At 63.0% G+C, this 52,467-nt stretch carries 49 protein-coding genes and 1 tRNA gene (1 of these 50 only partly in view); 28 read left to right on the top strand and 22 right to left on the bottom strand.

From position 1 onward, the window contains the following. The first annotated feature begins 1 nt into the window (after position 1). Genes ACTCHC_RS12285 through ACTCHC_RS12270 form a run of 4 tightly spaced genes read left to right on the top strand, consistent with a single transcriptional unit; the run spans position 2 to position 3,574 of the window. Positions 2–1,186 carry an ABC transporter substrate-binding protein gene (locus ACTCHC_RS12285; RefSeq protein ID WP_463022785.1) on the top strand — a complete coding sequence of 395 codons (1,185 nt, stop codon included), beginning with the start codon at positions 2–4 and terminating at the stop codon, positions 1,184–1,186. 50 nt (positions 1,187–1,236) lie between these two features. Further along, positions 1,237–2,100, top strand: a complete 864-nt coding sequence (locus ACTCHC_RS12280; protein ID WP_463022784.1) for an ABC transporter permease — start codon at positions 1,237–1,239, stop codon at positions 2,098–2,100. A gap of 2 nt (positions 2,101–2,102) precedes the next feature. Continuing rightward, positions 2,103–2,942: an ABC transporter permease gene (locus ACTCHC_RS12275; RefSeq protein ID WP_463022783.1), complete on the top strand. Its 840-nt coding sequence runs from the start codon at positions 2,103–2,105 to the stop codon at positions 2,940–2,942. Further along, positions 2,939–3,574, top strand: a complete 636-nt coding sequence (locus ACTCHC_RS12270) for an aspartate/glutamate racemase family protein (protein ID WP_463022782.1) — start codon at positions 2,939–2,941, stop codon at positions 3,572–3,574. Before ACTCHC_RS12275 ends, ACTCHC_RS12270 begins: the two co-directional genes overlap by 4 nt. A 28-nt stretch (positions 3,575–3,602) precedes the next feature. On the opposite strand, the gene ACTCHC_RS12265 is transcribed toward ACTCHC_RS12270, so the two are convergent. The 6 genes from ACTCHC_RS12265 to yajC all read right to left on the bottom strand — a co-directional run bounded on the left by ACTCHC_RS12265 (position 3,603) and on the right by yajC (position 9,513). Further along, the gene (locus ACTCHC_RS12265; RefSeq protein ID WP_463022781.1) at positions 3,603–4,673 is read right to left on the bottom strand and encodes a hypothetical protein; all 1,071 of its coding nucleotides are present in this window, start codon (positions 4,671–4,673) and stop codon (positions 3,603–3,605) included. Positions 4,674–4,789: 116 nt separating this feature from the next. After that, positions 4,790–6,034 (bottom strand): RNA polymerase factor sigma-54, encoded by a 1,245-nt coding sequence (gene rpoN, locus ACTCHC_RS12260; RefSeq protein ID WP_463022780.1) that lies wholly within the window; start codon positions 6,032–6,034, stop codon positions 4,790–4,792. Between the two features lie 13 nt (positions 6,035–6,047). Next, the gene (locus ACTCHC_RS12255; RefSeq protein WP_463022779.1) at positions 6,048–6,419 is read right to left on the bottom strand and encodes an Mth938-like domain-containing protein; all 372 of its coding nucleotides are present in this window, start codon (positions 6,417–6,419) and stop codon (positions 6,048–6,050) included. A gap of 111 nt (positions 6,420–6,530) precedes the next feature. Continuing rightward, positions 6,531–7,502: a protein translocase subunit SecF gene (gene secF, locus ACTCHC_RS12250; protein ID WP_463022778.1), complete on the bottom strand. Its 972-nt coding sequence runs from the start codon at positions 7,500–7,502 to the stop codon at positions 6,531–6,533. Positions 7,503–7,512: 10 nt separating this feature from the next. After that, the gene (gene secD / locus ACTCHC_RS12245; protein WP_463022777.1) at positions 7,513–9,174 is read right to left on the bottom strand and encodes a protein translocase subunit SecD; all 1,662 of its coding nucleotides are present in this window, start codon (positions 9,172–9,174) and stop codon (positions 7,513–7,515) included. Positions 9,175–9,183: 9 nt separating this feature from the next. Further along, positions 9,184–9,513: a preprotein translocase subunit YajC gene (yajC, locus tag ACTCHC_RS12240; RefSeq protein ID WP_463022776.1), complete on the bottom strand. Its 330-nt coding sequence runs from the start codon at positions 9,511–9,513 to the stop codon at positions 9,184–9,186. A gap of 176 nt (positions 9,514–9,689) precedes the next feature. Between yajC and ACTCHC_RS12235 the strand changes: the two genes are divergently transcribed. From ACTCHC_RS12235 to eda, 4 genes are all read left to right on the top strand, one after another. Continuing rightward, entirely contained in the window at positions 9,690–10,358 is a 669-nt protein-coding gene (locus tag ACTCHC_RS12235; protein WP_463022775.1) for a trypsin-like serine peptidase, read from the top strand. Between the two features lie 78 nt (positions 10,359–10,436). After that, complete coding sequence (gene serS, locus ACTCHC_RS12230) at positions 10,437–11,729, top strand: serine--tRNA ligase (RefSeq protein ID WP_463022774.1); 1,293 nt, start codon at positions 10,437–10,439, stop codon at positions 11,727–11,729. Continuing rightward, positions 11,729–12,430: a hypothetical protein gene (locus ACTCHC_RS12225; protein ID WP_463022773.1), complete on the top strand. Its 702-nt coding sequence runs from the start codon at positions 11,729–11,731 to the stop codon at positions 12,428–12,430. Before serS ends, ACTCHC_RS12225 begins: the two co-directional genes overlap by 1 nt. Positions 12,431–12,500: 70 nt before the next feature. Beyond that, positions 12,501–13,142, top strand: a complete 642-nt coding sequence (gene eda / locus ACTCHC_RS12220) for a bifunctional 4-hydroxy-2-oxoglutarate aldolase/2-dehydro-3-deoxy-phosphogluconate aldolase (RefSeq protein WP_463022772.1) — start codon at positions 12,501–12,503, stop codon at positions 13,140–13,142. Between the two features lie 25 nt (positions 13,143–13,167). On the opposite strand, the gene ACTCHC_RS12215 is transcribed toward eda, so the two are convergent. Next, a complete protein-coding gene (locus ACTCHC_RS12215) occupies positions 13,168–13,431 on the bottom strand; it encodes a hypothetical protein (protein WP_463022771.1) in 264 nt (87 codons plus the stop codon). After that, complete coding sequence (locus ACTCHC_RS12210; RefSeq protein ID WP_463022770.1) at positions 13,428–16,211, bottom strand: [protein-PII] uridylyltransferase family protein; 2,784 nt, start codon at positions 16,209–16,211, stop codon at positions 13,428–13,430. Before ACTCHC_RS12210 ends, ACTCHC_RS12215 begins: the two co-directional genes overlap by 4 nt. A gap of 233 nt (positions 16,212–16,444) precedes the next feature. Here ACTCHC_RS12210 and ACTCHC_RS12205 point away from each other — a divergent pair, with 233 nt between their 5' ends. The 6 genes from ACTCHC_RS12205 to ACTCHC_RS12180 all read left to right on the top strand — a co-directional run bounded on the left by ACTCHC_RS12205 (position 16,445) and on the right by ACTCHC_RS12180 (position 21,895). Beyond that, positions 16,445–16,849, top strand: a complete 405-nt coding sequence (locus tag ACTCHC_RS12205) for a DUF2852 domain-containing protein (RefSeq protein WP_463022769.1) — start codon at positions 16,445–16,447, stop codon at positions 16,847–16,849. A 77-nt stretch (positions 16,850–16,926) separates the two neighbouring features. Further along, positions 16,927–17,370 carry an RDD family protein gene (locus ACTCHC_RS12200; protein ID WP_463022768.1) on the top strand — a complete coding sequence of 148 codons (444 nt, stop codon included), beginning with the start codon at positions 16,927–16,929 and terminating at the stop codon, positions 17,368–17,370. Positions 17,371–17,447: 77 nt separating this feature from the next. Further along, the gene (locus ACTCHC_RS12195) at positions 17,448–18,284 is read left to right on the top strand and encodes an arginyltransferase (RefSeq protein WP_463022791.1); all 837 of its coding nucleotides are present in this window, start codon (positions 17,448–17,450) and stop codon (positions 18,282–18,284) included. Positions 18,285–18,558: 274 nt separating this feature from the next. Continuing rightward, positions 18,559–20,313, top strand: coding sequence for an acetolactate synthase 3 large subunit (locus tag ACTCHC_RS12190; protein WP_463022767.1), 1,755 nt, complete (start codon positions 18,559–18,561; stop codon positions 20,311–20,313). Positions 20,314–20,326: 13 nt separating this feature from the next. Further along, positions 20,327–20,887 (top strand): acetolactate synthase small subunit, encoded by a 561-nt coding sequence (gene ilvN, locus ACTCHC_RS12185; RefSeq protein WP_463022766.1) that lies wholly within the window; start codon positions 20,327–20,329, stop codon positions 20,885–20,887. A gap of 96 nt (positions 20,888–20,983) precedes the next feature. Then, the gene (locus ACTCHC_RS12180) at positions 20,984–21,895 is read left to right on the top strand and encodes a pirin family protein (RefSeq protein WP_463022765.1); all 912 of its coding nucleotides are present in this window, start codon (positions 20,984–20,986) and stop codon (positions 21,893–21,895) included. Between the two features lie 579 nt (positions 21,896–22,474). Here ACTCHC_RS12180 and ACTCHC_RS12175 read toward each other — a convergent pair. The 5 genes from ACTCHC_RS12175 to pdxH all read right to left on the bottom strand — a co-directional run bounded on the left by ACTCHC_RS12175 (position 22,475) and on the right by pdxH (position 28,431). Then, on the bottom strand, positions 22,475–26,140 hold the full coding sequence (locus ACTCHC_RS12175) for a vitamin B12-dependent ribonucleotide reductase (RefSeq protein WP_463022764.1): 3,666 nt from the start codon (positions 26,138–26,140) through the stop codon (positions 22,475–22,477). Between the two features lie 424 nt (positions 26,141–26,564). Continuing rightward, positions 26,565–26,641 (bottom strand) — tRNA-Pro (locus ACTCHC_RS12170). 42 nt (positions 26,642–26,683) lie between these two features. After that, on the bottom strand, positions 26,684–27,079 hold the full coding sequence (locus tag ACTCHC_RS12165) for a DUF192 domain-containing protein (protein ID WP_463022763.1): 396 nt from the start codon (positions 27,077–27,079) through the stop codon (positions 26,684–26,686). A gap of 65 nt (positions 27,080–27,144) precedes the next feature. Then, positions 27,145–27,708: a cold-shock protein gene (locus ACTCHC_RS12160; RefSeq protein WP_463022762.1), complete on the bottom strand. Its 564-nt coding sequence runs from the start codon at positions 27,706–27,708 to the stop codon at positions 27,145–27,147. Positions 27,709–27,825: 117 nt separating this feature from the next. Beyond that, positions 27,826–28,431: a pyridoxamine 5'-phosphate oxidase gene (pdxH, locus tag ACTCHC_RS12155; protein WP_463022761.1), complete on the bottom strand. Its 606-nt coding sequence runs from the start codon at positions 28,429–28,431 to the stop codon at positions 27,826–27,828. A gap of 142 nt (positions 28,432–28,573) precedes the next feature. On the opposite strand from pdxH, the gene fabI reads away from it, so the two are divergent. The 6 genes from fabI to ACTCHC_RS12125 all read left to right on the top strand — a co-directional run bounded on the left by fabI (position 28,574) and on the right by ACTCHC_RS12125 (position 36,027). Further along, positions 28,574–29,398: an enoyl-ACP reductase FabI gene (gene fabI / locus ACTCHC_RS12150; protein ID WP_463022760.1), complete on the top strand. Its 825-nt coding sequence runs from the start codon at positions 28,574–28,576 to the stop codon at positions 29,396–29,398. Beyond that, entirely contained in the window at positions 29,395–29,898 is a 504-nt protein-coding gene (gene gpt / locus ACTCHC_RS12145) for a xanthine phosphoribosyltransferase (protein WP_463022759.1), read from the top strand. Before fabI ends, gpt begins: the two co-directional genes overlap by 4 nt. Positions 29,899–29,984: 86 nt before the next feature. Beyond that, on the top strand, positions 29,985–31,826 hold the full coding sequence (locus ACTCHC_RS12140; RefSeq protein WP_463022758.1) for a peptidyl-prolyl cis-trans isomerase: 1,842 nt from the start codon (positions 29,985–29,987) through the stop codon (positions 31,824–31,826). Positions 31,827–31,833: 7 nt separating this feature from the next. Continuing rightward, on the top strand, positions 31,834–33,348 hold the full coding sequence (gene trpE, locus ACTCHC_RS12135) for an anthranilate synthase component I (RefSeq protein ID WP_463022757.1): 1,515 nt from the start codon (positions 31,834–31,836) through the stop codon (positions 33,346–33,348). Between the two features lie 335 nt (positions 33,349–33,683). Further along, positions 33,684–35,012 carry an MBOAT family O-acyltransferase gene (locus ACTCHC_RS12130; protein WP_463022756.1) on the top strand — a complete coding sequence of 443 codons (1,329 nt, stop codon included), beginning with the start codon at positions 33,684–33,686 and terminating at the stop codon, positions 35,010–35,012. Further along, the gene (locus ACTCHC_RS12125; protein ID WP_463022755.1) at positions 34,987–36,027 is read left to right on the top strand and encodes a hypothetical protein; all 1,041 of its coding nucleotides are present in this window, start codon (positions 34,987–34,989) and stop codon (positions 36,025–36,027) included. Before ACTCHC_RS12130 ends, ACTCHC_RS12125 begins: the two co-directional genes overlap by 26 nt. A 2-nt stretch (positions 36,028–36,029) precedes the next feature. On the opposite strand, the gene ACTCHC_RS12120 is transcribed toward ACTCHC_RS12125, so the two are convergent. Further along, positions 36,030–37,586 (bottom strand): divergent polysaccharide deacetylase family protein, encoded by a 1,557-nt coding sequence (locus tag ACTCHC_RS12120; RefSeq protein WP_463022754.1) that lies wholly within the window; start codon positions 37,584–37,586, stop codon positions 36,030–36,032. 104 nt (positions 37,587–37,690) lie between these two features. On the opposite strand from ACTCHC_RS12120, the gene ACTCHC_RS12115 reads away from it, so the two are divergent. The 6 genes from ACTCHC_RS12115 to lexA all read left to right on the top strand — a co-directional run bounded on the left by ACTCHC_RS12115 (position 37,691) and on the right by lexA (position 42,518). Beyond that, a complete protein-coding gene (locus tag ACTCHC_RS12115) occupies positions 37,691–38,272 on the top strand; it encodes an anthranilate synthase component II (RefSeq protein WP_463022753.1) in 582 nt (193 codons plus the stop codon). Then, positions 38,269–39,288 carry an anthranilate phosphoribosyltransferase gene (gene trpD / locus ACTCHC_RS12110; RefSeq protein ID WP_463022752.1) on the top strand — a complete coding sequence of 340 codons (1,020 nt, stop codon included), beginning with the start codon at positions 38,269–38,271 and terminating at the stop codon, positions 39,286–39,288. The genes ACTCHC_RS12115 and trpD overlap by 4 nt, the downstream gene beginning before the upstream one ends. Next, complete coding sequence (gene trpC, locus ACTCHC_RS12105; RefSeq protein WP_463022751.1) at positions 39,285–40,100, top strand: indole-3-glycerol phosphate synthase TrpC; 816 nt, start codon at positions 39,285–39,287, stop codon at positions 40,098–40,100. The genes trpD and trpC overlap by 4 nt, the downstream gene beginning before the upstream one ends. After that, positions 40,097–40,579, top strand: coding sequence for a cyclic pyranopterin monophosphate synthase MoaC (gene moaC, locus ACTCHC_RS12100; protein ID WP_463022750.1), 483 nt, complete (start codon positions 40,097–40,099; stop codon positions 40,577–40,579). The genes trpC and moaC overlap by 4 nt, the downstream gene beginning before the upstream one ends. Beyond that, on the top strand, positions 40,576–41,748 hold the full coding sequence (locus tag ACTCHC_RS12095; protein WP_463022749.1) for a molybdopterin molybdotransferase MoeA: 1,173 nt from the start codon (positions 40,576–40,578) through the stop codon (positions 41,746–41,748). The genes moaC and ACTCHC_RS12095 overlap by 4 nt, the downstream gene beginning before the upstream one ends. A gap of 80 nt (positions 41,749–41,828) precedes the next feature. Continuing rightward, entirely contained in the window at positions 41,829–42,518 is a 690-nt protein-coding gene (lexA, locus tag ACTCHC_RS12090) for a transcriptional repressor LexA (RefSeq protein ID WP_463022748.1), read from the top strand. Here the strand turns inward: lexA and ACTCHC_RS12085 are convergent. Next, a complete protein-coding gene (locus tag ACTCHC_RS12085) occupies positions 42,512–44,536 on the bottom strand; it encodes a ComEC/Rec2 family competence protein (RefSeq protein WP_463022747.1) in 2,025 nt (674 codons plus the stop codon). The two genes, lexA and ACTCHC_RS12085, sit on opposite strands and share 7 nt — an antisense overlap. A gap of 79 nt (positions 44,537–44,615) precedes the next feature. Between ACTCHC_RS12085 and gltX the strand changes: the two genes are divergently transcribed. Beyond that, positions 44,616–46,019 carry a glutamate--tRNA ligase gene (gltX, locus tag ACTCHC_RS12080; protein WP_463022746.1) on the top strand — a complete coding sequence of 468 codons (1,404 nt, stop codon included), beginning with the start codon at positions 44,616–44,618 and terminating at the stop codon, positions 46,017–46,019. Between the two features lie 73 nt (positions 46,020–46,092). Next, entirely contained in the window at positions 46,093–47,388 is a 1,296-nt protein-coding gene (gene gltA / locus ACTCHC_RS12075; protein WP_463022745.1) for a citrate synthase, read from the top strand. Positions 47,389–47,454: 66 nt separating this feature from the next. On the opposite strand, the gene ACTCHC_RS12070 is transcribed toward gltA, so the two are convergent. The 7 genes from ACTCHC_RS12070 to argC all read right to left on the bottom strand — a co-directional run. Continuing rightward, entirely contained in the window at positions 47,455–47,913 is a 459-nt protein-coding gene (locus ACTCHC_RS12070; protein ID WP_463022744.1) for a cytochrome c-type biogenesis protein, read from the bottom strand. Then, complete coding sequence (locus ACTCHC_RS12065; protein ID WP_463022743.1) at positions 47,910–49,877, bottom strand: heme lyase CcmF/NrfE family subunit; 1,968 nt, start codon at positions 49,875–49,877, stop codon at positions 47,910–47,912. The genes ACTCHC_RS12070 and ACTCHC_RS12065 overlap by 4 nt, the downstream gene beginning before the upstream one ends. A 147-nt stretch (positions 49,878–50,024) precedes the next feature. After that, entirely contained in the window at positions 50,025–50,165 is a 141-nt protein-coding gene (locus ACTCHC_RS12060; RefSeq protein ID WP_463022742.1) for a hypothetical protein, read from the bottom strand. Beyond that, positions 50,162–50,704, bottom strand: a complete 543-nt coding sequence (locus tag ACTCHC_RS12055) for a holin family protein (RefSeq protein WP_463022741.1) — start codon at positions 50,702–50,704, stop codon at positions 50,162–50,164. The genes ACTCHC_RS12060 and ACTCHC_RS12055 overlap by 4 nt, the downstream gene beginning before the upstream one ends. Then, positions 50,695–51,306 (bottom strand): holin-associated N-acetylmuramidase, encoded by a 612-nt coding sequence (locus tag ACTCHC_RS12050; protein ID WP_463022740.1) that lies wholly within the window; start codon positions 51,304–51,306, stop codon positions 50,695–50,697. The genes ACTCHC_RS12055 and ACTCHC_RS12050 overlap by 10 nt, the downstream gene beginning before the upstream one ends. 60 nt (positions 51,307–51,366) lie before the next feature. Continuing rightward, positions 51,367–51,813: a cytochrome c maturation protein CcmE gene (gene ccmE / locus ACTCHC_RS12045; protein WP_463022739.1), complete on the bottom strand. Its 447-nt coding sequence runs from the start codon at positions 51,811–51,813 to the stop codon at positions 51,367–51,369. Between the two features lie 9 nt (positions 51,814–51,822). Continuing rightward, positions 51,823–52,467, bottom strand: the 3' portion of a protein-coding gene (argC, locus tag ACTCHC_RS12040) for an N-acetyl-gamma-glutamyl-phosphate reductase (RefSeq protein WP_463022738.1). Its footprint extends 384 nt past the window's final position; only the last 645 of its 1,029 coding nucleotides appear in the window; its start codon lies beyond the right edge, outside the window; its stop codon occupies positions 51,823–51,825.

Genomic DNA, 52,467 nt, shown 5'->3' with positions numbered 1-52,467 from the left:
GCTGATCTGGGCGCAGAACATCAAGGACGTCACCTTGCGCCAGTTCGGCACCGGGGTGTCGAACCTGAACGAAGTGGCGCAGAAGGTGAAGGAAGACCTTGGATTCACACTGGAAATGACGGCGCTGGATTCCGACAGCGTCACCCAGCGCGCCGCGACCCAACCCAAAAGCTTTGACATCGCCGATATTGAATATTGGATCTGCAAGAAGGTCTGGCCGACCGGCAACCTTCAGGCGATGGATACATCCAAGATCAAGAATTACGACAAGATCGTCGGCATCTTCCGCAATGGCAAACTGACCCCCGACAGCGTGATCGCCCAGGGCACCGCGCCGCATACGGTGGGCTTTACATCCGGGGCCGACGGCACGGATTTCGTGCAGGAAGAATCCGGCTGGATGACCCTGATCCCGACAATTTACAATGCCGACACGCTGGGCATTCGCCCCGATCTGATCGGCCGCCCGATCAAGAACTGGTCGGAGCTTCTGAACCCCGAATTCAAGGGCAAGGCCTCGATCCTGGATATCTCGTCCATCGGGATCATGGATATGGCGATGGTTGTCGAATCGATGGGCGAATACAAATATCCCGACAAGGGCAACATGACCAAGGAAGAGATCGACCTGACGATCGGCATCTTTACCGAGGCCAAGAAAAACGGCCAGTTCCGCGCCTTCTGGAAATCCTTCGACGAAAGCGTGAACCTGATGGCCTCGGGCGAGGTGGTGATACAATCAATGTGGTCGCCCGCCATCACCGCCGTCAAATCGCGCGGCATTCCCTGCGTCTATCAGCCGCTGGAAGAAGGCTATCGCAGCTGGGGCGGCGGCATCGGCCTGTCATCCGCGCTGACCGGGCTGGAGCGGGACGCGGCCTATGAATATATCAACTGGTATCTCGATGGCTGGGTCGGCGGGTTCCTGATGCGTCAGGGCTATTACTCGGCGGTGCCGGAAACATCGAAGAACCATATGTCCGAAAACGAATGGGGTTACTGGTTCGAAGGCAAGCCGGCGGTCGAGGTCATCACATCGCCCTTCGGCGATCCGCTGGCGCAGCCGGGTGAAACCCGCGATGGCGGTTCGTTCTATGATCGCATGGGGTCAGTGGCCTGCTGGAACGCGGTCATGGATGAAAACCAGTATATGGTCCGCAAATGGAATGAATTCATCGCGGCCTGATGCAACATCGGGGGCGCGGTCCGGCCGCGCCCCAAACCCGGGCGGACCCAATGGAAAAACTTCTGCGAAACAAGGCGCTCAGCGGCTGGCTGCTGGCCATGCCGCTGACAATCATCCTGTCGTTGTTTCTGGTTCTGCCGATCATCCTGATCGTCGTGGTCAGCTTCTGGCGCGCCACAGAATTTTCGATCATCCCCGCCTTTGTCCTTGAAAACTATGAATTTCTGTTCGGCTCTTCGGTCACCTATCAGGTGTTTTTGAACACGTTCAAATATGCCGGCGTGACCTGGGCGCTGACGCTGGTGATCGGGTTCACCGTGGCCTATTTCCTGGCCTTTCACATCCGCAGCCAGACCTGGCAGATCGCACTGTTCTTGCTGTGCACCATCCCGTTCTGGACCTCGAACATCATTCGTATGATCAGCTGGATCCCGTTTCTGGGCCGTAATGGCATCGCCAATTCCGCCCTGATGTCATGGGGTGTGATAGATCAGCCATTGGAATGGCTTTTGTTCAGCGATTTCGCGGTGATACTGGCCTTTGTTCATCTTTATACCCTGTTTATGGTCGTGCCGATCTTCAACACGATGATGCGCATCGACAAATCCCTGATCGAGGCCGCCCGCGATGCCGGCGCCACCGGCGCGCAGATCATGTGGAACGTCATCATCCCGCTGACCAAGCCGGGCATCATGATCGGCACCATCTTCGTGGTGACGCTGGTGATGGGCGATTTCATCACGGTGCGCTTCATGTCGGGCAGCCAGTCGGCCAATGTCGGGCGTCTGATTTCCAACGATATCGCGCTGCTGGCCTATCCGTCGGCGGCGGCCACGGCGGTCGTGCTGCTGGCAACGGTGTTGATCGTGATCGGCATCCTGTTGCGCTTTGTCGATATCCGCAAGGAGCTGTGACCATGGAACCCCGCCCCCGATCCTTTTATGTGCTGGCCACGCTGTTCGCCCTTTTCCTGCTGTTCCTGTACGGGCCGACCCTGACCATTGGCATCCTGTCCTTTCAGGGGCCGGGCGGCGGGCTGACCTTTCCGATGCGCGGCACCTCGCTTTACTGGTTCCGCGATCTGTTCGAACAACAGGCGGTGGGCGATATCTGGGGCAGTTTCGGGCGCAGTTTCGTGCTGGGCCTGATGGTGATGATCACCACGGTCGTGGTGTCGGTGATGGGCGGGCTGGCCTTTCGCAAACGGTTTCCGGGGTCGGGCGTGCTGTTCTATCTGATCATCACGTCGCTTGTGATCCCGTCGATCCTGATTTCACTTGGCGTGGGGCTGATGTTTTCGCAGGCGGGCCTGCCGGTGCATTGGTCGGGGTCGGGCTTTGGGGCGCAGCTGACATGGACCCTGCCCTTTGGGCTGCTGATCATGTTCGCCGTGTTCAACCGGTTCGACAAAAGTTACGAAGAGGCCGCCCGCGATCTGGGCGCCACGCCCTGGCAGACGCTGCGCCATGTGGTGCTGCCGATCATCGCGCCATCGCTGATCGGGGTGGCGCTGTTCGGGTTCACGCTCAGCTATGACGAATTCGCCCGCACCCTGTTGACCGCGGGCAGCTATAACACCCTGCCGCTGGAAATCTTCGGGATGACAACCAATGTGACAACGCCGGTTCTGTATGCGCTGGGAACGCTGACAACCGGGTTTTCGCTGATCATGATCGGGTTTTTCCTGTGCATCGCGTGGATAAGCGCGCGGCGCAAGGCGCGGGCCGGGTCGGATGCGGGCAAAGGCTTGGTATGATCGTCCTGATCAATCCCAACAGCACCGGAACAATGACCGATGCGATGCTGCGCACCGCGCGGCAAACCGTGCCCGGCGCCGCGTTCGAAGGCTGGACATCGCATGACGGCCCCCCCGCCATTCAGGGCCGCGCCGATGGTGATGCCGCAACGCCGCCGCTGCTGCGGCTGGTGGCGCAGGCCGCAACCGCCGGGGCCGCCGCCATCATCATCGCCTGTTTCGATGATACCGGCCTGACACAGGCGCGCCGCATCGCCCCCTGCCCGGTAATCGGAATCGGACAGGCCGCCTATCACATGGCCGCCCTAGCGGGTGACCGGTTTTCCGTTGTCACCACCCTGGGCGTATCCGTGCCGGTGTTAGAGGAAAACATTCGCGCCTATGGGCTGGCGGGCCATCTGGGACGGGTGCGTGCCAGCGAGGTGCCGGTTCTGGTGCTGGAGCGCGATCCGGCGACCGCCACGGCCAGCATTGTCGATGAAATCCTTGCCGCCGAACGTGACGATAACGTGCAAAGCATCGTTCTGGGGTGCGGTGGCATGGTCGATATCGCGCAACAGGCCCGGGGCAAGACCAGCCTGCGGCTGATCGACGGCGTGCGCGCCGCCGCCCATATCGCGGCCGCGCTTTAGCCCACCGCGCGGCACGCAGATGGCACGCTCAGTTCGCTGCGGTTCGGGCGCAATCTTGGGACGGAAGCTGCAGGAATTCGCGCAGCCCGGCCATCTGCGCCGCGATCTCGGGACGGCCCTTATCGCGCAGGCGCGCCTCAAGGGCTGCCAGGGCTTCAACCTGCGTTCGGGCGATCTCCATGAAATCCTGTGCCGATGATATCGTCACCCCGCCACCGGCGGGCGGCAGTTCCAGCGAGACCCCTGTTCGGGCCTCGATCCAATTCATATCGTCACGGTGACGGGCGATCAGCCCGCCGGTCAGATCGGGGCTGAAGGCGAATTTCGTTTTGCCGATCGAGCTGAGCTGAAAGATGAAGGCATTATTGGCGCGTGTCGCCTCACGAAAGCCCCTTTTGATACCGCCCGCCAGCCGGCGCTGTGCGAACAAAAGCGACAGCGCCTCTAGCGACAGGCTGTCATTGGCGCGCACCGGGTCGACCTGAGGCATTTCGATACCGGCGCGGGCGCTGAAATCGGTGACAAGATCGCCGCCACGCATCTGATCACGCAGGAATGGAACGATCTCGACGTTATCGCGGCCAAAAACCTGATCAAGCCGTTCAAAGCGACGACGATAATGCGGCCATAATGCATTTATGTCTATTTCTGACTGTCCGGCGCTTTTAACACGTTGCTGGAACGAACTGCTGGCAAAGGAAATCGGATCGCGGGCATAGGCGATCACCCTGATTTCGTCGAAATAGGGTTTGAAGAACGCGGCCATGTTCTGCACCCCAAGCGTGTTCGCGGTGGGCTGGGTGATGTCTTCACCCGAAAACAGCGTCACGGCAGCCTGATTGGTCGCAAGGGCTTGCAACAGCTTGTCCTGCCAAAGCGATTTTTCGGCGGCAAGGGCGGCGTCGCTCCAGCCCTGGGTGACGAAAATATGATATTTTCGGGCGATCTCGGGCGGCTGGAACAGCAGCACGAACATTTCCGAATGATTCACTGATTTCCAGTCGATATAGTGAAAATCCGGACGCGATATCTGCGCGAATGACCGTTGAATGGAACTTGTGCCGGTCTTGTTCATGCCGGCATGGATCACAAGCTTCATCGGTCTCTCCTGTTTCGACAACAACGTCCGGCGGTTCAAAAAAAATACTATCCAAAGGCATTCAACAGATTGCGCGGGATTTGCGCAACGGCATTTGCGCGGCTTTGATCGTTGTTTCAGGGCTGCTGGCGACGGGCATGCGAGGGGGCGATGCCAAGCGCGTCGCGGTATTTTGCGACCGTGCGCCGCGCCAGGTTCAGCCCCTGCGTGGCGGCCTGCCGGGCGATGGCCTGATCCGACAGGGGGCGGGCGCGATCTTCGGTGCGGATGATGGTGCGGATCATCTGGGCAACCGCATCCTGCGACCGGGGCGGCCGGTTGTCATGCCCGGCCACCGCGCGGCTGAACAGCGCCTTGAGCGGCAGCACACCGCGCGGCGTGTCGATCATGCGTCCAGCGATGGCGCGGCTGACGGTGCTGACATGCAGGCCGACATCATCGGCGACCCGGGTCAGTGACAGGGGGCGCAGATGGCCCGCGCCGTAATCCAGGAACACCTGCTGATGGGCGATGATGGCCCGCGCCACACGCAAGACCGTGACCTGACGCCGCCGAAAGGCGCGCATCAGCGCGCGCGCCTCGGCACGGGCCTGCCGGTCGTCCTGGGCGCCGGGCGGGGCGATATGCAGTTCCGGCAGTGTGCTTCGGTTCAGATCGACCTGCCACCCTTCGCCCCAGCGGCGCACTGTCAGATCGGGCGGGAAAACCGGGGCGGCATCATCGGTAAAGGCCTGCCCCGGCTTGGGGTTCAGGCCACGGATCAGCCGCACCGTCTGGTCGATCTGCATGGTGGAACAGCCGCACAGCCGGGCCAGTGCCGGCAGGTCATTGGCGGCCAGCAGCGGCACATGATCCAGCACGATTGCCATCGTATCGTCCAGAAATCCCGCCTCGGCAGCCTGCAGGCGCAGGCATTCCGCCAGTGACCGCGCGAAGACACCGACCGGATCGAATTCCTGCAGCCGGACCAGAACCGCCTCGGCTTCGGTCGGGGCGCAGCCCTGTCGGGCAGCGATATCGCCGGGTTGTTCGGACAGCCAGCCGCTGGGGTCAAGCGCATCGAGAAACGCAAAGGCAATGGCGCGCGCGCGGGGATCGGGAAAGCCTGCGTCGATCTGATCCGCGATATGGCGGTGCAGGCCCGGCCCCGGCTGGGCCAGCGTTTCGGCATCGCCGCCGCCCCAATGGGCGGGCAGGCGCAGCTCCAGATAGGGATTGGCATTGGCCTGTTCGGCCAGATAGGTCAGCAGATCGGCCCCGGTCATCTGCAACAGGCGGATCGACATCTGCATCCCCGGCGTCAGCGCCAGCGCCGTGGTCTGGCGGGCGGTCTGGCGCAGGTGCATGGCCGGGCTGATCATCTGTGCGGGTCGCTTATGCGTCCGCCGCCGGCGCGACCGGCAACAGCGCGGCGGCAATGCGCCGCCCCTCGGACAGCAGCACGTTATAGCTGCGCGCGGCGGTTGGGCTGGCCATGATCTCGACCCCCAGACCCGCTTCTTCCAGCGCCATCCGCAGCGCGGCCGGTATATGCGCGATCTCGGCCCCGGTGCCGATGAACAGCACATCGACCGATCCCGCCAGCGCCAGCAACGGCGCTGTATCGTCAAACCCGCGCCAGGGCGACGCACCGCCGTCAGACAGCAGAACCGCCCCCTGCATCACCTGCCCGCCCACGCGGAAAAAGCCGGGCCCATAGCCATCGACGGGCCGCGCATCGGTATAGACGATCTCGTTCAGGCGCATCCTTGTTCCTTTCGGCCACGGGCGGCCCGCTGCTGGCTGGGCCGCACAGGGCGTATCATAAAGGATCATCGCCACATGCCCAAGCCGGTTCACACCGGCCGGGCAGGATTGTCAGGCATCAATATTCGAGAACTGGGTGCCGGCGGCCCCCTTGTCGCCCTTTGACCAGTCGCGCTTGACGCCCAGCATCAGCACCACGTTCTTGGCGACATAGACCGATGAATAGGTCCCCAGGATGACGCCGATGGTCATGGCAAAGACAAAGCCCCGGATGACATCCCCGCCCAGCACCAACAGCGCGATCAGCGCGATCAGCGTCGTGCCCGATGTCATCACCGTGCGCGACAGGGTTTCGTTCACCGACAGGTTCATCACCTCGCGCAGGTCCATCACCTTGTATTTGCGTAGGTTTTCGCGCAGCCGGTCGAACACGACCACGGTATCGTTGATGGAATAACCGACGATGGTCAGCAGGGCCGCGATGATGGTCAGATCGAACTTGATCTGGAAGGCCGCAAAAATGCCGATCGTCACCACAACGTCATGGATGAGGGCTGCCACCGCGCCCAGCGCGAACTGCCATTCGAAGCGCAGCCAGATATAGACAGACACCGCGACCGTGGCCAGCAGCACCGACAGGATCGCAGTGCGGATCAATTCGCCCGAAACCTTGGGGCCTACGCTTTCGACCGACGGAAAGGCGATGGCCGGATCGACGGCCTGCAGCGCCGCTTCGACCAGCGCGACGGTTTCGGGGGTGATCGCCTCGGCGCCGTCTTGTGCCTGGATGCGGATCTGGGCGACATTCCTGTCGGGGCCGAAGCTGGGATCGAACACTTCGGTGATCGACACATCGCCCAGGCCCAGCGGCGCCAGCGCGGCGCGATAGGCCCCGACATCGACGATCTGCGTGCTTTCCGTGCGGATCGTGGTGCCGCCCCGGAAATCAATCCCGAAATTCAGGCCGAACACCGCCGTGGCGATGATCGACAGCACGGTCAGCACCACCGATGCGCCAAAGGTATAGCGCGCCAGGCGGAAGAAATCATAATTGGTTTCAGCGGGAACCAGTCTCAGGCGCATGGCAGTCTCCTTACACCACGATGGTTTTGGGGCGGCGGCGCGCCAGCCAGATCGCGATGATCAGCCGGGTGACGAAGATCGCCGAAAACACCGATGTGATGATCCCGATGCCCAGCGTCACGGCAAAGCCGCGCACCGGGCCGGTGCCCATGAAGAACAGGATCGCGGCGGTGATCAGCGTGGTCACATTGGCATCCAGAATTGCGCTGAAGGCACGCTCATACCCCAGTTCGATCGCCCGGGCCGGGCCCTTGGCGGTTTTCAACTCTTCCTTGATGCGTTCGAAGATCAGCACATTGGCATCCACCGCCATGCCGATGGTCAGCACGATCCCGGCAATGCCCGGCAGGGTCAGCGTGGCGCCGATCACCGACAGGACGGCAAAGATCATCGTGATGTTCAGCACCAGCGCGACATTGGCGATGATCCCGAACAGGCCATAGCTGGCCGCCATGAACGCCAGCACGGCAACACCGCCGACGATGGCCGCGATCTTGCCCGCTTCGATACTGTCGGCCCCCAGTTCGGGGCCGATGGTGCGTTCTTCAAGGAAGGTCAGTTCGGCCGGCAATGCGCCCGCCCGCAGCAGAACCGCCAGGTTGGTGGCCTCTTCCACGGTGAAGTTGCCAGAAATCTGGCCCGATCCGGTGCGGATCGGTTCGTTGATGCGGGGGGCGGAAACGACCTCGTCATCCAGCACGATTGCGAAGGGCGCGCCGACATTGTTGACGGTGTAATCGCCGAATTTACGCGCGCCGGTGGGGTTGAACCGGAAGTTCACGACAGGCTGGCCGTTCTGATCAAAGCCGGGCTGGGCATCGGTCAGTTCCTCGCCCGTCACCACGGGGGTTTGTTCCAGCACATAGAAGACGCCCGGTTCATCCTGTGCGGGCAAAAGCATGTTGCGGGCGCCGGGGGCCTGATCGCCATTGGTGGTGCGACTGATGACGGGGTGAAAGGTCAGGCGGGCAGTCGTGCCGATCAGGGCCTTCAGTTCGGCAGCCGATCCGATGCCCGGCACCTGGATCAGGATGCGATCGGCGCCCTGACGCTGGATGGTGGGTTCGCGGGTGCCGACCTCATCGACCCGGCGGCGAATGATCTCCAGCGCCTGCTGGATGGTGCGGTCATCGGTGGCCTGCTTTTCGGCATCGCTCAGCGTGACGTTCAGCACCGCGCCCTCGCCCGTGACCTGTATATCGTTCGACCCGACCCCAGTCAGGGTGACCACAGGGCGGGCCAGGGTGCGTGCCGCGGCGATGGCCGCGGCCATGCCTTCGGGGTTCGATATCTGCACGCGCAGCACGCCCGGCGGGGCAGGCTGGCGGCGGATCGTGCCAACACTGTCGCGCGCATCGCGCAGCGCGTCACGCAATTCGGGCCAAAGCCCGTCCATGCGCGCGGTATAGACGTCTTCCAGGTGAACCTCGGCCAGCAAATGCGCACCACCGCGCAGATCAAGCCCCAGATTGACCAGCCCCGACGGCATCCAGCCCGGCCAGGCGTCACGCGCCGCAACCGCAACCGGGGTTTCCCCCGATCTGGCGATTGTGGTCAGCGCGTCATTATGCCCTTCGACACGGGCATAAAACAGGTTGGGCACTGCGAACAGCACCGCCAGCGCGCAGACGCCCCATATGACGACCCGTTTCCACAGCGGCAGGTTCAGCATGGATCAGGCTCAGACTTTTTCGGCAGGTTCTGTGCGTGTCAGAACCTGGGCGATGGTCGAGCGGATCACCCGAACCTTGACGCCTTCGGCGATCTCGACCTCAAGTTCGCCATCTTCCTTGACGCGGCTGACCTTGCCGACGATGCCGCCCTGGGTGACGATCTGATCGCCCCGGCGCAGGGCTTCGACCATTGTCTTGTGCTGTTTGACCTTCTTTTGCTGCGGACGGATCAGCAGAAAATACATGATCCCGAAAATCAGGATCAGCGGCGCAAAGCTGGTCAAGGCACCGGCAGGCCCGCCAGATGCGGCCTGTGCGAAAGCAGGTGTAGCAAACATATGAATCTTCCCGTCCTGTTTCGGGGCGGTTGTCCGCCCCCTGCGATTGGCGCGCACCCTAGCCGCGCCCCCCGGCCTTGGCAAGGCGATGCGGCGCGGCATATCAAGGGGGGTGGCTGGCCCTTGTGGGCGCGATATGGGGCCGCATCGGGAGACCGTCAATTGCAGGAAGGCAAATGAACCACCGCTGGCGCTGTGCATTATGTCTGCTGGCCGGGCTGTGGATCGGGCCTGCCGCGGCCCAGACAGCGCCCGACTGGCCCGCCATCGGGCGCGTCACCTGGGGAGCCGTCGATGCGCCATCGGCCTGCACCGGCACACTGATCGCGCCCGATCTGGTGATGACGGCGGCCCATTGCGTCACCACGCGCGACACCGGCGCCCCGGCGGCGGTCGGGCGCATCCATTTCACCGCCGGCTGGCGGGATGGCGCATATTCCATCCATCGCACCAATGCCGCCATCACCCTGCCCGATGCATTTGCCGGGCCTGCCCATGCCGGCACCGCCACCGATCTGGCGCTGATCCATCTGGATGCTGCGGTTTCGCCGGGTCAGGCCATCCCCCTGCCCCTGATTGCGCTGGATCGTGCCATCCCGCCCTTCACCCTGATCGGGTATCGCCGCGAAACCCCTGCCCGCCTGCACCGGCAGGACAATTGCGCCCTGCTGGGCGGCGCGCCGGGGCTGATCGTTCTGTCCTGCCCGGTTGTCACCGGCAATTCCGGCGCGCCGGTGCTGGCGCCCATGTCTGATGGCTGGGGCGTCGTCGCTGTCATCTCGGCGCGCGCGGGTGGCGCATCGGTGGCGGTGCGGCCCGATCAGGCCTTTTCGTCACAGCCCTAGACATGGGCCGATCCGCCCTTCAATTATGCGCAGGCTTGGGGCATATGGGGCGCAAGCCCGCTGACAAAGGACCGCGCCATGCATGATATCAAAGCCATCCGCGAAAACCCGGCCGCCTTCGATGCGGCGTTGGTTCGGCGGGGCACCGATCCCATTGCAGGCGTGGTGCTGGATCTGGACAGCAAACGCCGGGCCAGCATCCTGGCCGCCGAAACCGCGCAGGCCGAACAGAACGCGGCCTCCAAACTGGTGGGGGCGGCCAAGGCCAGCGGGGACGAGGCCGAATTTGAACGCCTGCGCGCCCTGGTCGCCGCCAAGAAGGCCGAGGTTGCCGCACTGAACGATCAGGCGCGGGCCCAGGACGCGGCGCTGACCGATCTGCTGCTGACCATTCCCAACCTGCCCCATGACGACGTGCCCGATGGCGCGGACGAAACGGGCAATGTGGAAATCAACCGCTGGGGCAGCCCGCGCGCCTTCGATTTCACGCCGCGCGAACATTACCAGTTACCGGCCGTGCAGGACGGCATGGATTTCGAAACCGCCGCCAAACTGTCGGGCGCGCGTTTCGTGCTGCTGTCGGGGGCGGTGGCGCGGCTGCACCGGGCGCTGGCGCAATTCATGCTGGATGTGCATACAACCGAAAACGGCCTGACCGAAACCATCACCCCGGTTCTGGTGCGCACCGAAATGATGTATGGCACCGGTCAGTTGCCGAAATTCGGCGAGGACAGCTATCAGACGACCAATGGCTGGTGGCTGATCCCGACCGCCGAGGTGACGCTGACCAATATCGTGAACAACGTCACCATCGACGAAACCTATCTGCCGCGCCGTTATGTCGCCCATACCCAATGCTTCCGCTCCGAGGCCGGATCGGCCGGGCGCGACACCGCCGGGATGCTGCGCCAGCATCAGTTCGAAAAGGTGGAAATGGTGTCGATCACCAAGGCGCAGGACAGCGACGCCGAACATGCCCGCATGACCCGCTGCGCCGAAATGATCCTGGAACGGCTGGAACTGCCCTATCGCACCGTGAAACTATGCACCGGCGACATGGGCTTTGGCGCGCGGCGCACCCATGATATCGAGGTCTGGCTGCCCGGCCAGAACAGCTATCGCGAAATCAGTTCGGTTTCGACCTGCGGCGATTTTCAGGCCCGCCGGATGAATGCACGCTACAAACCGGCAGGCGGCGGCAAACCCGAATTTGTTCACACGCTGAACGGCTCGGGCCTGGCGGTGGGGCGCTGCCTGATCGCGGTGCTGGAAAACGGCCAGCAAAAAGATGGATCGGTTTTGCTGCCTGCGGCGTTACATCCGTGGCTGGGTGGAAAGACCCGGATCACGGCGCAAGGAATTCTGGCATAATGGACCCTGTCCGGGCAGTTCTGGTTTTCGTCGCGACAGTGTTTTTCGTGCTGTCGCCCTTTGTATCAGGCAGCTTCAGCGGCGGCTTCGATCCGTCGCTGTTTCCCAACCCGCAGATGAACCCGCCGGCACAACCCGCCGGATGGGCCTTTTCGATCTGGACGGTAATCTATGTCTGGCTGCTGGTTTCGGCCGGCTATGGGCTGTTCAAACGCGCCAAGGATACTGCCTGGGAAGCCGCGCGCCTGCCGCTGATCCTGTCACTGGCACCGGGCGCGGCCTGGCTGGCGGTGGCGCAGGTGACGCCTGTCTGGTCGACGGCATTGATCATCTGGATGCTGGTCACGGCGATCCGGGCGTTGCTGGCCTGCCCCTTGCAGGATCGTTTGTGGCTGCGCACGCCGGTGGCGCTTTATGCCGGGTGGCTGACGGCGGCGGCCTGGGTGGCGGTGGCGCTGCTGGGTGCGGGGTTCGGGATCGGGCCCGGGCAGATCGGCTGGGCGGTAATCGCACTGCTGGGCGCGCTGGGCACCGGTGTGGCGGTGCAGGCGCGGCTGCACGCAACCCCGGAATACAGCCTGCCAATTCTGTGGGCGCTGATCGGTATCAGCGCCGCGAATTTCGGCACGAACTGGCTGATCGTGATGGTTGCGCTGCTGGGCGGCGGGGCGCTGGGTGTATTTGCATGGCGCCGCCGCTAGGTCGCGCAGGTTTGCTTGTTTTGGGCCCCGTCTGCGCCTAAGTCATACTGACCCAGCAAAAAGGCCGCGCATGACCCCCCAAGACGCCAGCGCCCAGACCGAATCGATCTGCCGTCTGGCGCCGGTGATCCCGGTGCTGACCATCCATGAGATGAGCACGGTGCGGCCGTTGGCGCGGGCATTGATCGCGGGCGGACTGCCGGTGCTGGAGGTAACGCTGCGCACCCCCGTTGCGATAGAGGCGATCCATGAGATGGCTCAACTCGAAGGGGGCGTGATCGGGGCCGGAACCCTTCTTACGGTGCAGGATGTGCGCGCCGCCCATGATGCCGGGGCCTTGTTCGGCGTCTCGCCGGGGGCCACTGACACGGTGCTGACGGCCTGTGAACGGATCGGGCTGCCGCTTTTGCCCGGGGCGGCCACCGCGACCGAGGTGATGACCCTGCTGGAACGCGGCTATGACATGCTGAAATTCTTTCCCGCCGAGGCCGCAGGTGGTGCTGCTGCACTGGCGTCCTTTGCCGCGCCGCTGCCGCAGGCGCGGTTTTGCCCTACGGGTGGCGTGACCCTGCAAAATGCGCCCGATTATCTGCGCCTGCCAAACTGCATCTGCGTCGGCGGTTCCTGGGTGCTGCCCGCCCGGATGATCGCGGCGCGCGACTGGGCCGGTATTCAGGCGCTGGCCGCACAGGCCGCAGCGCTGGCACGCTGATCGGGATTTCACTGGAAAAACGGCCCTAAGCGCCACGCCGTCCGCGACGCCCACCCTGACGCCGGGGGGGTGGCGGGTCTTGCATCGCCTGCTGCAGGACCTGTGTCATCGGGTGATCGGGATGAACAGGCTGATAGCGGCCCAGCAGATTGCCCAGATGCGCGGCCATGTCGCCCGGCACCGAAATGGCCCAGTCCAGAAAGATCGTGCGGCAATCGGCCAGGCCGATCCCCTCGATACGATAGGCTTCGCGGATCAGGCCGCGCGGGTCTGCGATATCCTGGGTCATGTCACCTCGGGCTTGCGGGTCAGAATTGTCGCGATCAGGTCTGCGGCGGCTTTGGTCTGGCTGTCCAGCGTGTCACCCAGTTGTTCGGGGCTGGGCGTATCCGTGGCGCGCAGCAGGAAATCGCGCGCGCCATTGCCAAGCGTTTCGGGCTGCAACGGCTTTTCGCTCAGCAATTTTCCGGCCACCTGCACCCGGCGCAACAGATCATAGGTTTCGCTCAGGGTGGCGGCCTCGGCGGGTGTCACCCATTCGGGACAGGCCCGCAACTGCGCACCGACCTGCGTGGCCGGGTTGCCGGCGGCCAGCGCGCAGGCCCCGGCGATCAGTTCGATATCCTGTGCCCGGCCCGGCCCAGCCTTGGTTTCCCAGCGATCGGCCACGGGCCGGGCTCCGGCCAGACGGGCGCGCATGTCGATCACCGCCTCGATGATCGCATTGCGGTCGGCCTTGTCGGCCAGCAACCGGGCGCGAAACCGTTCGACCCGCGCGCACAGCGGCGCAGAACCCGCCACGGGCCGCGCCCGTGTCAGCGCCAGATGTTCCCAGACCCAGGCCTGCTTGCGCTGATAGGACCGGAACGCCTTGAGCGAGGTCGCCACCGGCCCCTGATTGCCCGAGGGGCGCAGCCGCATATCGACCTCGTACAGCTTGCCCTCGGCCATCGGCGCGCTCAGCGCGGTGACCAGCGCCTGCGTCAGCCGGGCATAATAGGTGCGCGAGGGCAAGGGGCGCGGGCAATCCGACGCTTCGACATCGGCCGGATCATAGATCACGATCAGATCAAGATCCGATCGCGCCGTCAGCGCGCCGGCGCCCAGCGACCCCATACCCAGAACCATCGCGCCATTCCCCGGCGGCATCCCGTGTTTCTGCGCAAAGCTGGCCACGACCGAATCCCACAGCGCATGAACCACGGCCGCCGCCAGATCGGCATATTGGGCACTGGCGGTTTCAGGGTCGATCAGGCCCCGCAGCAGATGCACGCCGATACGAAAATGCCATTCCTTTTTCCAGCGCCGCGCCGCATCCAGCTGTCGTTCGTAATCATCGAACCGGGCCAGTTCCTGCGCCAGCAGGGCCGCCAGACCGGCCTGACCGGGCCAGTCGGCGAAGAAATCGCCGCCGATCACGGCATCCAGAACCCCTGCATTGCGCGACAGATACAGCGCCAGTTCCGGGGCGGTGGCCGCGATATCGACGATCAGATCCACCAGTTGCGGATTGGCCTGAAACAGCGCGAACAACTGCACCCCGGCGGGCAGGCCCGACAGAAAGCCATCGAAGGCCGCCAAAGCCTCGGCCGGACGAGAGGCCCGGTTCAGACGCGCCAGGATATCGGGCTTGAGACGCTGGAAAATCTCGACCGCGCGGGCCGATCGCAGCGCCGGATAGGTCGTCCAGCGTTCGACGATATCGCCGTGACCCTCGGGCGGGGCCACGGGGGTTGTGGCGGTGGCGCCGGGGGTAAAAAAGCCCTCGGCCAGGCTGGCCACGCGGTTCAGCCGGTCGGCCAGATCGGCGCGCAGGGCCGCCGTATCGCCCTGCCCCATGAAACGCGCCAGCCGGTCGAAACCCGGTTCGGTCTTCGGCAGGGTATGCGTCTGGGCGTCGTTGATCATTTGCAGGCGGTGTTCCACCTCGCGGTGGTGGCGATATTCACGGGTCAGGGTTTCAGCGACATCGACCGGAATCCAACCCTTGTCGGCCAGCCGCGCCAGGCCGGTCACGGTGTCACGCACCCGCAGGTCGGGATCGCGCCCGCCTGCGATCAATTGCCGGGTCTGGGTAAAGAACTCTATCTCGCGGATACCGCCCGCCCCCAGTTTCAGGTCGCGCCCTTCCAGCGCGTTTCCGTGCAGGCCCTTGTGGTTGCGGATCGTGATGCGCATGTCATGGGCATCCTGAATGGCGGCGAAATCCAGATGCTTGCGCCACACGAAGGGCCGCAGCCGGTCAAGATAGGCCCATCCCGCCGCCAGATCGCCCGCACAGGGCCGCGCCTTGATATGGGCCGCGCGCTCCCATGTGCGGCCAAGGCTTTCGTAATAGCGTTCAGCCGGCTCCATCGCCATGCAGACGGGTGTTACAGCGGCATCGGGACGCAGGCGCAGATCGGTGCGCAGGACATATCCATCGCCGGTCAGGTCAGACAGGGTGGCGGTCAGTTTGCGGGTGACGCGCACAAAGGCGGCGCGGGCGTCGAGATAATCCGCCGGATCAAAGCGCGACTGATCGAACAGGCAGATCAGGTCAATATCCGAGGAATAGTTCAGCTCGTGCGCGCCCATCTTGCCCATGGCCAGCACAACCATGCCGGCGGCGGTCGGCACATCGTCGGCGGTGGCGCCCGGCAGCTTGCCGCGCGATACTTCGGCCGCGACCAGCGCGCGCAGCACCGATTCGACCGAAGCATCTGCAAAATCGGTCAATGCGCCGGTCACTGTTTCCAGATCCCACACCCCGCCCAGATCGCATAGCGCGGTCAACAGCGCCACGCGCCGCTTGGCCTGGCGCAGGCCGGGGCGGTGCTGGTCGGGGGGCATGGCGGCGATATCGGACAGGATTTCGGCCAGCGCCGTTTCGGGATCGCCCGACAGAACCGGCGCCAGCCAGTCGGTTTCGCGCGCGATCAGCCCGGCCAGATAGGGGCTGCAACCCGCCGCGCCTTGCAGAAGTTCGCGGATCTCGGGCGGCTGTGCGGGCAGCAGGCCAACGGCATCGGCGCCGCGGTCGGGCTCATAGGCGATGGGATGGCGGGTGATACGGGCGGCGAGGGTCATGGATCAGTGATGCCGCGCGCGGGCGCGCGGGTCAACGGCGCTGTTGCCGCGCAGGGCCCGCAATACGGCCACGCCGCGTGCGGGGTAAAAATATTCCGCATTAAGTGTTTGTTTCAAACCAATTTATTCATCTATGTAAAAATCTTTAACATTCATCCTTGACGCGACGCGACCCAATGCCAATCTAGGCAATGTGAAAGACATTCACATCAACTGACACGGGGAGTTGTTCAATGAGTTCCGTCGCTACCTGGCCTTCACAAGCCGAATCCTGGCTCGATCAACGTGGCAAAGGTGCCTGGATCGCGGCCATGGTCCTGAGTTTCATCTTTTTCTGGCCGCTCGGCCTTGCCCTTCTGGCCTATATGATCTGGAGTAAACGCATGTTCAACGGATGCAAATCCCGCCGTCACAGCCAATTCCGCAGCCATTCGCATGGGTTCAAATCCTCGGGCAACAGCGCCTTTGACGCTTACAAGTCGGAAATGCTGAAACGGCTGGAAGACGAACAGGAAAGTTTCGAAGCCTTCCTACAGCGCCTGCGCGAAGCCAAGGATAAATCGGAATTCGATACATTCATGGACGAACGCGCCCGCAAGGCCCGCGATTCGGGCAATGGCGATACGATCGAAGCCTGATCGCCCAAGGGGCACCCCATGGCGGGGTGCCCTCTTTTTTCGTATGTTCCACCACAAATACCGCCGAAAGGAACACAATGAACGACACCGCATGGGGGCTGCCCGACCCGTATAGCCAGGCCGGGTTTTACGAAGATGTGCCGCTCAAACGCCTTCTGGCTTGGCTGGCCGATACCGTTCTGATCCTTGTGCTGACGGTGCTGGTTATTCCGTTCACCGCCTTTACCGGGTTGTTTTTCTTTCCGCTTCTGGCAACCGCAATCGGCTTTGCCTATCGTTTTCTGACATTGGCGGGGGGATCTGCCACATTGGGCATGCGCCTGGTGTCGATCGAGATGCGCCGCGCCGACGGGCAGCGTTTCGATACCACGACCGCCTTTTTGCATACGCTGGGTTACAGCGTGATGTTTTCCTTCGTCCTGCCGCAGGTGGCTTCGGTCGTGATGATGCTCACAACGGCGCGTCGGCAGGGGCTGCATGATCTGGTGCTGGGTACGGCGGCGATCAACCGGGCTGCATAAAATCGTTGCAAAACACTTGGCCTGTGCAGGCGGCTTTGCTAGCGTTCGCAAATACCAGCCTGGAAACCGCCCCGATCATGCGCCACACCCTGCCGATTGCCCCACAGTTTTATGTGACTGCGCCCCAGCCCTGCCCCTATCTGGCGGACCGGATGGAGCGCAAGCTGTTCACCGCGCTGCAAGGCGACGTGGCCGAGCGGATGAACGACTCGCTGTCCAAACAGGGATTCCGGCGGTCGCAGAACGTGCTGTATCGCCCCTCTTGCGCCGATTGCAGCGCCTGCATGTCGGCGCGCATCCGCGTGGCCGATTTCGAACCCAACCGCAGCCAACGCAAGACGCTGCGCCGCAATGCCACCCTGAAACGCCAGGCGACTTCACCCTGGGCCACCGAAGAACAGTATCAGCTGTTCCGCCGCTATCTGGAAACGCGCCATTCCGATGGCGGGATGGCCGATATGGATATCTTCGAATTTGCCGCGATGATCGAGGAAACCCCGGTCCGCAGCCGGGTCATCGAATATACCGCCCCGCCCAAAGGCCAGTCGCGCAAGCGCACGCTGGCGGCGGTCTGCCTGACCGATGTTCTGGATGACGGGCTGTCGATGGTCTATTCCTTTTATGACCCCGACCTGCCGGGCCACAGCCTGGGCACGCAGATCATCCTTGATCATGTCGAGATCGCGCGCGAGGCCGGCCTGCCCTATGTCTATCTTGGCTATTGGGTGCCCGGCAGCCCCAAGATGGGCTACAAGGCCAATTTCGCAGCCCTTGAAATCTATAAGCACGGCACATGGCAGGATCTGGGCGATCCACACGACCATTGCGCCGAAACCCATCCGCTGTCGGTGCCGCCGATCGCCGAGCAGGTGTCGCGCATCACCCTGCCCGATGGACGCCCGACCACAGGCTGAATTGCGCAAAATGTCGCATCTGGTGCGGATCGCGCAATAAAACGCAATCAAAGACGCCCGTCTTGATATATAATTCCTGAATTTGGCGGTTGACGCCCCCGAATGCCGCCCATAAAGTCCGTTCAGTTCAGAAAGGATCGCAAGATGGACATCATTCTTGTAGAAGTGGGACAATCGCGCATGGGCCGGTGACGGAGACCAGACGGTAACCCCATGCGCCCCCGCTCATCCGGGGGTTTTTTTATGGCCGCAGGGCCGATGACGGAGACGACAGATGGCACAGACAATGACCGGTGCGAAAATGGTGGTTCAGGCCCTGAAGGATCAGGGCGTGAAGGTGGTCTTTGGCTATCCTGGCGGCGCGGTGCTGCCGATCTATGACGAGATCTTCCAGCAAAACGATATCCGCCACATCCTGGTGCGCCATGAACAGGCCGCTGTGCATGCCGCCGAAGGCTATGCCAGATCAACCGGCAGGCCCGGCGTGGTGCTGGTGACATCCGGCCCCGGCGCCACAAATGCGGTGACCGGCCTGACCGACGCGCTGCTGGATTCGATCCCGATCGTGGTTCTGACCGGCCAGGTGCCGACCTTCGCCATCGGCACCGATGCCTTTCAGGAGGCCGATACCGTCGGCATCACCCGCCCCTGCACCAAGCATAACTGGCTGGTCAAGGAAACCGACCGGCTGGCCGAAACCATCCACCAGGCCTTTCACGTCGCCACCACCGGCCGCCCCGGCCCGGTGCTGATCGACATTCCCAAGGATGTGCAATTCGCCAGCGGCACCTATATGGCGCCGCGCGCGGCCAAGGTCAGTCATTACCAGCCACGCACCAAGGGCGATATCGCCATGATAACCCGCCTGGTCGAGGCGATGGAAACCGCCGCCCGCCCGATCTTTTACACCGGCGGCGGCGTCATCAATTCGGGCGATCTGGCGTCCGAGCGGCTGCGCGAACTGGTTGGCGCCACGGGTTTTCCAATCACGTCGACCCTGATGGGGCTGGGCGCCTATCCGGCCTCGGGCGAACAATGGCTGGGCATGCTGGGCATGCACGGGCTGTACGAGGCCAACCTGGCCATGCATGGCTGCGATCTGATGATCAACCTAGGCGCGCGCTTCGATGACCGCATCACCGGGCGCCTTGCCGATTTCAGCCCGCATTCGGCCAAGGCCCATGTCGATATCGACCCCTCGTCAATCAACAAGGTGATCCGGGTCGACATACCCATCGTGGGCGATATCGCATCGGTGCTGGAGGATGTTCTGCGCATCTGGAAATCGCGCGGGCGTATCACTAACAAGGCCGGGTTGGCCAAATGGTGGGCGCAGATCGACAAATGGAAAGCGGTCGATTGCCTGTCTTACAAAGGGTCGGCCAAGGTCATCAAGCCGCAATACGCGCTGCAACGGCTGCAGGCGCTGACTGCCGGGCATGACCGCTATGTCACCACCGAGGTTGGCCAGCATCAGATGTGGGCGGCGCAATATCTGCACTTTGAAGATCCCAAACGCTGGATGACATCGGGCGGGCTGGGCACGATGGGCTATGGGTTTCCGGCCTCGATCGGGGTGCAGATGGCGCACCCGGATGCGCTGGTGATCAATGTCGCGGGTGAGGCATCCTGGCTGATGAACATGCAGGAAATGGGCACCGCGATGCAGTTCCGCCTGCCGGTCAAGCAGTTCATCCTGAACAATGAACGGCTGGGCATGGTGCGCCAGTGGCAGGAATTGCTGCACGGTGAACGCTATTCGCATTCCTGGTCGGAATCGCTGCCCGATTTCGTGAAACTGGCCGAGGCCTTTGGCGCCAAGGGCATTCGCTGTTCCGACCCGGCCGATCTGGACGGCGCAATCATGGAAATGATCAACCATGACGGGCCGGTGATTTTCGACTGTCTGGTGGAAAAACACGAAAACTGTTTCCCGATGATCCCCTCGGGAGAGCCGCATAACAAGATGCTGCTGGGCGATGCCTCGACCCAGGGCGCGATCGGCGCCAAGGGCGCGGTGATGGTTTAGGAAAGGTCGGCAAATGTCTGCACTCAATATCAAAAAAGGCCAGTCGAAACATTCGGCCTATGACCTGCGCGACCCGAATTCCGACGTGGTGGAAACCCATACGCTGGCGGTGCTGGTCGAAAACGAACCCGGCGTTCTGGCGCGTGTCATCGGGCTGTTTTCCGGGCGGGGTTTCAATATCGACAGCCTGACCGTGGCCGAGGTGGACCATACCGGCCACCGGTCGCGTATCACCATCGTCACGCGCGGCACGCCCGCCGTGATCGAACAGATCAAGGCCCAGCTGGGCCGCATCGTGCCCGTGCACGAAGTGCATGACCTGACGGTGGAAGGCCCGTCGGTAGAGCGCGAACTGGCGCTGTTCAAGGTTGCGGGCACCGGTGAAAAGCGGGTGGAAGCCCTGCGTCTGGCCGATATTTTCCGCGCCAATGTGATGGACAGCACGCTGGAAAGTTTCGTGTTCGAAATGACCGGAACCCCCTCCAAGATCGACGCCTTTGCCGAATTGATGCGCCCGCTGGGGCTGGTGGAAATCGCCCGCACGGGTGTGGCGGCGCTGGCACGCGGGGCCTGATCCCGGCCTTGCACCCATGCACAATCGCTGTTCGCGCCCGCCTGATGTATCCGGCGGGCGTTCTTCTATATCCTGTTGAGGACAAGGAGACATGCCATGACCTTCAGACCCGTGAAATCAACCTCGACCGCCCAGCCGACGATGGAAGGCGCCGGGGTGCATCTGCACCGCGTGTTCGGCTTTGGCGATCCGGGCGAAAGCGACCCCTTCCTGCTGCTGGACGATTTCCGCAATGACGATCCGCGCCTTTATCGCGCCGGGTTTCCCTGGCATCCGCATCGCGGCATCGAAACCATCACCTATGTGCTGGAAGGAACGGTCGAGCATGGCGATTCGCTGGGCAATCGCGGGGTTCTGGGGGCGGGATCGGTGCAATGGATGACCGCCGGATCGGGTATCCTGCATCAGGAAATGCCCGCCGGAAACGCGCAGGGGCAGATGCATGGTTTTCAGCTATGGGCCAATCTGCCCTCGCGCCTGAAAATGACCGCGCCGCGTTATCAGGACATTCAGGGCAGCGATATTCCCGAAATCATCGACGATGACGGCACGCGGGTGAAGATCGTCACCGGCCGTTTCTGGGGAAAATCCGGGCCCGTCGACGGTATCGCGGCCGAACCGCTTTATCTGGATATCTCGGTGCCGCCGGGGCTGCGCAAGGTGCTGCCGGTCGACACCCATGCCAATGCCTTTGCCTATGTCTTTGCCGGATCGGGGACGTTTCGCGATGCCTCTGCCCCGCTGGGCGTGCGGGTCGAGAAAGAGTTCCAGGGGCAAGAGCTGAACATCCGCGACCAAAGCGGCAATCGCACGCTGGTGCGGTTCGATACCGGGGATGCCATCACGGTGCAGGCCGGGGACGAGGGTATCAGGTTTCTGCTGATCGCCGGGCGTCCCCTGCAGGAACCGGTGGCCTGGCATGGCCCCATCGTGATGAATACGCAGGATGAATTGCGGCAGGCCATGCGCGATCTGAACAACGGCACCTTCATCCGCGCCCGTCACTGAGCCGGTTCCGGCGGGCGCCTTGCGCGGAAAGGCGCGCAGAAAAGAAGAAGGGGCGCCCGAAGGCACCCCAGTTTCGCTTATCAGGCTCGCTTATTATTACCGCTCGAGTTTCTGCCTGCGGCCTGATCCGCGTCAGGGGCGAGCGCACCCGCCCCGTGTAAGGTTGGGAAGGGCTGACCCGCCCTTCCCAATTTTGTGCCGGTGGGGCGCTACCCGCCCCACCGTTCTTTACTTTTTGTTCGGGCGCTGTGTTAGCGCCGACGCCGCTGCTGATTTGGCAGCTGACGAGGACCGGGGATCACGAAGGACCTTGGACGCAGCAGATGCGGCCTTGGCGCTCGTTACCTCGGAGTTTTTACGCTGAGCCATGCTCAACTCTCCTCTTGTCCACAGCCACATGGGGATATCCCATGTATTTCCTGTGGGTTAGCAGCGCGTCATTGATCACCGAACAAAGACGTGTATTCACCTCTCTATCGGCCCAACTGGACCGTTTGGTCAGTCCCTCGCCCGCACTGGTTAAGCGGGGGACAAGCCGGGGATCGGTGTTGGCGCACCGATCCCCAACCCTCAATCTCTTCAACTACACCCCGACGTCCCGCCGCAGGTGTTGCATTTCATGCAGGTGCCGTTGCGCACCAGCGTGTAATTGCCGCAATCGCCGCAGGGGTCGCCCTCGTATCCTTGCATCTTGGCCTTGGTGCGGGCGTCCATGGCGACGGTGCCGCTGGACAGGGCGGTGTTCACCTCGGGCACCAGCGTTTGCAGGGCCGCGACCGGATCGCCCGACACATCCAGCGCCGTGGCCCCCATCATGCCGCCTTGCAGCACCACCAGATCCTGCGGCAGACGCTTGCGCAGATAGCCGGTGGAGCTGATCTGTTTGAGCACCTCAAGCGACCGGCTGGCGGCGGTATCGGACAGCTCGCGCACATTCGATACGCCCTCTTCCTCGCCCCGGCCGATATCGTCGAACGATGCGCCTTCGGGTTTCACATGCGCCAGATCAGAGCGGTCCAGATAGCTGACCGCCAGTTCGCGGAAGATGTAATCCAGGATCGAGGTTGCCGACTTGATGCTGTCATTGCCCTGCACCATGCCGGCCGGTTCGAACTTGGTGAAGGTGAAGGCATCGACGAATTCCTCCAGCGGCACGCCGTATTGCAGGCCGACCGACACCGCGATGGCGAAATTGTTCATCATCGCGCGGAAACCGGCGCCTTCCTTGTGCATGTCGATGAAGATCTCGCCCAGGCTGCCATTGGCATATTCGCCGGTGCGCAGGTAGACCTTGTGCCCGCCGACATTCGCCTTTTGGGTATAGCCCTTGCGCCGCTGCGGCAGCTTTTCACGGCCCCGCGCCACTTCGCGCACGATCACCTTTTCGATGATCTTTTCGGCCAGAACGGCGGCCTTTTCATGCGGATTGCCGCTGGCCAGGATTTCCTCGGCCTCTTCGTCATCCTCGACCAGCGCGGATGCCAAAGGCTGCGACAGCTTCGATCCGTCACGATAAAGCGCGTTGGCCTTGATGCCCAGCGACCAGGACAGCTCATACGCCTTCTGGCAATCCTCGATCGTGGCATCATTGGGCATGTTGATCGTTTTGCTGATCGCGCCCGAGATGAAGGATTGCGCGGCGGCCATCATATAGATGTGGCTGTCCACCGACAGGAACCGCTTGCCCTTCTTGCCGCAGGGATTGGCGCAATCGAAGATGTGGTAATGCGCCTTGTCCAGGAACGGCGCGCCTTCCAGCGTCATCGTGCCGCAAACATGGTCATTGGCGGCGTCGATCTGCGCGCGGGTGAACCCCAGGTGGCGCAGCAGGTCGAACGACGGATCGTTCAGCTTGTCGGCCGGAATGCCCAGCGTGCCGGTGCAGAAATCGGTGCCCAGCGTCCACTGGTTGAACACGAAGCGGATGTCAAAGGCCGAAGGCAGGGCAGCCTCGATCTTTTCCAGCTCTCGCGCGCCGAAACCGTGGCCAAGCAACGATGTGGTGTTGATGCCGGGGCAGTTGCCGATCGACCCGTGACCGACGGCATAGGCGATGATTTCCTCGATCTGTGCCGATCCATAGCCCAGATTTTCCAGCGCCGCCGGAACCGACTGGTTGATGATCTTGAAATAGCCGCCCCCGGCCAGTTTCTTGAATTTCACCAATGCAAAGTCCGGCTCGATCCCCGTGGTGTCGCAATCCATCACCAGCCCGATCGTGCCGGTCGGCGCGATCACGGTGGTCTGGGCGTTGCGGAAGCCGTGCTTTTCGCCCAGCGCAAGTGCTTCGTCCCAGGTGGCGGTGGCCAGTTCGATCAGCCGTGCATCGGGGCAATTGGCATGGTCCAGCGGCACCGGCTTGATCGCCAGGTCTTCATAGCCATCGGATTTGCCATAGGCGGCGTTGCGATGGTTGCGGATCACCCGCAGCATATGTTTGGCGTTGCGATCATAGCTGGGGAAAGCGCCCAGTTCGCCCGCGATTTCCGCGGATGTCGCATAGGCCACGCCGGTCATGATCGCGGTCAGCGCCGCCCCCATCGAGCGGCCCGCGTCGCTGTCATAGCCCAGACCCATATTCATCAGCAGACCGCCGATATTGGCATAGCCCAGCCCCAGCGTGCGGAAATCATAGGACAGTTGCGCGATTTCCTTGGACGGGAACTGCGCCATCATCACCGAAATTTCCAGCGTCAGCGTCCACAGCCGGGACGCATGCATGTAATCTTCGGCCTGAAACACGCCGTCCTTGTAAAAGGTCAGCAGGTTCATCGAGGCCAGGTTACAGGCGGTATCGTCCAGGAACATGTATTCCGAACAGGGGTTCGACCCCCGGATCGCGCCGTCTTCGGGGCAGGTATGCCAGGCGTTGACCGTGTCGTGATACTGGATGCCCGGATCGGCACAGGACCAGGCGGCATGGCCGATCTGTTCCCACAGCTCGCGCGCCTTGATCACCTTGGACACTTTGCCATCGGTGCGGCGGATCAACTCCCAGTCTGCATCGTCCTGAACCGCCTTCAGAAAGGCATCGGTGACGCGGACCGAGTTGTTGGAGTTCTGGCCGGAAACGGACGAATAGGCCTCGGAATCCCAGTCGGTGTCATAGGTCGGAAACTCGATGCTGGCATAGCCCTGCTTGGCGTAATCCAGCACGCGCTTGACGTAAGCTTCGGGGATCGCAACCTTTTTGGCGGCGCGGATCGCGGCTTTCAGCGTTTCGTTCACCTTGGGGTCATAGGCATCTTCTTCGCGACCGTCCCAGGTGCCGATGGCGGCGAAGATCTTGTTCAGATGCGCCTCGTGCATCTTCGATCCGGCGACAAGGCTGGCGACCTTTTGCTCTTCCTTGACCTTCCAGTTGATGAATTCCTCGATATCGGGGTGGTCGGCGTCACAGATCACCATCTTGGCGGCGCGCCGCGTGGTGCCGCCCGATTTGATCGCGCCCGCCGCCCGATCACCAATGCGCAGGAACCCCATCAGGCCCGAGGATTTGCCGCCGCCCGACAGTTTTTCACCCTCGGCGCGCAGCGATGAAAAGTTGGTGCCGGTGCCCGATCCGTATTTGAACAGCCGCGCCTCGCGCACCCAGAGATCCATGATGCCGCCATCGCCGACCAGATCATCCTTTACCGACTGGATGAAACAGGCATGCGGCTGGGGGTGTTCATAGGACGAGGTCGATTTCGTCAGCACCCCGGTTTTGTAGTCCACATAATAATGCCCCTGCGCCGGACCGTCGATGCCATAGGCCCAATGCAACCCGGTGTTGAACCATTGCGGGCTGTTGGGCGCGGCCATCTGGCGGGCCAGCATGAAACGCATTTCATCGTAATAGGCGCGGGCATCGGATTCAGTGGTGAAATAACCACCTTTCCAGCCCCAATAGGCCCAGGCGCCGGCCAGCCGATCGAACACCTGCTTGGCCGAGGTTTCGCCGACAATCCGCTGGTCTTCGGGCAGTTTCGCGAGTTCGGCCTCATCCGCGACCGAGCGCCACAGGAATTCGGGCATACCCTTTTCGCGCACCTTCTTCAGACGGGCCGGAACGCCCGCCTTGCGGAAATATTTCTGGGCGATCACGTCAGAGGCGACCTGGCTCCAGCCCTTGGGGATTTCCACATTGTCCAGACGGAACACGATGGTGCCGTCAGGGTTGCGAATTTCGGATACGGTGGTGGTAAAGTCCAGCGCCCCATAGGCGCCAGTCTCAGCAGTGGTGAAATTGCGTTCGATCTTCATTTTTCTTCTGCCCCGTCAAAGTCTTTTCATCATCAGCGCATCGGGCCATCGGCCAGTGCCCTTTTTGTTTGCCGTCAAAGCGCAGACATATCTTTCCCGCCACTGCACCGCAGTGTTCCGGTCTTGCGCCTGGCAAGGCCAAATTCAGGCTTTGTTTGTTTACACCCCCCACGGACACTAAATCTGGTATCGCGACCGTCGGCCAACACAAGGTGACGTATTCCGCCCCCTGCGGTCAACGACAAATTTTACGAAAATCAAATATTTTGTGATTGACCCATGCCCCACAAAAGGCATGGCCGATTCACCAGACAAACGCGACTGCAAAAAATACGCCCGGTGCATGGGGTTGGCCGGCGTGCCTGATCCACAGGCCCGGCGCGCCCCTGATCGGGGGAAATGTTTATTGTGATGTTTGTGTCAATGGTCGGGGCGAGAGGATTCGAACCTCCGACCTACGGTACCCAAAACCGTCGCGCTACCAGGCTGCGCTACGCCCCGATCCGTGGCTTGCATAGCCGGGGCCGCGGACGAAGGAAAGACCTAAGGTGCATCGCAAGACCATTCAGCGGCCTTGCCCAGCGCGGGGTGGCGCAGCAGGCTGCCCGGCGTGATACCGATCTTGCGCGCCAATCCGCCATTGATCTCCAGAACAGCCAGCACATCCGGCCCGCCGTCGATCGGGGTCAGATCACCGGGAATGGCGTTTTCATGCACCCGCGTGACGCGGCCCGACCGGTCGAAAAAGATCATGTCCAGCGGAATCAGCGTGTTCTTCATCCAGAAACTGACCGGTTGGGGATGTTCATACACAAACAGCATCCCGGCGCCGGCCGGCAGAACCGGGCGATTCATCAGCCCCTGCGCCCGCTCGGATGGATCATCGGCCAGTTCGATCGAAAACCTGGCCTTGCCCCATTGACCTTTGAGGTCGGCCACATCCGGCGTGCAGGCGGCGAAAACGGGGGCCGTCCAGGCGGTGACAAGGCATGAAATCGAAAGGATCAGTCCTGCGCGGTGACGTCGTCCGAACCATCCAACTGGCCGACCGCGCTTTCCCAAGAGCTGACCGCCAGCGCCATTCGCCCCCGTTTGCCCTGAATGACCCGCAGACATATTGCCTCTCCCGGCTGAAGATCGGCCAGACCGGACCGGCGCAATACTTCGACATGAACGAAAACATCATCGCCCGAGCCGAAGATATTTGCAAAGCCAAAGCCCTTGGTCTTATCGAACCATTTCACACGCCCCGGCTCCAGCGGCGCGGCGGCCAGGGCGGCGGCCTCTTGCTCGGTCAGCTCTTCCAGCGGTTGCGACGCCGTGCATTCTGGCGGGTCGATCCGCAAGACGCGGGTGGCCTGCACGCCGCGGTCGGTCTGCTGGATCTCGATCTCGATCACCGCCCCATCCGCGACCGAACTTTGCCCGAAATTTCGCAGCACATTCGCATGCAGCAGGATATCGGGTCCGTTTTCATCGGTGACGACGAACCCGAAACCCTTGGTCGGATCGAACCACTTCACGCGGCCCATTACCGCGCGCGCGGCGTTCTGATGGTCTTCGTTCATAGTATTATTCACACAGTTGTGCCCTATCCCCGCTTTCTGTTGTGACAGAAGTGACGGCGGTTGCAAGGTAATTTTACCAATGCATTTCAGCGTCTTGCAATTCACGATGCGTGAATGTCACGGGTTCAGGCGTTCAATTTTCCATTCTGATCCGGCTTGCGGACGGGTCCAGCGGAACCTGTCATGCAGCCGAAACGCCCCATCTGCCCAGAATTCGATTTCAGTCGGATGGATACGATATCCCCCCCAGAACGGGGGACGTTTGGGGTTATTCCCATGACGTAGCGTCAACTTTGCCACTTCGGCGACCAGGGCCGCCCGCGACGACAATGGCCGGCTTTGCTGCGAGGCCCAGGCCCCCAGCCGACTTTGCAAGGCGCGCGAGGCGAAATACGAATCGGCCTTTGGCCCGTCTTCGCGCGTCACAGTGCCCCGCACACGGATCTGACGGCGCAGTGATTTCCAGTGCATGACAAAGGCAGCCTTGCCCGATTGTTCAATCTCGGTGGCCTTCACACTTTCGTAATTGGTGTAAAAGACAAAGGCGTCATCCTCGATCTCTTTCAACAAGACCATGCGGGTATTCGGCATGCCTGCGGCATCGACCGTCGCCAGCGCCATTGCCGTGGGATCGTTGATTTCGGCCTTTTCGGCCTCGGCCAGCCAGATACGGGCCAGAATGAACGGGTCATCCCCCGCGAATATGCCGCTGCGGTCGGTCATCGTCGTCTCCTGTAAGGATCGTGCAGTTAGACGCCCTGCCCCGAATATTCAACTTTGACGCTGCGTCCCCGCGCACTTGATGCGTTGCACGCTTTGCCATAGACCTTTCTCACTCATCAGAAGGGTCGTCGAGGGGCACCGAATGTCAACACAACTCATGCACGGAAAACGCGGCCTTATCATGGGGCTGGCAAATGACAAGTCTATCGCCTGGGGAATCGCGCAGGTTTGCGCGGAACATGGCGCGGAACTTGCGTTTTCCTATACCGGCGAGGCTCTGAAGAAACGGGTGATGCCGCTGGCCGAACAAGTCGGTTCCGACATCGTTCTGGAATGCGACGTGGCGGATGAGGCCTCGATCGACGCCCTGTTCACGACCCTGGGCGAAAAATGGGGCAAGCTGGATTTCATCGTTCACGCCATCGGCTTTTCCGACAAGAACGAATTGCGCGGCCGCTATCTGGATACCAGCCGCGCCAATTTCGCCATGTCCATGGATATTTCCGTCTATTCCTTCACCGCCGTGATGCAGCGGGCGACCAGGATGATGGGCGCAGGCGGATCGGCGCTCACGCTGACCTATTACGGCGCGGAAAAGGTGATGCCGCATTACAACGTGATGGGCGTGGCCAAGGCCGCGCTGGAGGCGTCGGTGAAATACCTGGCCGAGGATCTGGGCAAGGACGGCATCCGCGTGAACGCCATTTCCGCGGGCCCGATCAAGACCCTGGCCGCCAGCGGCATCGGCGATTTCCGCTATATCCTGAAGTGGAATGAACTGAATTCACCGCTGCGGCGTAACGTGTCGATCATGGATGTCGGCAGGTCGGCGTTGTATCTGCTGTCCGATCTGGGATCGGGCGTGACCGGCGAAAACCTGCATGTCGATGCCGGGTATCACGTGGTCGGCATGAAGGCGGTTGACGCACCCGATATCGGGGACGGGGGCAAGGGCGACCAGCAATGACCGATCGGCTGCCGCATGAAAAGGGCTTCCATGTCAGCTGGGACCAGATCCACCGCGACAGCCGGGCGCTGGCCTGGCGGCTGGACGGGCGCGGCCCGGATAATGGCGCCTGGCGGGCAATCGTGGCCATAACCCGTGGCGGCATGGCCCCGGCGATGATCGTCGCGCGCGAACTGGATATCCGCATCATCGACACGATTTCGGTCAAATCCTACAACCATCAGGATCAGATCCCCGCGCAGGTGCTCAAGGCGCCCGATGCCAGCCTTGCGGGCGATGGCACCGGCATTCTGGTGATCGACGATCTGGTGGACAGCGGCAAGACGCTGGAACTGGTGCGCCAGCTATACCCCAGGGCGCATTTCGCCACCGTCTATGCCAAGCCCAAGGGCCGCCCGCTGGTCGATACGTTCATCACCGAGGTCAGCCAGGATACCTGGATCTTCTTTCCATGGGATATGGCGCTGCAATATGTGCAACCATATCGCGGCCGGGACTGATCCGCACGCGCAGGCGGCAGCGCCCCTTGCGACCCTGTTCACAAACCCTTACACAGCCGCGATACCGCGCGGCAGGGAGGCGTAACATGGCGAAATCGGCAGCCAAGAAGACCGGCAATTTCGTGGTCTGGGCCCTGTTGGTGTTGCTGATCCTTGGCCTGGGCGGTTTTGGCATCAGCAATTTCGGCGGCACCGTGCGCAGCATCGGCAAGGTCGGCGACACGGATATTCCCGTCGATGCCTATGCCCGCGCCCTGCAACAGCAGTTGCGCGCCGCCAGCCAGCAGACCGGAATGAACATCACCATGGAGCAGGCGCTGGGGTTCGGCCTTGTCGACGCCGCCCGCAGCCAGGTGATATCGGCCACCGCCTTTGACAATGAACTGGACCGGATCGGCCTGTCGGTCAGCGACCAGACCATTGCCGATCAGATCACCCGCATCGACGCCTTCAAGGGGGCCGATGGCACGTTCAGCCGTGACAGCTATCGCTTTGCGCTGCAACAGAACGGCATGACCGAGGCCGAATTCGAAGACCAGCTGCGCCGCGAGACCGCGCGCAGCATGTTGCAAAGCGCGATCCTGTCCGGGGTGACGCCGCCGGTCGAATATGGCAAGGCGATGCTGACCTATATCGGCGCGCGGCGCAGCTATGAGCTGATCACCTTTGACGCGGCCGATCTGGAAGCCCCGGTCGGCCTGCCCGGCCCGGATGCGCTGGCGGCCTATTACGATGCTCACAACGCCGATTTCACCGCGCCGGAAGCGCGCGCGATCACCTATGTCTGGCTGACACCCGACATGATCGCCGACAAGGTGCAGATAGATGAGGCAGACCTGCGTGCCCTGTATGACGAGCGGCACGCCGAATTCAACACGCCCGAACGACGCCTGGTCGAACGGCTGGCCTTCGCCTCGCAACAGGCCGCCGATGACGCCCGCGCCCGTCTGGACGCCGGAACCGCCACATTCGAGGATCTGGTGGCCGAACGCGGCCTGACGCTGGCCGATATCGACCTGGGCGAAGTGACCCGCGCCGATCTTGGCGCTGCCGGCGACGCGGTCTTCGCGCTTGAAGAGCCCGGCACGGTCGGCCCGATCGACAGCCAGTTCGGCCCTGCCCTGTTTCGCATGAATGCCATTCTCACCGCCCAGACCACGCCATTCGAAGACGCCCAGGCAGATCTGCGTACCGAACTGGCCCAAAGCCGGGCCCGCCGCATGATCGTTGACATGATGACCGATCTGGATGACCGGCTGGCCGCGGGCGCGACGCTGGAAGAACTGGCCGATGAAACCGAGCTGACGCTTGGCACGATCGACTATGTGCCCGGTCAGGAAGAAGGCATCGCGGCTTACACCGCCTTCCGCGAGGCCGCCAGCACCGTGCAAAGCGGCGATTTTCCCGCCATCGCCGAACTGGATGACGGCGGCGTTTTCGCGCTGCGCCTGGATGGCGTGACCCCGGCGCGCCTGCGCCCGCTGGACGAGGTGCAGGACCAGGCCATCGCCGGTTGGCAGGCCGAGGAAACCATGCGCCAGCTGATCTCTGCCGCTGAAGCGCTGCAGGCCCGGCTGCAGGCTGGTGAAGCGGCGCAATCCCTTGAAAAACCTGTCGATTTCGTGACCGCCGTGACCCGCGATGGCATCACGCCGCAGGCGCTGTCGGATGCGATCTTTGCCCTTGAGCCGGGCGAAAGCACAGTCGTCGCTGATGGTGACATGGTTTATCTGGCGCAGCTTGTCGAAACCCTGCCGCCCGATCCCGAAGACATCACCAATGATTTCCTGTTGAAATCGGTCGACAGCCAGACCGCGCAGGGTATCGGTCAGGATCTGCTGACCTATACCGCCCGCGCCCTGATCGACCAGGCCGGGCTTTCGCTGGATCAGGCCGCGATCAACGCGGTTCACGCTCAATTTCCCTAAGGCGCCCATGTCAACGCTCTTTCCAGATTTCGACAGTTTCGCCACCGGGTATGACGCCGGACAAAACCAGTTGGTCTATACCCGTCTGGCCGCCGATCTGGACACGCCAGTCAGCGTCATGCTGAAACTGACCGAAGCCAGCAAGGACAGTTTCATGCTGGAATCGGTCACCGGCGGCGAGACACGCGGCCGTTTCTCTGTGGTCGGCATGAAACCCGACCTGATCTGGGAATGTCGCGGCACCGCCAGCCGGATCAACCGGCAGGCGCGGTTCGATCCGGATGCCTTTGCGCCCCAGGCCGGTCATCCGCTGGATACCTTGCGCGCGCTGATCGCCGAAAGCCGGATCGACATGCCCGACGGCCTGCCCCCGATCGCGGCGGGGCTGTTCGGCTATCTGGGCTATGACATGATCCGGCTGGTCGAACATCTGCCCGATGTGAACCCCGATCCGCTGGACATGCCCGATGCCGTGCTGATGCGGCCCTCGGTCGTGGCGGTGCTGGATGGCGTCAAGGGCGAGGTGACGCTGGTATCACCGGCCTGGGCCGGGTCCGGCCTGTCGGCGCGGGCCGCCTATGCGCAGGCGGCCGAACGGGTGATGGACACGATGCGCGCGCTGGAACGCAGCATTCCCCAGGCCAGCCGCGATTTCGGCGATGCCGCCCCCGCGGGCGAACCGGTGTCGAATTTTACCAAGGATGGTTACAAGGCCGCCGTTGAAAAGGCGCGCGATTATATCCGCGCGGGTGATATCTTTCAGGTCGTCCCGGCCCAGCGCTGGCACCAGCCCTTTGCGCTGCCGCCCTTTGCGCTGTATCGCAGCCTGCGCCGCACCAACCCGTCGCCTTTCATGTTCTTCTTCAATTTCGGCGATTATCAGGTCGTGGGCGCCAGCCCCGAAATTCTGGTGCGCCTGCGCGGCACCGAGGTCACCATCCGTCCCATCGCCGGCACCCGCCCGCGCGGCGAAACCGAAGAACAGGACCGCGCATATGAGGCCGATCTTCTGGCCGACCAGAAAGAGCTGGCCGAACATCTGATGCTGCTGGATCTGGGCCGCAACGATGTGGGGCGCGTGTCGAAGATCGGCACCGTGCGCCCGACCGAGAAATTCATCATCGAACGCTATTCCCATGTCATGCATATCGTGTCGAACGTCGTGGGCGAGATCGCGGAGGGTCAGGATGCGCTGTCGGCCCTGCTGGCCGGGCTGCCCGCGGGCACCGTTTCCGGTGCCCCCAAGGTGCGCGCGATGCAGATCATAGACGAGCTGGAACCCGAAAAGCGCGGCCTTTACGGCGGCGGTGTCGGCTATTTCGCCGCCAATGGCGATATGGACATGTGCATCGCCCTGCGCACCGCCCTGATCAAGGACGAAACCCTGTATTTCCAGGCTGGCGGCGGCGTCGTATTCGACAGTGATCCCGAGGCCGAATTCCAGGAAACCGTCAACAAGTCCCGCGCCATCCGCCGCGCCGCCCAGGATGCCGGTCTGTTCACCCGCAAGGGCAACGGCTGAGCGCGCGAATCCGACCCGGAACAGTCCTTGTATTGCGCGACGATTGTTTCATCAGCGCGCATCTGGACGCCCGCGAAAACAGCAGCTTTTATGAAATATTTGTCAGCTTTGCATTGGGAACTTGCCGCAATCAATCTGTATGATATCGCCATAGGCACGACCGCCGACGATATGCACAGCCAACGGTTTTGAAATAGCTAAAATAGCGTTTCTCGGGCGGATCAAAACCGAGAAGGATTACGACCATTCTTTTTAACGATCACATATTTGCAGTATTCGCCGCGGTTGTCTGCCTTGCCTATTTCAGCGGGGCGAACTGGCCCTGGCGCAAATTCATGCTGCTGGTTCTCAGCTATATCTTCTATGCCGCCTGGAACGCGCCCTATCTTCTGCTGATCATCCTGTCGACGGTCATCGACCATTTCGCCGCCCATGGCATTCATCGCGCCGATACGGAACGGCGCAAACGGATGTTCCTGATGGTCAGCCTGGTCGGCAATCTGGGGGTGCTGAGCTTTTTCAAATACGGCGATTTCGTCCAGCAGAATTTCATCGCGCTGCTGGGCGAGATCGGCATCGTTTACGAGCCGCTGCCGTGGAACATCCTGCTGCCGGTCGGGATATCCTTCTATACGTTCCAGACGCTCAGCTATACGCTGGATGTCTATCGCGGCCGGTTGAAACCGACAGACAGTTTTCTGGATTTCGCGCTGTTCGTGACCTTCTTTCCCCAGCTTGTGGCCGGGCCGATCGTGCGGGCGCGCAAATTCATGCCGCAACTGGTCGCTCCCCCTGCCGTAACGGCCGAAAAGATCGGAACCGGGCTGATCCTGTGCACCATCGGCCTGTTCGAAAAGGTGGTGGTTGCCGACGGGCTGGTCGGGCCGATCGCGGAAAAGGTGTTCAGCCAGTCGGGCACCCTGCCCGCGACCACCGTCATGCTGGGCCTGCTGGCCTTCGTTGTGCAGATCCTGTGCGATTTCGCCGGCTATTCGCTGGTGGCGATCGGCGCGGCGCGCTGTCTGGGCTTTACCTTGCCCGAAAACTTCCGCTCGCCTTTCGCCGCGATCGGCTATGCCGATCTTTGGCAACGCTGGCATATTTCAATGTCCAGCTGGTTCCGCGACTATCTCTATGCAAACGTGAAGGGCAAGGATCGCAGCCTGTTCAATACGGTGCGCACCCAGCTGATCACGATGACGCTGATCGGGCTATGGCATGGCGCGTCATGGAATTTCATCATCTGGGGCGCGCTGAACGGCGTGATCCTGTCAGCCGAGTTGATGTTGCGCAACGTAATCGGCCACTGGAAGTTCTGGACCACGACACCGTTCCAGGTTGCGCTGGGGGGGCTGACCTTCGGGTTGTTCACCCTTTCGGGTACCCTGTTCAGATCGCGCGATTTGTCGCAAGCCACTGATCTGCTGCGCAGTTTCATCACCAGCGCCGAAAATGCCTTTTATCTATCGAAGGCAGATACCCTTGTGGTTCTGGTCGTGGTGGGGATGACGCTGGCCTTTCATGCAGGCCTGCGCAACCGCCGGTTCGAAGCGACGATAGCGGTGGTGCCTGTATCGGTTCAGTTTGTCTTGCTGGTGGGCATGATGATGTCGATTGCCATGATAGAAGGGGATCGCAATGCGTTCATCTATTTCCAGTTCTAAGGCGCAAACCGGCGCCAAGGGCGTTTCGGCGCTGACGCTGGTGCTGTCGGCGGCGCTGGTCGCGATCCTGCTGCTGTTCGCGGTCGATCGTGGCCTGCGGGCACTGGGCGCAGAGCCCACCTATCCAAATACACGCGAATTGTGGTCGCTGGTGCGTGAAAGGGTGCAGCACGATACCGATCCGCGGTCGATCGTCCTGCTGGGGGCCTCTCGTATCCAGACAGGCGTCGCCCTGAACCTGGTGGCGCAACGCACCCCGGCACAGGTGCATCAACTGGCCATCGCCGGCAGTTCACCCCTTCTGGTGTTCGAGGATATCGCCATCAACACCCGGTTTCGCGGCGTGGTCATCATGTCGGTCCTGGCGCCCTGGTTCGTGCCTGAATTGCAGATCGACGAAAGCTTCGGGAACCATCTTGCCTATTATCACCACAACTGGAACTGGGCCCGGGCGCTGGATACCAGGCTGAAACTGGCGACATCGCAACTGTTCGTGTTCACTCATCCCCATTACGGGCTGCGCAATATGGTGGAAAACCTGCTGCGCAAGGGCGTTCCTTTCGAGAAACCCTACCATAACAAGACCGATATCACCCGCGAAGAAACCATGAATTTCGACCACACCGATCCCGCGCGCCTGCGGCAGGCCCGGCTGAGAACTGAACAGGGGTGGTATCACGGCAAGTCGATGCCGGCACCGGAAGACTGGATGGCCTATGTTCAGCGCGTCGAGGAACTGGCCGATATCATTCGGGCGCGCGGCGGCCATGTGATCTATGTTCAGATGCCCAGCGGCGGTGATCTGCATCGGTTTGAGGAAAGTTTTGCGCCGCGTCAGACCTATTGGAACCATATGCAGGCCCTTGTCACCACGCCCATGCTGCATTTCGAAGATATCGAAGGCATCGAAAACCTGTCGATACCGGATGATTCACATATAGATAAGGCGGACAAGGCCCGTTTTACCGCGGCCTTTCTTGACGCGTTGGCACCGCTGGGGGCCTTTCGGCCCTAGGATCATTTTCCGCGCAGAATGGCCGAGATCGGCGCCAGCGTGACATCACCCTGTCCGCTGTCCAGCGCCCAGGAAAACAGCGCCGTCACGGTTTCGGGCCTGCTGTGGCCGACCATCACCACATGCCCGTCCTGCCCTGCCTTGAAGGCGGCCCGGTCCAGATAGCGGCGGATGGTGGTGGCGCTTTCATCCTCGCCGTCCAGCACGCGGAAGATCAGCGCATCGGGCACCTGTTCAGAGGCGGCCACCTGGGCGGCGGTGTTCAGCCCGCGGTCATAGGTGATGATCCCCTGCCCGGTCTGATTGACGATCGCCGCCAGTTGCCGCAACAGCGGCCGGTTGGTCTGGAACCCGCCGGTTTCAGCATCCATGACGGCCACCGCTTCTGGGACGCGGGCCTGATAGGTGGCCATCATCACCTCAAGATCCTGCGGTGTGGCCCCCTCGGGCAGACCGCGCGCCAGCAAGACCACCTCGAACCCGGCATCGCGATAGGCGCGCATCGCCTGCGCGGCGTCGGGGCGGCTGGCGTCAATGGCGAAGGTCACAGGAAAGGAAAAGGTCGTCAGCGTGGCGCGGTCCAGCCCCTTGGCGCCTTCGTCGATCAGGATGACCGACAACAGCGGCTTGCCCGGTTCGGCGTCAAACGGCGCGGCATAGCGCGACAATGCGCGCAGGGCCGCCGTATCGGTCGCCGGGCTGTCGGCCTGCGCGGTCGCGGCCGGGTCGCGGCCGATGGTGGGCAGCCGGCCGGTCTTGACATCGGGCTGGGCGATTTCCTTGCCGGGAACCGGCACCCGCAAGGCACCGGGCGGCTGATCGTCGGGCACCGGGCCGCTGGCGCGGGGCGGTTCGGGCCGGATGACCGGCGGCAGGGTCTTGGCGGGCGCGGGCGCCTCGCTGCGCTGATGGGGCTGTTGCGTGCCGGACGGGGTTGTCGGCATGTCCGGGCGGGTCTCGACCGGCGGGGCGACCGGGACGGCGGATTCGGGCGCAGGCAGAACCGGCTGTTCCTGCCCCGGCACCGGCAAAACCGTATCGCGCGTGCCGTTGGGCGGCGTCATCGTGGCCGGGGTTTCGGTATCGGGGCGCGGGGCACTGGCGGTGGCGGTATCGGGTGCCGGGGCGGTTACGATCTGTTCGGCACTGGGTTGGGGCACCTTGGGCGCCGGGGCCGGCATGGCGGTGTCTTCGGTGCCCGGCAGGCGCGCCGCGCCTTCGGGGCGCGGACGGCTGAATTCGGACCCGGCGGGCAGCTCGACACCGCTGGCGCGCGGGGCCGGTGCGGTCGCATTCGATGTGGTATCCTGCGGATCGGCGGGCGCCTTTTCGGGCGGTGCGGCCTGGGTCAGCCTTGGCGTGGCCGAGCCGGAGGGCGAAACCGGCTGTTCGGCCGTGACCGCAATGGTGCGGCCCGGATGGCGCACCGGAATCGGGATCAGGACCGACAGCGCCGCCAGACCGGCGGCCATGACGATCAGCCCCCAGAAAGCCCCTCGCACAACACCCTGCATCTGCTCGTCTCCCAGAATATCCGCCTGCCCCGATGGCCGCTGCACCCTTGACCCCGGCGCGCGGCTCTGAACATGTATAGCCCGACCACGCGCGGGGTTCACCCCAAATTCACACAGCCCGGCCATCGGGATCAAGAACAGGCGCCACCATGCTGCTGCTGATCGATAACTACGACAGTTTCACCTATAATCTGGTGCATTATCTGGGCGAATTGGGGGCAGATGTCATCGTGCGCCGCAATGATGCGCTGGATGTTCAGGCGGCGATGGCGCTGAACCCGTCGGCGATCCTGCTGTCGCCCGGTCCATGTGACCCCGATCAGGCGGGAATCTGTCTGGCGCTGACGCAGGCCGCCGCCGAAACCCGCACGCCCTTGCTGGGGGTCTGCCTGGGGCATCAGACGATCGGGCAGGCCTTTGGCGGGCGCGTGGTGCGGGCCGATCAGATCGTGCATGGCAAGATGGGCCATATCGAACATGACGGCAGCGGCGTTTTTGCCGGGCTGCCCTCGCCCTTTGACGCCACGCGCTATCACTCGCTGGTGGTGGAACGCACCAGCCTGCCCGACTGTCTGATCGCCAATGCCTGGCTGGCCGATGGCACGATCATGGGCCTGCGCCACCGCGATCTGCCGATCCACGGCGTGCAGTTCCACCCTGAAAGCATCGCCTCTCAGCATGGGCACGCCCTGCTGCGCAATTTTCTGGATCTGGCGCAGGTGCCCGCATGAGCGACGCGCTAAAACCGCTGATCGGGGCCGCCGCGAATGGTCCGCTCTCCGCCGATCAGGCCCGCGACGCCTTCGAGATCCTGTTTCGCGGCGAGGCCACACCCGGCCAGATCGGCGGCTTGCTGATGGCCTTGCGCACGCGCGGCGAAACCGTCGATGAATATGCCGCCGCAGCCGCCGTGATGCGCGCCCATTGCAAGCACGTCCGCGCGCCCGCCGGCGCGATGGATATCGTTGGCACAGGTGGCACAGGCAAGCCCACCTTGCAGATATCGACTGCCACCGCCTTTGTCGTGGCAGGGGCCGGCGTGCCCGTGGCCAAGCATGGCAACCGCAAGCTGTCGTCGAATTCGGGTGCGGCCGATGCGCTGGCGCAAAATGGTATCAACGTGATGATCGGCCCGGAAGTTGTTGAAAAGGCGCTGAATCAGATCGGCATCGCCTTCATGATGGCCCCGATGCATCATCCGGCCATGGCCCATGTCATGCCGGTGCGTCAGGAACTGGGCACCCGCACCATCTTCAATATCCTTGGCCCGCTGACCAATCCCGCGGGCGTCAAGCGCCAGTTGACCGGTGTCTTTTCCCGTGACCTGATCCGCCCCATGGCCGAAACCTTGCGTGCCCTTGGGGCCGAACGCGCCTGGCTGGTGCATGGATCTGACGGCACGGATGAGCTGACCATCACCGGCCCCAGCCATGTGGCCGCCCTTGAAAATGGGCAGATCACCGAGTTTGACCTGCATCCCGAACAGGCCGGATTGCCCTTGCATCCCTTTGCAGCCATCACCGGGGGCACGCCGCAGGAAAATGGTCAGGCGCTGCTGGGGGTTCTGTCGGGCGCGCAGGGGGCTTATCGCGATGCGGTGCTTCTGAACGCCGCGGCGGCACTGCTGATCGCCGACAAGGTAAATACATTGCCACAGGGCGTTGTTCTTGCAATGGAAAGCATCGACAGCGGCGCTGCGCTTGAAAAACTGCGCGCCCTGGCCCGCATCACATCGGAGGCCGCATGACCCCCACCATCCTGGACAAGATCAAAGCGTATAAACTGGAAGAAATCGCTGCGGACAAGGCCAAGACCCCATTGGCCGAGGTCGAGGCAGCCGCCCGCGACGCCGACCCGGTGCGGGGCTTTGCCGATGCGCTGCATGCGGCGTCGCGCAACGGCTATGGCCTGATCGCCGAGGTCAAGAAGGCCAGCCCGTCCAAGGGCCTGATCCGTGCCGATTTCGACCCCGCGACGCTGGCCGCCGCCTATCAGGCCGGAGGGGCCACCTGCCTGTCGGTGCTGACCGATACGCCCTCCTTTCAGGGCGCCAAATCCTTTTTGACGCAGGCCCGCGCCGCCACCAATCTGCCCGCCTTGCGCAAGGATTTCATGTATGACCCCTATCAGGTGGCCGAGGCGCGCGCGGTGGGGGCTGATTGCATTCTGATCATCATGGCCAGCGTGTCCGACGCGCAGGCAATCGAGCTGGAGGATGCCGCCCTTGGCTGGCATATGGACGCGCTGATCGAGGTTCACGATGCCGCCGAACTGGAGCGCGCGCTGGCGCTGAAATCGCGCCTGATTGGCATAAACAATCGTAATCTCAATACGTTCGAGACCAGTCTTGATACGACGCGAACACTGGCCCGGCTGGTGCCCGAAGACCGGATCATCGTTTCCGAAAGCGGGCTGAATACACCGGATGAACTGGCCGATATGGCGCAATATGGCGCGCGCTGCTTCCTGATCGGCGAAAGCCTGATGCGCCAGCCCGATGTCGAAACCGCCACCCGCACCCTGCTTGCTGGCGGCGAAAACCGCATGGGCGGACTATGAACGACAAGCTGACCCATTTCGACGCCCAGGGCCAGGCCCATATGGTGGATGTGTCTGGCAAGGCGGTCACCGATCGGGTCGCCGTGGCCTCTGGTCATGTAAGGATGTCACCGGAAACGTTTGATATCGTTGTAAAAGGCAGCGCCGCCAAGGGCGATGTTCTGGGCGTGGCCCGGCTGGCGGGCATCATGGGCGCAAAACGCACCGCCGATCTGATTCCGCTGTGCCATCCGCTGCCCATCGCCAAGGTCACACTGGATCTGACCCCGGACGCCGCCCTGCCCGGTATCCGTATCACCGCCACCGTCAAGACATCCGGCCGGACCGGCGTTGAAATGGAGGCCCTGACCGCCGTTTCGGTTGCGGCGCTGACGCTGTATGACATGCTGAAAGCCGCCGAAAAGGGCATGGTGATTTCCGACATCCGCCTGCAGATGAAAGAGGGTGGAAAATCAGGTCGATACGAGGCGCAGCCGTGATTTCAGTCGAACAGGCGCTGGCGCAGATCTTTGACCTGCTGGCCCCTGTCGGCATCGAAACGGTTGCCCTTGCCGATGCGGCGGGCCGGGTGCTGGCCGCGCCGGTCACCGCGCAACGGACCCAGCCGCCCTTCGCGGCCTCGGCGATGGATGGCTATGCTTTGCGTGCCGCCGACATTCGCACCGGCGCGCGATTGCATGTGATGGGCACCTCCGCCGCCGGGCGCGGCTTTTCCGGGGCGGTTGGCCCCGGGCAGGCCGTGCGCATCTTTACCGGCGCGCCTGTGCCGCCGGGTGCCGATCACGTCGCCATACAGGAAGATGTGACCGCCCAGGACGACACTATCATCCTGGGCCCCGCGCCCCAGTCTGCCACGCATATCCGCGCCGCAGGCAGTGATTTTGCACAGGGAACGCAGTTCAACGCCCCGCGCCGGTTGCGCCCGGCCGATCTGGCGCTGCTGGCGGCGATGAATGTGCCGCACCTGCCGGTGCGCCGCCGACCTGTCGTGGCGATCCTGGCAACAGGCGACGAGCTGGTCATGCCCGGTGAAACGCCCGGCCCGGACCAGATCATCGCCAGCAACGGCTTTGGCCTGCGCGCCATGGTTCAGGCCGAAGGCGGCGCCGCGCGGCTGTTGCCCATCGCCCGCGACAGCGCCGCGGCGCTGAAGGCCGGGTTCGCCCTGGCGCAGGGGGTCGATCTGATCGTGACGATCGGCGGCGCGTCGGTCGGGGATCATGATCTGGTGGCGCCGGTGGCACGCGAATTGGGCGCAGATCTGGCCTTTCACAAGGTGGCGATGCGCCCGGGCAAGCCGCTGATGGCGGGCAGACTGGGCGATGTCACCCTGATCGGCCTGCCCGGAAATCCGGTTTCGGCGCTGGTCTGCGGGCATGTCTTTCTGCTGCCCGCAATCCGCGCGCTGCTGGGCCTGGGCACGGCGCCCGCCCCCACGCAACGCGCATCGCTGGGCATCGCACTGGGCCCCAACGGGCCGCGCGCGCATTACATGCGTGCCCGGCTGACCGCGCAGGGGCTGGTGCCCTTCGACAGCCAGGACAGCTCGCTGCTGCATATCCTGTCGCAAGCCGATGCGCTGATTCTGCGCCCGCCGCATGATGGCTCGCGCGCTGCGGGTGATCTGGTGGATTATCTGCCGCTGTAACCGTCGGGGTTGACACAAAACGGGAACAAGACTAGAACATAGCTGGATAACCATGGCCTTTCCCGACAAAGGAGCGCTGAATGCTGACCCGCAAGCAACTGGAATTGCTGGAATTCATCCAAAAGCGCGTCGCGCGTGACGGTGTTCCACCTTCGTTCGACGAAATGAAGGATGCATTGGATCTGCGATCAAAATCCGGCATTCACCGGCTGATCACGGCGCTGGAGGAACGCGGTTTTATCCGCAGGCTGGCGCATCGGGCCCGCGCGATCGAAATCGTCAAGCTGCCCGACACGATGACCAAACCCGGCTTTGCCCCCCGCGTGATCGAGGGCGACCGCCCCGCCGCCACGCCCCTGAATGCCCGGCCGGTGGAGACGTCCCACGCGATGGAACTGCCCGTCATGGGTCAGATCGCCGCCGGCACCCCGATCGAGGCGATCAGCGAGGTGTCGCACACCGTGGCTGTGCCGGGGTCGATGCTGTCGTCACGCGGCCATCACTATGCCCTGGAGGTCAAGGGCGATTCGATGATCGAGGCCGGGATCAATGATGGCGATATCGTCGTGATCCGTGAACAGGTCACCGCCGAGAATGGCGATATCGTCGTCGCACTGGTCGAAGGGTATGAGGCCACATTGAAACGATTCCGCCGCAAGGGCGAGATGATCGCGCTCGAAGCCGCCAATCCCGCCTATGAAACCCGCGTGTTGCCCAGCAATCAGGTCAAGGTTCAGGGGCGGCTGGTGGGGTTGATCCGCAGCTATTGAAATCCGGTCCAGGGGCGCCGGCCGGCAAGGTCGCGCACCGATGTGACCTGCGGCCCTGCGGGGCCATCGCGAACGGCCAGCGCGCCGCTGCGTGACAGCGCCCGCTGATCCAGCACCTCGCAGCCCTGCGGCGCATCTGCCAGCACGCGCGGCACGATGACCACGCCTTGCGCGCAGGCCGCGGCCAGCCGCGCCTGCCAGCCCCGCCCGGTCAGTATCGTATAGGTCTTGCCGCCGATCCAGGCGGTATCCCCCCCGCCGGGCCGCGCAAAGGCCTGGGCCTGCGGTGCGGGATCGCCATCGTTTTCCAGCCAGCTTTCGGCGGCAAACCCGTCGCCTGCGGGTTTGCTGGGCACCCGGCCCTGGGGGGTCATCACCCCAATCAGCCCGCCAGTATCGGCGATCAGCAGATCGGGCCGCGTGGTGGCCGACCATAACCAAAGCCCGGTCAGAACGGCCAGAACCCCGGCCCAACGGACGCGGCCCTGCCATAACATCAGCCACAGCATTCCGGCGGCGATCAGCGGCAGAACCGCGGGGCCGGGTCGGATGACGCCCCAGGTCGCCCCGTCCAGCCCCGCCACCCAATGCGCGACGCCCAGGATCCACATGATACCCCAGCGCATCACGGCCAGACCGACAAAGCCAAGCCCCAGCGGCCATAATGCCAGCGTCACGATGGCGGCAGGCATAACCAGCGCCCCCATCAGTGGCACGGTCAGTAAATTGGCCAACAACCCGTATTGCGAAACCTGGTTGAAATGCGCCGCCCCGATCGGCGCCGTGGCCGCCCCTGCCACCACCGATGAAATCACCACCCCCAGGACAGGGCGCATCCAGCGCGGCGGTCGCCACCGGTCTTGTGGCCAGTCGCGCAGAACCGCGAAGGCCGCCACCAAAGCGGTTGTCGCGGCAAATGACATCTGAAAACCGGCCTCGGTCAGGCTTTCGGGGGCCAGCACCAGCACAATCACCGCCGCCAGCGCCACGGCGCGCAGTGTCAGCGCCCGGCGGTCCAGCAAGACCGCGATCAGCATTACCGCAACCATGACAAAGGCGCGCTGTGTGGCCACATTGCCGCCCGACAGCGCCAGATAGGCCGCCCCCGCGGCCAACGCCCCGGCAGCGGCGATCTTGCGTGTGGGCAGGCGCAGGGCGATACGCGGCAGCGCCGCCATGATCAGCCGCAATGCCGCAAAGACCAGCCCTGTCAGCAGTCCCATATGCAGCCCCGATATCGCCAGGAGATGCGCGATGTTGGAATCGCGCAGCGCCTGCAATGCCGCCTGCGAGATACCGGCGCGATCACCGGTCAGGATGGCCGCGGCAAAGGCGCCTTCATCCCCACCGATCCGGTTGCGGATGCCCGCCGACAGACCCAGCCGCAGCCGCTGGATCGCAATGGCAGGGCCAGGCCGGTCGGGCGGGGCCAGCGTCACCACCGGGCTGCGGGTGTATCCAACGCCGCCCAGCCCGTCGAACCAGGCCTGACGCCGGAAATCATAGCCGCCCGGTTCGGCCGGGGCCGGGGGCGGCGACACATGCGCGGTCAGCGCCACGATCTGCCCCGGGGCGGGGTCGCGCATGATCTGCGGTCCGTGCAGGGCGATCCGGATCCGGTGCGGGGTGCGCGCGGGCGGCATGCCTTCCATCCAGACCTGATCCAGCGTCAGGCGGTTGGCATCCGATTGCGACCGGTCCATGTCGGTGATGCGACCGGTGACCGCCCCGTAAAAGCGGTATTTCAACACCGGCGCGGTAACATGATACGTCCGCGCGCCCGCCATCAGCAGCCCCGCCGCGACCAACGCCCCCGCGATCATCAGCGGCGCGGCCGCCTCTGGCCCCCGGCGCGCCAGGGCTGCACATAAAACCATCGCCGCCGCCGCCATGGCCCAGGCCCTTAGTCCGGGCTCTTGCGGCAAGGCGAAATACAGGCCGATCCCCATCGCCAGGCAAACCGGCACGAAAGGAAACAGATGCCCGCGCTGTGCCGCCAGTGCCCGCAGCGCCTGCATGGCTTGTCACCCCCTTTGCGATTGCGTAATCAGACGCGACGCTATGCCCGCAATGGTTTCCCAAAGGTTAACACAGCCCATGTCCCAGCCCCCGGTCGTCACGCGCTTTGCCCCCTCGCCTACGGGCTATCTGCATATCGGGGGGGCCCGCACGGCGCTGTTCAACTGGCTGTTCGCGCGGGGACGGGGTGGAAAATTCCTGTTGCGGATCGAAGATACCGACCGGGCGCGATCAACACCTGCGGCCACTGCGGCGATCCTGAAAGGCCTGACATGGCTGGGACTGGACTGGGATGGCGAACCGATCAGCCAGTTCGCGCGCGCCCCGCGCCATGCCGAGGTGGCCCATGCGATGCTGGCCACCGGCCATGCCTATAAATGCTTTGCCAGCCAGGACGAGATCGCCGAATTTCGCGAAACCGCCCGCGCCGAAGGCCGATCGACCCTGTATCAAAGCCCCTGGCGCGATGCCGATCCCGTCGATTACCCCGATGCGCCCTTCGTGCTGCGCCTGAAGGCCCCGCGCGACGGGGCCACCGTCATTCACGACCAGGTTCAGGGCGATGTGACATGGGCCAATGACCAGCTGGACGACATGGTTCTGTTACGATCCGATGGCACACCCACCTATATGCTGGCCGTTGTCGTCGATGACCATGACATGGGCGTGACCCATGTGATCCGGGGGGATGACCATCTGGCCAATGCCGCGCGGCAGATGCAGATCTATCATGCGATGGGCTGGGACATTCCCGTATTCGCCCATATCCCGCTGATCCATGGGCCCGATGGCAAGAAACTGTCCAAGCGCCACGGCGCGCTGGGGGTCGAGGAATATCAGGCCATGGGCTATCCCGCCGCCGCGATGCGCAACTATCTGGCCCGCCTGGGCTGGAGCCATGGCGACGACGAGTTTTTCACCGATGCCCAGGCCCAGCAATGGTTCGGCTTCGACGGTATCGGGAAATCACCCGCGCGGTTCGATTTCAAGAAGCTCGATCACGTGTCGGGCCAGCATATCGCGGCCATGTCCGAGGCCGAGCTTCTGGCCGAAGTGCTTATTTATGCGGCAGCCACCGCGGGGCCTGCGCTGACCCCCGCGCAGATCGACGGATTGACGCGCGCGATGCCTGCCTTGCAGCCAGGCTGCAAAACGCTCAAAAACCTGATGGAAAAGGCTTATTTTGTGCTGGGCAGCCGTCCATTCACCCCTGACGAGGCCGCCGCAAAGGCGTTGGATGCCCCGGCACAGGCCATCCTGGCCGAATTGACGCCGCAATTGCAAAATGCTAGCTGGACCCGTGAAAGTTTGGAAGCGATTGTGGCAAGTGTTGCCGAAACGCATGGCGTCAAGATGGGCAAGCTGGCACAGCCCCTGCGCGCGGCTCTGGCCGGTCGGACGGTATCGCCAAGCGTTTTCGACATGATGATTGTAATTGGCCGTGAGGAAACGATCGCCCGGTTGAATGACACACAGGGCTAGGACGCTGTCCTGCCAATGACCGATTTGCACAAACCGGCACCTGAAAACGCTGGTTTCTTGAAAGGGGACACGAATGGCTGAAAGCAAGAAAACCGCAACGCTGACCTTTGGTGACAAGACACTGGAGCTGCCGATCCATTCGCCCACGATCGGCCCGGATGTCATCGACATCACCAAACTGTATACGCAGGGCGGCGTTTTCACCCATGATCCGGGCTTTACCTCGACATCATCCTGTGACTCGACCATCACGTTCATCGACGGCGAAGAAGGGGTGTTGCTGCATCGCGGCTATCCGATCGACCAGCTGGCCGCACAGTCGCATTACCTGGAAGTCTGCTATCTGCTTTTGTATGGCGAACTGCCCACGGCCCCGCAGCTGGAAGATTTTGAATCGCGCGTCACCAAGCACACGATGGTGCACGAGCAGATGAACTATTTCTTCCGCGGCTTCCGCCGTGACGCGCATCCGATGGCGGTCATGGTCGGGGTCGTGGGGGCGATGTCGGCCTTCTATCACGACAGCACCGATATCAACGATCCCTGGCAGCGCGAAGTGGCGTCGATCCGGCTGATCGCCAAGATGCCGACCATTGCGGCCATGGCGTTCAAATATACCATCGGCCAGCCGGCAGTCTATCCGCGCAACGATCTGGATTACGCGTCGAACTTCCTGCGGATGTGTTTTTCGGTCCCGGCCGAGGATTACGTCGTCAACCCGATCCTGGCCCGCGCGATGGACCGGATTTTCACCCTGCATGCCGATCACGAGCAGAACGCATCGACCTCGACGGTGCGGCTTGCCTCGTCCTCGGGCGCGAATCCGTTTGCATCCATCGCGGCGGGTATCGCCTGTTTGTGGGGCCCGGCCCATGGCGGCGCCAACCAGGCCTGTCTGGAAATGCTGCGCGAGATCGGCACCGTGGATCGCATCCCCGAATTCATCGCCCGCGCCAAGGACAAGAACGACCCGTTCCGGCTGATGGGGTTCGGTCACCGCGTCTACAAGAACTTCGACCCGCGCGCGACGGTGATGAAGGAATCCGCCGACGAGGTTCTGGAACTGCTGGGTATCGAGAACAACCCCACCCTGCAGGTCGCCAAGGAGCTGGAGCGCCAGGCGCTGCAAGACCCCTATTTCGCCGAAAAGAAACTGTTCCCGAATGTCGATTTCTATTCGGGCATCATCCTTGAGGCGATGGGCTTCCCCACCTCGATGTTCACGCCGATTTTCGCGGTCAGCCGCACCATCGGCTGGGTCAGCCAGTGGAAGGAAATGATTTCCGATCCTACGCTGAAAATCGGGCGTCCGCGCCAGCTTTACACCGGGCATACCTATCGCGATTACGTCCCGGTCGAAAAACGCTGAACCTGAAATTGCATCGGTCGCCCTTCGGGGCGGCCTTTGTCACTGTGCGAAAGGAAAAAGCCGGTTTCAGCCGCCGGTCAGATCGCGCAGGCGGGCCAGTTCGGCAGGGCTCAGCGGTTCCGGCGCGGGGTCATCGCGGCGACGGCGCCCCATGACATAGACGCCACCGATCCCCAGCCCCGCGACCAGCATCAATGGCCCTGCGATCCATAACAGCAGGTTGACGCCACGCGCCGTCGGGCGCAGCAGCACATATTCGCCGTAGCGTTCCACGATGAAATCGACGACCTGTGCATCGGTGTCACCCGCCATCAACCGGTCACGCACCAGAACACGCAAATCATGTGCCAGGGCGGCATTCGAATCGTCGATATTTTCATTGCGACAGACCAGACAGCGCAGGCCCTTTGATATCTCGCGGGCGCGGGCCTCCAGCACGGGATCGGCCAGCATTTCACCCGGCTGAACCGCCCAAAGCGGCTGCACCGACAAAACCAGCACCAGAACAGCAATCAAACGTTTCATTCGGCGGCCACCGTTCGGGCAGAGGCCCGGCGCGCACCGGCGGCCACGCGCCAGCGCCGGTCAGACAGGCTCAGCCCGCCACCCAGCGCCATGATCAGCGCGCCCAGCCAGATCCAGTTGGCGAATGGCTTTACATAGCTGCGCACCGCCCAGCCGCCATCATCCTGCGGATCGCCGATGACCAGATAGATATCGCGCAGGAACCCGTTATCAATCGCGGCCTCGGTCGTGGGCATGGCCGCCACCGGATAGAACCGCTTTTCGGGATACATCACCGTCAGCTTGCGCCCGTCATGCCACAAGCCCATGCTGGCGCGCGTCGCGATATAGTTGGGGCCCTGCACGCGCTGCACGTTTTCCAGGACCACCTCATAGGCCCCCAGCGGAAAGCTCTCGCCGATCCGGGTGACCAGGATATCTTCCTGCTGCCAGGCCGTCAGCCCGGCAATACCGAAAATCGTGATGCCAAAGCCCGCATGGGCGACCACCCTGCCCCAGTCGGCCCGCGGCAGCCGCATCAGGCGGCCCAGCCGGTCGTCGCCGCGCCCGCTGCGCAACCACAGATCGACCGCCGCCCCCGAGACCAGCCAGGTGCCCAGGAACACCCCGATCGGCCCCACGGCGCTGCGCCCGGTCTGCATCGCCCAGACCAGTGCGCCAACGGCCAATGCCAGCACAAAGGCCCAGCGTAATTGCCCCAGCGCCCGCCCCAGCCGCGCCCGTTTCCATGGCAGGATCGCCCCCACCGGCAGGATCAGCGCCAGCACCACCATGAAGGGCGTGAAGGCCATGTTGAAAAACGGCGCGCCCACCGACAGTTTGCGCCCCATGCCGATTTCGGCCAGCAATGGCCAGATCGTGCCGGTGAACACCACCAGCGCCGCCACGGCAAGCAGGATATTGTTCAGCACCAGACCGGTTTCCCGGCTGACCAGCCCGAACACGCCGCGGGCCTGCATCGCGCCCGCACGCAGCGCATAAAGCATCAGCGCCCCGCCGGTGAAGGCCGCCAGAATCAGCAGGATGAACACGCCCCGTTCGGGATCATTGGCAAAGGCATGCACCGATGTGATGACACCCGAACGCACGATGAACGTGCCGATCAGCGAAAAGCCGAAGGCCATGATCGCCAGCAAAATGGTCCAGGCCTTCAGCGATTCCCGCTTTTCCACCACGATGGCCGAATGCAGCAGGGCCGCCGCGAACAGCCAGGGCATGAAACTGGCATTCTCGACCGGATCCCAGAACCAGAACCCGCCCCAGCCCAGTTCATAATAGGCCCACCACGACCCCAAGGCGATGCCGATGGTCAGAAACAGCCAGCTCAGCAAGGTCCATGGCCGCACCCACCGCGCCCAGGCCGCATCGACCCGGCCCTCGATCAGCGCGGCGACGGCGAATGAGAACGACATCGAAAGCCCGACATAGCCCAGATACAGAAATGGCGGATGAAAGGCCAAACCGGGATCTTGCAGCAGCGGGTTCAGGTCCTGCCCGTCGAAGGGCGGCACCGCCATGCGCAGAAACGGGTTCGAGGTGAACAGGATGAACGCGAAAAACGCCACCCCGATCGACGACTGCACCGCCAGCACCCGCGCACGCAGCGCCGGCGGCAGCCCGCTGCCAAACCAGGCCGCCAGCGCCCCGAACAGGGTCAGAATCAGCACCCACAGCAGCATTGAGCCTTCGTGATTGCCCCATACGCCCGCGAATTTATACAGCAACGGTTTGGCGCTGTGCGAATTCAGCACCACCAGCCGCAGTGAAAAATCCGACGTGACAAAGGCATGGGTCAAGGCCGCAAAACTGGCCGCGGTCAGCACGAACTGGATGGTCGCGGCCGGTTCGGCCACCGCCATCCATCCCGCCCAGCCCCGTTGCGCGCCGATCAGCGGAATCACCATCTGGACGATGGCCACCACGAAGGCCAGGATCAGCGCGAAATGTCCAAGTTCTGCTATCATGGCCTGACATTAGGGCCAGTTGCGCCCAACGCCAACGGGCAATCGCGCGGCAGATGGCCACGCCTGCGTGATCAGGGCGGAGAACAAGAAAATTCCCGAATTTTCTTGATACCGAAAAATCTTCGTGAAGATTTTTCGCCCCCCAGGTCAGCGCGCCATGACCAGCATTGCGCCTGCGGCCAGCATGGCCAGCGCCAGTGCCAGATCTTCATCCGAGCGCCGCCATTCTGACAGCCATGTGATCGCACTGAGGCCTGCCATAAGGGCGGCAAGAATCGCCGGGCTCATCTGCCGGCCTTCCAGTCGTTCAGCGCGGCATTCGGACCGCTTTGAATGACAGTATCGGGCGCATCATCCTGATCGGCCAGGGCGCGCAGGCTGCGCAGGTTATCAGCCACCGCCGGCACACGCGCCATGGTCTGCGCGATGGAGCGTTGAAATTCCTGCCCCTTGGCCTGATGGCGCGCGCCGAAATAGAAGGAAATGATCGCCCCCAACAGCCACCACAGCGGCTCTGGCACCAGGGCAATGCCCTGCATCCGGGCCGAAAACCAGATCGGCGACACCATCGCCGACACGAACAGCCCCAGCGTGCCCAGTGCCAGCAGGGGGCGCGGCAGGCGGTTCATGCCATCGACGATCCGGTCGAACAACCCGTGATCGGGCCGCGCCATTTCCGCACCAAATTGCGCCAGAACCGTCTTTTGCAGATCAAGCTCGCGTGCGGCTCCGGCCTCGGCGTTTTCACGAAACACCTGCGCTGTGTCGCGCAAAACATTGGTTCCATTGCCAAACAACACGGTCATAATTCCCCCGATCAACCCCATGATGCCGTCCTTTCGCGATGCTGTGCCGCGCTGAACCGATAGCGGGGCGCGATGAAATCTTCGGCGCGTGTGATCCAGCCGCCCTTGCCGCCATCGCGCCTGCGCGCGAATTTGCGGCTGGCCGGGCGGGCATCGGCCACGGCATAGTAATAATTCCGCCGCGCAATACCGTAGGCATCGGCGATATGGTCGGGCGCGGCGTTGGCGGCAGCCTGCGCGGCGGCGATGGTCTGCGCACCGATCACCCCATCCGCGCGCAGATCATGCCCCATATCGGCCAGCAGGCGCTGCAAGACCCGCACCGCATTGGCCCCCGCATTCACATACATGTCGAATACCGAAGGCTGCAAAACCGGTGGCAGGGCGTCGATCCGGGGGCGGCGGTAATAGTGTTCGATGAAGATCTGTTCGGCCTGGGCCGGGGTCAGGTGCTTGACATCGGCCAAGGTGACCTGCCCGTCGCCGGTGATATCCAGACCCAGGCGGCGCAGCGTGCCCAGCGTGACACCATGATTGGTCGCCCCGCCCGGATCGTCAGGGTCGTTTACGAAGCCGCCTTCGCGGGCGACGATCTGCCTTGCAATTTCTTCGACCGATAGCATGTGATCCCCGGCATTACGTGATACCGGGGAAATCTCGGGGAGATATGGTTAAAAACCTGCCTAGCTACCGTTCGGATCGACATAGACGCCCTGCTCCTTGAGCGCGTCAACAACCTCTTTCGGCATATAGCTTTCGTCGTGTTTCGCAAGAATTTCAGTGGCTTCGAACACACCGTTTATGTAACGACCCGTGCCGACCATCCCCTCTCCCTCGCCAAACAGATCCGGCAGAACACCGGTAAAGGTGACTGGAACACTGCCGCCGCCATCGGTGACGTTGAAACGGATGGTTTCGCCCTGCCCGCGGATCAGGCTGCCCGGTTCAACCAGCCCGCCGATGCGGAACACCTCTGCCGGGCCGGGCGGATCGGCCAGAACCTGGGCCGGCGCGCGGAAATAGTTGATACCGTCGCGCATGCCATAACCAATCAGCCCCGCGCTTAACCCCAAGGCCACGAAAGCCGCGATGATGACCTGAATCCGGCGTTTCTTTTTCAGCCCGCGCATCGCGTTCCCCTATGGAAAGACCGGGGCCAGCATCAGGCCCGTGGTTTCATCCAGACCCAACATCAGATTGGCGTTCTGCAACGCCTGCCCCGACGATCCCTTGGTCAGATTGTCCAGAACAGCCACCACGATAACCCGACCGGGGATCCGGTCGGCCATCACGCCGATATGCACGAAATTCGACCCCCTTATGTGGCGGGTCGAGGGAAGCTCTCCCATCGGCAACACTGTCAGGAACGGCTCTGCGTCATAGCGTGCGGCAAGGGCGGCGTGAATCGCATCGGCCTGCCCGCGGACATAGACGGTGGCCAGAATGCCGCGATTGGCCGGGATCAGATGCGGGGTGAACTGCACACGAACGGGGCGGCCCGCGGCCCTGGAAAATTCCTGATCGAACTCGCCCAGATGCCGATGTGTGCCACCCGCCGAATAGGCGTGATAGCCTTCGGACAATTCGGCATGCAGCAGGTTTTCCTTCAGCGACCGGCCCGCGCCCGAAACGGCGGCTTTCAGGTCGATGATGATTTCATCCAGATCAATCACGCCCGCCTCGATCAGCGGACGCAGCGCATATTGGCCGGTGGCCGCGTTACAGCCGGTGCCCGCAACCAGCCGCGCGGCGCGGATCTCATCGCGGTAAAATTCTGTCAGGCC

The sequence above is a fragment of the Actibacterium sp. genome, assembly GCF_055134745.1.
Note: the sequence above shows the minus strand (reverse complement) of the source record. Positions and strands in the feature narration are given on the sequence as shown.

Coding starts and splice junctions, on each gene's coding strand:
- ACTCHC_RS12280 (WP_463022784.1), top strand. CDS start 1,237: ATGGAAAAACTTCTGCGAAACAAGGCGCTCAGCGGCTGGCTGCTGGCC.
- ACTCHC_RS12275 (WP_463022783.1), top strand. CDS start 2,103: ATGGAACCCCGCCCCCGATCCTTTTATGTGCTGGCCACGCTGTTCGCC.
- ACTCHC_RS12270 (WP_463022782.1), top strand. CDS start 2,939: ATGATCGTCCTGATCAATCCCAACAGCACCGGAACAATGACCGATGCG.
- ACTCHC_RS12265 (WP_463022781.1), bottom strand. CDS start 4,673: ATGAAGCTTGTGATCCATGCCGGCATGAACAAGACCGGCACAAGTTCC.
- rpoN (WP_463022780.1), bottom strand. CDS start 6,034: ATGATCAGCCCGGCCATGCACCTGCGCCAGACCGCCCGCCAGACCACG.
- ACTCHC_RS12255 (WP_463022779.1), bottom strand. CDS start 6,419: ATGCGCCTGAACGAGATCGTCTATACCGATGCGCGGCCCGTCGATGGC.
- secF (WP_463022778.1), bottom strand. CDS start 7,502: ATGCGCCTGAGACTGGTTCCCGCTGAAACCAATTATGATTTCTTCCGC.
- secD (WP_463022777.1), bottom strand. CDS start 9,174: ATGCTGAACCTGCCGCTGTGGAAACGGGTCGTCATATGGGGCGTCTGC.
- yajC (WP_463022776.1), bottom strand. CDS start 9,513: ATGTTTGCTACACCTGCTTTCGCACAGGCCGCATCTGGCGGGCCTGCC.
- ACTCHC_RS12235 (WP_463022775.1), top strand. CDS start 9,690: ATGAACCACCGCTGGCGCTGTGCATTATGTCTGCTGGCCGGGCTGTGG.
- serS (WP_463022774.1), top strand. CDS start 10,437: ATGCATGATATCAAAGCCATCCGCGAAAACCCGGCCGCCTTCGATGCG.
- ACTCHC_RS12225 (WP_463022773.1), top strand. CDS start 11,729: ATGGACCCTGTCCGGGCAGTTCTGGTTTTCGTCGCGACAGTGTTTTTC.
- eda (WP_463022772.1), top strand. CDS start 12,501: ATGACCCCCCAAGACGCCAGCGCCCAGACCGAATCGATCTGCCGTCTG.
- ACTCHC_RS12215 (WP_463022771.1), bottom strand. CDS start 13,431: ATGACCCAGGATATCGCAGACCCGCGCGGCCTGATCCGCGAAGCCTAT.
- ACTCHC_RS12210 (WP_463022770.1), bottom strand. CDS start 16,211: ATGACCCTCGCCGCCCGTATCACCCGCCATCCCATCGCCTATGAGCCC.
- ACTCHC_RS12205 (WP_463022769.1), top strand. CDS start 16,445: ATGAGTTCCGTCGCTACCTGGCCTTCACAAGCCGAATCCTGGCTCGAT.
- ACTCHC_RS12200 (WP_463022768.1), top strand. CDS start 16,927: ATGAACGACACCGCATGGGGGCTGCCCGACCCGTATAGCCAGGCCGGG.
- ACTCHC_RS12195 (WP_463022791.1), top strand. CDS start 17,448: ATGCGCCACACCCTGCCGATTGCCCCACAGTTTTATGTGACTGCGCCC.
- ACTCHC_RS12190 (WP_463022767.1), top strand. CDS start 18,559: ATGGCACAGACAATGACCGGTGCGAAAATGGTGGTTCAGGCCCTGAAG.
- ilvN (WP_463022766.1), top strand. CDS start 20,327: ATGTCTGCACTCAATATCAAAAAAGGCCAGTCGAAACATTCGGCCTAT.
- ACTCHC_RS12180 (WP_463022765.1), top strand. CDS start 20,984: ATGACCTTCAGACCCGTGAAATCAACCTCGACCGCCCAGCCGACGATG.
- ACTCHC_RS12175 (WP_463022764.1), bottom strand. CDS start 26,140: ATGAAGATCGAACGCAATTTCACCACTGCTGAGACTGGCGCCTATGGG.
- ACTCHC_RS12160 (WP_463022762.1), bottom strand. CDS start 27,708: ATGAACGAAGACCATCAGAACGCCGCGCGCGCGGTAATGGGCCGCGTG.
- pdxH (WP_463022761.1), bottom strand. CDS start 28,431: ATGACCGACCGCAGCGGCATATTCGCGGGGGATGACCCGTTCATTCTG.
- fabI (WP_463022760.1), top strand. CDS start 28,574: ATGTCAACACAACTCATGCACGGAAAACGCGGCCTTATCATGGGGCTG.
- gpt (WP_463022759.1), top strand. CDS start 29,395: ATGACCGATCGGCTGCCGCATGAAAAGGGCTTCCATGTCAGCTGGGAC.
- ACTCHC_RS12140 (WP_463022758.1), top strand. CDS start 29,985: ATGGCGAAATCGGCAGCCAAGAAGACCGGCAATTTCGTGGTCTGGGCC.
- trpE (WP_463022757.1), top strand. CDS start 31,834: ATGTCAACGCTCTTTCCAGATTTCGACAGTTTCGCCACCGGGTATGAC.
- ACTCHC_RS12130 (WP_463022756.1), top strand. CDS start 33,684: ATGCTGCTGGTTCTCAGCTATATCTTCTATGCCGCCTGGAACGCGCCC.
- ACTCHC_RS12125 (WP_463022755.1), top strand. CDS start 34,987: ATGCGTTCATCTATTTCCAGTTCTAAGGCGCAAACCGGCGCCAAGGGC.
- ACTCHC_RS12115 (WP_463022753.1), top strand. CDS start 37,691: ATGCTGCTGCTGATCGATAACTACGACAGTTTCACCTATAATCTGGTG.
- trpD (WP_463022752.1), top strand. CDS start 38,269: ATGAGCGACGCGCTAAAACCGCTGATCGGGGCCGCCGCGAATGGTCCG.
- trpC (WP_463022751.1), top strand. CDS start 39,285: ATGACCCCCACCATCCTGGACAAGATCAAAGCGTATAAACTGGAAGAA.
- moaC (WP_463022750.1), top strand. CDS start 40,097: ATGAACGACAAGCTGACCCATTTCGACGCCCAGGGCCAGGCCCATATG.
- lexA (WP_463022748.1), top strand. CDS start 41,829: ATGCTGACCCGCAAGCAACTGGAATTGCTGGAATTCATCCAAAAGCGC.
- ACTCHC_RS12085 (WP_463022747.1), bottom strand. CDS start 44,536: ATGCAGGCGCTGCGGGCACTGGCGGCACAGCGCGGGCATCTGTTTCCT.
- gltX (WP_463022746.1), top strand. CDS start 44,616: ATGTCCCAGCCCCCGGTCGTCACGCGCTTTGCCCCCTCGCCTACGGGC.
- gltA (WP_463022745.1), top strand. CDS start 46,093: ATGGCTGAAAGCAAGAAAACCGCAACGCTGACCTTTGGTGACAAGACA.
- ACTCHC_RS12070 (WP_463022744.1), bottom strand. CDS start 47,913: ATGAAACGTTTGATTGCTGTTCTGGTGCTGGTTTTGTCGGTGCAGCCG.
- ACTCHC_RS12065 (WP_463022743.1), bottom strand. CDS start 49,877: ATGATAGCAGAACTTGGACATTTCGCGCTGATCCTGGCCTTCGTGGTG.
- ACTCHC_RS12060 (WP_463022742.1), bottom strand. CDS start 50,165: ATGAGCCCGGCGATTCTTGCCGCCCTTATGGCAGGCCTCAGTGCGATC.
- ACTCHC_RS12055 (WP_463022741.1), bottom strand. CDS start 50,704: ATGGGGTTGATCGGGGGAATTATGACCGTGTTGTTTGGCAATGGAACC.
- ACTCHC_RS12050 (WP_463022740.1), bottom strand. CDS start 51,306: ATGCTATCGGTCGAAGAAATTGCAAGGCAGATCGTCGCCCGCGAAGGC.
- ccmE (WP_463022739.1), bottom strand. CDS start 51,813: ATGCGCGGGCTGAAAAAGAAACGCCGGATTCAGGTCATCATCGCGGCT.